This is a genomic window from Prevotella sp. OH937_COT-195 (assembly GCF_003932845.1).
Classification (GTDB): Bacteria; Bacteroidota; Bacteroidia; order Bacteroidales; family Bacteroidaceae; genus Prevotella.
On record NZ_RQZH01000008.1, the window covers coordinates 1 to 57671 of the forward strand.

Annotated in this window: 46 protein-coding genes (1 of these 46 running past the window's edge); 23 read left to right on the forward strand and 23 right to left on the reverse strand. The window is 43.3% G+C overall.

Annotated features, from left to right (window positions below):
* The first annotated feature begins 218 nt into the window (after positions 1 to 218).
* The 4 genes from EII32_RS04725 (at position 219) to EII32_RS04740 (ending at position 5520) form a co-directional block, all read left to right on the forward strand.
* The gene (locus EII32_RS04725; RefSeq protein ID WP_125234295.1) at positions 219 to 1307 is read left to right on the forward strand and encodes an aldose epimerase family protein; all 1089 of its coding nucleotides are present in this window, start codon (positions 219 to 221) and stop codon (positions 1305 to 1307) included.
* A gap of 23 nt (positions 1308 to 1330) precedes the next feature.
* A complete protein-coding gene (locus EII32_RS04730; RefSeq protein WP_125234296.1) occupies positions 1331 to 2707 on the forward strand; it encodes an MFS transporter in 1377 nt (458 codons plus the stop codon).
* Positions 2708 to 2837: 130 nt separating this feature from the next.
* Positions 2838 to 4526: a putative transporter gene (locus EII32_RS04735; RefSeq protein WP_125234297.1), complete on the forward strand. Its 1689-nt coding sequence runs from the start codon at positions 2838 to 2840 to the stop codon at positions 4524 to 4526.
* Between the two features lie 397 nt (positions 4527 to 4923).
* Positions 4924 to 5520 (forward strand): response regulator transcription factor, encoded by a 597-nt coding sequence (locus EII32_RS04740; protein WP_233582304.1) that lies wholly within the window; start codon positions 4924 to 4926, stop codon positions 5518 to 5520.
* A 92-nt stretch (positions 5521 to 5612) separates the two neighbouring features.
* Here the strand turns inward: EII32_RS04740 and EII32_RS04745 are convergent, their stop codons facing one another.
* From EII32_RS04745 to EII32_RS04765, 5 genes are all read right to left on the reverse strand, one after another.
* Positions 5613 to 6569, reverse strand: a complete 957-nt coding sequence (locus tag EII32_RS04745) for a LuxR C-terminal-related transcriptional regulator (protein WP_125234298.1) — start codon at positions 6567 to 6569, stop codon at positions 5613 to 5615.
* Positions 6570 to 6643: 74 nt separating this feature from the next.
* Positions 6644 to 8176, reverse strand: coding sequence for a ribonuclease Y (gene rny / locus EII32_RS04750; protein WP_125234299.1), 1533 nt, complete (start codon positions 8174 to 8176; stop codon positions 6644 to 6646).
* A gap of 55 nt (positions 8177 to 8231) precedes the next feature.
* On the reverse strand, positions 8232 to 8525 hold the full coding sequence (locus tag EII32_RS04755; RefSeq protein ID WP_125234300.1) for a cell division protein ZapA: 294 nt from the start codon (positions 8523 to 8525) through the stop codon (positions 8232 to 8234).
* Positions 8526 to 8542: 17 nt separating this feature from the next.
* Positions 8543 to 8842 carry a hypothetical protein gene (locus tag EII32_RS04760; protein WP_125234301.1) on the reverse strand — a complete coding sequence of 100 codons (300 nt, stop codon included), beginning with the start codon at positions 8840 to 8842 and terminating at the stop codon, positions 8543 to 8545.
* Between the two features lie 120 nt (positions 8843 to 8962).
* Positions 8963 to 9586 (reverse strand): hypothetical protein, encoded by a 624-nt coding sequence (locus EII32_RS04765; protein WP_125234302.1) that lies wholly within the window; start codon positions 9584 to 9586, stop codon positions 8963 to 8965.
* A 153-nt stretch (positions 9587 to 9739) separates the two neighbouring features.
* On the opposite strand from EII32_RS04765, the gene rfbA reads away from it, so the two are divergent.
* The 3 genes from rfbA (at position 9740) to carB (ending at position 16477) form a co-directional block, all read left to right on the forward strand.
* Complete coding sequence (rfbA, locus tag EII32_RS04770) at positions 9740 to 10615, forward strand: glucose-1-phosphate thymidylyltransferase RfbA (protein WP_125234303.1); 876 nt, start codon at positions 9740 to 9742, stop codon at positions 10613 to 10615.
* 37 nt (positions 10616 to 10652) lie between these two features.
* Entirely contained in the window at positions 10653 to 13079 is a 2427-nt protein-coding gene (locus EII32_RS04775; RefSeq protein ID WP_125234304.1) for a GumC family protein, read from the forward strand.
* 92 nt (positions 13080 to 13171) lie between these two features.
* A complete protein-coding gene (gene carB, locus EII32_RS04780) occupies positions 13172 to 16477 on the forward strand; it encodes a carbamoyl-phosphate synthase (glutamine-hydrolyzing) large subunit (protein WP_125234305.1) in 3306 nt (1101 codons plus the stop codon).
* Between the two features lie 142 nt (positions 16478 to 16619).
* On the opposite strand, the gene glyA is transcribed toward carB, so the two are convergent.
* The 5 genes from glyA to sppA form a co-directional block, all read right to left on the reverse strand.
* Positions 16620 to 17900, reverse strand: a complete 1281-nt coding sequence (gene glyA, locus EII32_RS04785; protein ID WP_125234306.1) for a serine hydroxymethyltransferase — start codon at positions 17898 to 17900, stop codon at positions 16620 to 16622.
* Positions 17901 to 18053: 153 nt separating this feature from the next.
* Complete coding sequence (thiL, locus tag EII32_RS04790) at positions 18054 to 19169, reverse strand: thiamine-phosphate kinase (protein WP_125234307.1); 1116 nt, start codon at positions 19167 to 19169, stop codon at positions 18054 to 18056.
* Positions 19170 to 19204: 35 nt separating this feature from the next.
* A complete protein-coding gene (locus tag EII32_RS04795; protein ID WP_125234308.1) occupies positions 19205 to 20014 on the reverse strand; it encodes a purine-nucleoside phosphorylase in 810 nt (269 codons plus the stop codon).
* Entirely contained in the window at positions 19899 to 21071 is a 1173-nt protein-coding gene (gene lpxK, locus EII32_RS04800) for a tetraacyldisaccharide 4'-kinase (protein WP_125234309.1), read from the reverse strand. Before lpxK ends, EII32_RS04795 begins: the two co-directional genes overlap by 116 nt.
* Entirely contained in the window at positions 21072 to 22838 is a 1767-nt protein-coding gene (sppA, locus tag EII32_RS04805; protein ID WP_125234310.1) for a signal peptide peptidase SppA, read from the reverse strand.
* A gap of 125 nt (positions 22839 to 22963) precedes the next feature.
* On the opposite strand from sppA, the gene EII32_RS04810 reads away from it, so the two are divergent.
* From EII32_RS04810 to EII32_RS04825, 3 genes are all read left to right on the forward strand, one after another.
* Complete coding sequence (locus EII32_RS04810) at positions 22964 to 23704, forward strand: SDR family NAD(P)-dependent oxidoreductase (RefSeq protein WP_125234311.1); 741 nt, start codon at positions 22964 to 22966, stop codon at positions 23702 to 23704.
* 832 nt (positions 23705 to 24536) lie between these two features.
* Positions 24537 to 27929 (forward strand): leucine-rich repeat domain-containing protein, encoded by a 3393-nt coding sequence (locus EII32_RS04820; protein WP_125234313.1) that lies wholly within the window; start codon positions 24537 to 24539, stop codon positions 27927 to 27929.
* A gap of 11 nt (positions 27930 to 27940) precedes the next feature.
* On the forward strand, positions 27941 to 28153 hold the full coding sequence (locus EII32_RS04825) for a hypothetical protein (RefSeq protein WP_125234314.1): 213 nt from the start codon (positions 27941 to 27943) through the stop codon (positions 28151 to 28153).
* 187 nt (positions 28154 to 28340) lie between these two features.
* On the opposite strand, the gene radA is transcribed toward EII32_RS04825, so the two are convergent.
* The gene (gene radA, locus EII32_RS04830) at positions 28341 to 29774 is read right to left on the reverse strand and encodes a DNA repair protein RadA (RefSeq protein ID WP_125234315.1); all 1434 of its coding nucleotides are present in this window, start codon (positions 29772 to 29774) and stop codon (positions 28341 to 28343) included.
* 244 nt (positions 29775 to 30018) lie between these two features.
* Here radA and EII32_RS04835 point away from each other — a divergent pair, with 244 nt between their 5' ends.
* Both EII32_RS04835 and EII32_RS04840 read left to right on the forward strand, forming a co-directional pair.
* Entirely contained in the window at positions 30019 to 30930 is a 912-nt protein-coding gene (locus tag EII32_RS04835) for an ABC transporter substrate-binding protein (protein WP_158611127.1), read from the forward strand.
* A gap of 26 nt (positions 30931 to 30956) precedes the next feature.
* Positions 30957 to 33176, forward strand: a complete 2220-nt coding sequence (locus tag EII32_RS04840) for a tetratricopeptide repeat protein (RefSeq protein ID WP_125234317.1) — start codon at positions 30957 to 30959, stop codon at positions 33174 to 33176.
* A gap of 145 nt (positions 33177 to 33321) precedes the next feature.
* On the opposite strand, the gene EII32_RS04845 is transcribed toward EII32_RS04840, so the two are convergent.
* The 4 genes from EII32_RS04845 to mtaB all read right to left on the reverse strand — a co-directional run bounded on the left by EII32_RS04845 (position 33322) and on the right by mtaB (position 37238).
* Positions 33322 to 33939 carry a flavodoxin gene (locus EII32_RS04845; RefSeq protein ID WP_125234318.1) on the reverse strand — a complete coding sequence of 206 codons (618 nt, stop codon included), beginning with the start codon at positions 33937 to 33939 and terminating at the stop codon, positions 33322 to 33324.
* Positions 33940 to 34200: 261 nt separating this feature from the next.
* A complete protein-coding gene (locus EII32_RS04850) occupies positions 34201 to 34785 on the reverse strand; it encodes a DUF4890 domain-containing protein (RefSeq protein ID WP_125234319.1) in 585 nt (194 codons plus the stop codon).
* 89 nt (positions 34786 to 34874) lie between these two features.
* Positions 34875 to 35891, reverse strand: a complete 1017-nt coding sequence (locus tag EII32_RS04855) for a glycosyltransferase family 2 protein (protein ID WP_125234320.1) — start codon at positions 35889 to 35891, stop codon at positions 34875 to 34877.
* A gap of 15 nt (positions 35892 to 35906) precedes the next feature.
* Entirely contained in the window at positions 35907 to 37238 is a 1332-nt protein-coding gene (mtaB, locus tag EII32_RS04860; RefSeq protein WP_125234321.1) for a tRNA (N(6)-L-threonylcarbamoyladenosine(37)-C(2))-methylthiotransferase MtaB, read from the reverse strand.
* A gap of 283 nt (positions 37239 to 37521) precedes the next feature.
* Here mtaB and EII32_RS04870 point away from each other — a divergent pair, with 283 nt between their 5' ends.
* The 3 genes from EII32_RS04870 to EII32_RS04880 all read left to right on the forward strand — a co-directional run bounded on the left by EII32_RS04870 (position 37522) and on the right by EII32_RS04880 (position 40903).
* On the forward strand, positions 37522 to 37695 hold the full coding sequence (locus EII32_RS04870; protein ID WP_125234322.1) for an entericidin: 174 nt from the start codon (positions 37522 to 37524) through the stop codon (positions 37693 to 37695).
* Positions 37696 to 37998: 303 nt separating this feature from the next.
* Positions 37999 to 39777, forward strand: coding sequence for a 30S ribosomal protein S1 (gene rpsA / locus EII32_RS04875; RefSeq protein WP_125234323.1), 1779 nt, complete (start codon positions 37999 to 38001; stop codon positions 39775 to 39777).
* A gap of 253 nt (positions 39778 to 40030) precedes the next feature.
* A complete protein-coding gene (locus tag EII32_RS04880) occupies positions 40031 to 40903 on the forward strand; it encodes an RNA polymerase sigma factor RpoD/SigA (protein WP_125234324.1) in 873 nt (290 codons plus the stop codon).
* 74 nt (positions 40904 to 40977) lie between these two features.
* Here EII32_RS04880 and EII32_RS04885 read toward each other — a convergent pair whose 3' ends face one another.
* The 3 genes from EII32_RS04885 to gap form a co-directional block, all read right to left on the reverse strand.
* Complete coding sequence (locus EII32_RS04885) at positions 40978 to 41757, reverse strand: ZIP family metal transporter (RefSeq protein ID WP_125234325.1); 780 nt, start codon at positions 41755 to 41757, stop codon at positions 40978 to 40980.
* Positions 41758 to 41824: 67 nt separating this feature from the next.
* Positions 41825 to 41992, reverse strand: a complete 168-nt coding sequence (locus EII32_RS12085; RefSeq protein ID WP_158611128.1) for a hypothetical protein — start codon at positions 41990 to 41992, stop codon at positions 41825 to 41827.
* Positions 41993 to 42164: 172 nt separating this feature from the next.
* A complete protein-coding gene (gene gap / locus EII32_RS04890; protein ID WP_125234326.1) occupies positions 42165 to 43175 on the reverse strand; it encodes a type I glyceraldehyde-3-phosphate dehydrogenase in 1011 nt (336 codons plus the stop codon).
* A gap of 324 nt (positions 43176 to 43499) precedes the next feature.
* Here gap and mscL point away from each other — a divergent pair, with 324 nt between their 5' ends.
* The 7 genes from mscL (at position 43500) to lpdA (ending at position 51254) form a co-directional block, all read left to right on the forward strand.
* Entirely contained in the window at positions 43500 to 43922 is a 423-nt protein-coding gene (gene mscL, locus EII32_RS04895; RefSeq protein ID WP_125234327.1) for a large conductance mechanosensitive channel protein MscL, read from the forward strand.
* 612 nt (positions 43923 to 44534) lie between these two features.
* Positions 44535 to 45512 (forward strand): lipoate--protein ligase, encoded by a 978-nt coding sequence (locus EII32_RS04900; protein ID WP_125234328.1) that lies wholly within the window; start codon positions 44535 to 44537, stop codon positions 45510 to 45512.
* Positions 45513 to 45567: 55 nt separating this feature from the next.
* Entirely contained in the window at positions 45568 to 46662 is a 1095-nt protein-coding gene (gene gcvT, locus EII32_RS04905) for a glycine cleavage system aminomethyltransferase GcvT (RefSeq protein ID WP_125234329.1), read from the forward strand.
* Between the two features lie 13 nt (positions 46663 to 46675).
* Positions 46676 to 47062: a glycine cleavage system protein GcvH gene (gene gcvH / locus EII32_RS04910; protein ID WP_125234330.1), complete on the forward strand. Its 387-nt coding sequence runs from the start codon at positions 46676 to 46678 to the stop codon at positions 47060 to 47062.
* Between the two features lie 58 nt (positions 47063 to 47120).
* A complete protein-coding gene (gene gcvPA, locus EII32_RS04915; RefSeq protein WP_125234331.1) occupies positions 47121 to 48446 on the forward strand; it encodes an aminomethyl-transferring glycine dehydrogenase subunit GcvPA in 1326 nt (441 codons plus the stop codon).
* Complete coding sequence (gcvPB, locus tag EII32_RS04920) at positions 48443 to 49951, forward strand: aminomethyl-transferring glycine dehydrogenase subunit GcvPB (protein ID WP_125234332.1); 1509 nt, start codon at positions 48443 to 48445, stop codon at positions 49949 to 49951. The genes gcvPA and gcvPB overlap by 4 nt, the downstream gene beginning before the upstream one ends.
* Entirely contained in the window at positions 49941 to 51254 is a 1314-nt protein-coding gene (gene lpdA, locus EII32_RS04925; RefSeq protein WP_125234333.1) for a dihydrolipoyl dehydrogenase, read from the forward strand. Before gcvPB ends, lpdA begins: the two co-directional genes overlap by 11 nt.
* Positions 51255 to 51323: 69 nt before the next feature.
* On the opposite strand, the gene EII32_RS04930 is transcribed toward lpdA, so the two are convergent.
* The 5 genes from EII32_RS04930 to EII32_RS04950 all read right to left on the reverse strand — a co-directional run bounded on the left by EII32_RS04930 (position 51324) and on the right by EII32_RS04950 (position 55858).
* Positions 51324 to 52229, reverse strand: coding sequence for a patatin-like phospholipase family protein (locus tag EII32_RS04930; protein WP_233582305.1), 906 nt, complete (start codon positions 52227 to 52229; stop codon positions 51324 to 51326).
* A gap of 148 nt (positions 52230 to 52377) precedes the next feature.
* The gene (locus EII32_RS04935) at positions 52378 to 52752 is read right to left on the reverse strand and encodes a hypothetical protein (RefSeq protein WP_233582306.1); all 375 of its coding nucleotides are present in this window, start codon (positions 52750 to 52752) and stop codon (positions 52378 to 52380) included.
* 213 nt (positions 52753 to 52965) lie between these two features.
* Positions 52966 to 53424 carry a methylated-DNA--[protein]-cysteine S-methyltransferase gene (locus EII32_RS04940; protein ID WP_410524566.1) on the reverse strand — a complete coding sequence of 153 codons (459 nt, stop codon included), beginning with the start codon at positions 53422 to 53424 and terminating at the stop codon, positions 52966 to 52968.
* A gap of 101 nt (positions 53425 to 53525) precedes the next feature.
* Complete coding sequence (gene guaA / locus EII32_RS04945; protein WP_125234334.1) at positions 53526 to 55091, reverse strand: glutamine-hydrolyzing GMP synthase; 1566 nt, start codon at positions 55089 to 55091, stop codon at positions 53526 to 53528.
* 5 nt (positions 55092 to 55096) lie between these two features.
* Positions 55097 to 55858, reverse strand: a complete 762-nt coding sequence (locus tag EII32_RS04950) for a nucleotidyltransferase family protein (protein ID WP_125234335.1) — start codon at positions 55856 to 55858, stop codon at positions 55097 to 55099.
* A gap of 265 nt (positions 55859 to 56123) precedes the next feature.
* On the opposite strand from EII32_RS04950, the gene EII32_RS04955 reads away from it, so the two are divergent.
* Positions 56124 to 57671, forward strand: the 5' portion of a protein-coding gene (locus EII32_RS04955; protein ID WP_125234336.1) for an ATP-dependent Clp protease ATP-binding subunit. The gene runs 951 nt beyond the window's last position; 1548 of the gene's 2499 nt are visible here — the first part of the coding sequence; it begins with the start codon at positions 56124 to 56126; the stop codon falls past the right edge of the window.

Below are 57671 nucleotides of genomic sequence, written 5' to 3' on the forward strand. Positions count from 1 at the left end.
AGCTCTTTTATTCCTGTTCAAAACAATAAGAGAAATGCTAAGAGAGAGGTCATTGATGAATCAATTCCCGCTTAGCATCTCTTTTTAAGGGACGACTATATAACTATTGTAATTTATTGAACTTGTTTTTAACGTATTTTTTTTTTTTTCTTTTGTAATTCTCAACTTTTTTTGCTTACTTTGCAAATAAGTTTACTAACCATCAAATTATTTATGTGATGAAGAAAAGCGAGACACAATCATTGTGTGGTTTGAAACGCTCAGACTTTCAGACCACTATAAACGGTAAAAACACTGATTTGTATATACTCAAGAACAGTGCGGGCTGCGAGGTGGCTGTAACGAACTACGGCGGCGCCTTGATGGCGGTAATGATGCCGGACAAGAACGGCAACATGGCAAACGTGGTGCAAGGATACGGCAACATAAAGGACTTGATAAACAGCAAGCAGCCTTTCCGCTCGACATTGGTGGGTAGATTTGCCAACCGAATTGACGGCGGAAGTTTTAAACTGAACGGAAAACAATATCAACTGTCGGTAAACTGCGACGGGAACACTCTGCACGGAGGAGAAGGAGGATTCCACAGCCGCGTGTGGGACGCATTCCAGATGAGCGACAATACGTTGGTGCTAAACTATACATCCCCTTATCTTGAAGAGGGCTTTACGGGTGAAGTGAAAACAACTGTGGTGTATAACCTCAGCGATACCAACGAACTGGTAATAGGATATATGGCAACAACAAACAAAAAGACCATAATAAACTTGACAAATCATGCGTATTTCTCACTCGCAGGAACTGCCGACCCGACACCATCGATAAACAACCTTGAGTGTGAGATAAATGCCGATTTCTATCTGCCTATCAACGAAAATTCTATTCCTACGGGCGAGATCTTGAAAGTTAACGGTACGCCTTTCGATTTCAGAAAGCCCAAAATTTTGGGTAAGGACATAGATGCCGACAACGAACAGATACGTCGCGGTGGCGGATATGACCATTGTTTCGTACTGAACAAGAAAGAAGAGGGCGAACTGACATTTGCCACACGCATAAAAGAACCGGAAAGCGGACGTACGATGGAGGTATACACCACCGAGCCGGGCATGCAGATGTATAGTGATAACGACGAATGTTGCTGCAACGGTAAAACGGGCGAGACATTCCCACGCCGTTCGGCAATCTGCTTTGAAGCTCAACATTTCCCTGACTCTCCCAACCGTCCTTATTTCCCGTCGGTAGTTCTGCGTCCGGGACAGCAATATAAGCAGAAGACGATATACAGATTCGGAGTGGAAAAATAACAAAAAAGAAAAATATAACAAAAATGTATAATTCACAGAAAACAAACGGAAACATCATCGCCATAGTAACGATGATGTTTCTATATGCAATGATTTCATTCGTTACAAACCTCGCCGCACCAATCGGCGTAGTATGGAAGAACCAGCCGGAAATAGGCGGCAGCAATCTTCTCGGCATGATGGGTAATTTCATGAACTTCCTCGCATACTTGTTCATGGGCATACCTGCCGGTAAGATGCTCGTAAAGGCAGGTTACAAGAAAACGGCAATGATAGGTATTGCCGTAGGATTCGTGGGAGTTCTCGTGCAGTATCTGTCAGGCTTTCCACATGGAATGACGGGTTTTTACGTGTATCTTTTCGGAGCATTCATATCTGGTTTCTCCGTCTGTCTGCTCAACACCGTTGTCAACCCTATGCTAAATCTGCTCGGCGGAGGTGGCAACCGCGGTAACCAACTAAATCTCATCGGTGGCACACTGAACTCCCTTTCGGGTACACTTACCCCCATGCTTGTAGGCGCGTTGATAGGTAATGTGGTGTCGATGGAAATGGTAAAGAACAAGATGGAGATTGTGATTGACGGCGTGAAACGCGTTGCCACAGAGGCAGACCTTACTCAGATGACCAACGTTAACCTCGTTTTGTTCCTTGCGATGGGAGTCTTTGCAGCAGCATTTCTGATATTATCTTTTATCCCCATAAAAGACCCTGAAATGGGAAAGACAACGGCAGAAACAAAATTCGAACATTCACCGTGGTCGTTCCGTCATTGCGTGCTCGGCGTAATCGCGATATTCGTATATGTCGGTGTCGAAGTAGGAATACCCGGAACACTCATTTTCTTCATCTCCGACTCTTCAAAGGGTGTAGGAACCATGTTCGCCAATGCAGCAACGGTAGGTGGTTTCGTAGCAGGAACATATTGGCTTCTTATGCTGGCGGGGCGTTTCAGTGCAGGCTTTATAGCAAACAAAGTGTCGAGTCGCACAATGATGCTCGCGGCAACCGGTGCAGGAATGTTGCTCATTGCGGTCGCCATACTAATTCCGGAAGACAAGACAGCCTCCATGCCACTTTTCACAGGTTCGGGGTTTGAGATGACTGCCGTGCCTGTAAGCGTGATGCTGCTCGTACTCTGCGGTCTTTTCACATCGGTAATGTGGGCATCTATTTTCAACCTTGCAACCGAAGGACTCGGAAAATACACGGCACGAGCTTCCGGAATATTCATGATGATGGTAGTTGGCGGAGGAGTCCTGCCGTTATGTCAAAACTTTATAGCCGACAAAGCCGGATACATGATCTCGTATGCAGTACCGCTCGCAGGCATGGCATATATGTTTTATTATGCGCTTGCCGGGTGCAGAAACGTAAATAAAGACATTCCCGTGAATTGAAAACAAATATATTTACGGCATATATGCAGAAAGTATGTAAAAGGATTATTGCAATAAAATAAAGTTCATAAAAATTATATTATGAATAACTTTATTATTAACTTTGCATGCAAACTTTTCACACCTTTTTATGGACTGGTTTATAAATCTATTTACTACTACTAATTCGGTTGCACACATCGTGCTTTTGTATTCAATCGTTATTGCCGTCGGCGTGCTACTCGGCAAGATAAAAGTTGGCGGCATATCACTTGGTGTTACATTCGTCCTCTTTGCAGGTATTCTCGCAGGACATGTCGGATTTACCGCACCGCCCGAAATCCTTACGTTCATTCAAGAATTCGGACTCGTGCTGTTTGTTTTTATGATAGGTTTGCAGGTGGGACCGGGCTTTTTCGAGGGTTTCGGCTCTGCGGGACTGCGGCTCAATGCACTCGCAACCACTACAATCATACTTAACGTGGCAGTTATGTTTGCCTGCTACTTCATATTTTTCGACACGTCGGATCCGAACAACCTGCCGATGATGGTGGGAACGCTTTACGGTGCAGTAACAAATACGCCCGGACTTGGTGCTGCCAACGAGGCACTCGGCAGTGTATTTACAAGCATAAAGCCGCCGCAGATTGCATCGGGATATGCCTGTGCCTATCCTCTCGGCGTTGTCGGAATAATTGGTGCGACTATACTGATAAGATATATATGTAAGGTAAAACTCGACAAGGAGGAAGAAGCCCTTGAAAACAAGGAGAACGATAACTCCAACGTGAAACCGCACCAGATAAATCTGCAAGTATCCAACAAATATCTTGAAGGCAAGACATTGAAGCAGGTGCATCGCTTTCTAAACCGCGATTTCATCTGCACACGCATATTGCACGATGGGCATGTGAGCATACCCAACCGCGACACTATATTCCACATAGACGACAAATTGCTCGTAGTATGCACTGAGGCCGATGCCGAGGCAGTAACGGCTTTCATTGGTCCGGAAGTAGATGTGGAATGGGAAAAGCAGGACATGCCGATGGTAAGCAAGAGAATACTAATAACAAGGGCGAGCATAAACGGAAAGACGCTTGTTGACCTGCACATGTCGAGAGTATATGGTGTCAACGTGACAAGAATAACCCGTCAAGGCATGGATCTCTTTGCCAGTTCTACGCTGCCGCTGCAAGTAGGCGACCGCATAATGGTGGTAGGTCCCGAAGACGCGGTAAACCGTGTTGCCAACATGATGGGTAATTCAATCCGCCGACTCGATACTCCCAACATCGCAACAATATTCATCGGAATAATAATCGGTATATTGTTCGGTTCACTGCCAATAGCAATACCCGGAATGCCCGTACCGTTGAAACTTGGTATTGCCGGCGGTCCGCTCATCATTGCAATACTTATCGGCAGGTATGGCTACAAAGTTCATCTTGTTACATATACCACGACATCGGCAAACATGATGTTGCGCGAAATAGGTCTCGTACTTTTCCTCGCAAGCGTGGGAATAAAAGCCGGTGCCGGTTTCTGGAACACTGTTGCCGAAGGAGACGGTCTTTTATATGTGCTTACAGGATTCATAATCACGGTATTGCCGATACTTATAACAGGTACTCTGGCACGCATTAAATTCAAGTTGAACTATTTCACCATCATGGGAATGATTGCCGGAACATATACAGACCCTCCTGCATTAGCATACGCCAACTCGTCATGCTCAAAGGATGTTCCTGCAGTAGGATACTCAACGGTTTACCCGCTTAGTATGTTTCTCAGAATTTTTACCGCACAAACCATTGTGTTAGTATGTTGCGGAGTGTGATGTAAAACACGGCAAAACCATTGACGGAGATACTAAATTTATAGGTAAAGGGCTACAAATTGGCTTCTTTGATTTGAGGGGCTGTTTTCGAATACAAAGTTAGTAAGCAAAGAAATGCTGCAAACTGCATTACTTAACGAACTAACTATTTGGAGCGAAGACAGCCTCTCAATATGACAAAACATTAGCCACAATATAATTTTTTCTTAATGAGAGTAATTTACAGGGTTCACTTTATAATAAACAAATAAGAAAGTGTTCAAAATAAATTAAGTGAATTTACGTTTTTTCAGTCAGTGTGTTGTATGTGGAATAAGAACAATGGAACCCTAACGTGGAAATTGTGACAGGCTCTCTGCATCAGCCGCAGGTGCATTAGTCACCTTTCTTAAATAATATGACAAAATATATGGAACGTCCAAAACTTGCTATCATAGACACTAACACGTTGTCGGTAATAGGACTGAAACATATTCTTCAGAACGTACTGCCGATTGTTGAAGTTGAGTCTTTCTACTCATTCGAAGAATTTGAGGCAGAAAACAACAAACCATTCGTACATTTGTTCGCAGCAATGAATATCGTTTTAGAAAACAGACGCTTCTTTCTCGAACATGTACGCGAGACAATAGTGCTCACCACATCGCAGGACTCACAAATGAGCGGATTCAAATGTATCTGCATCAACATACCGGAAAAACAGTTGATACGTTCGTTGCTCACAATGCACATAGGAGGACACCCGCATGGAGCCAATCTTCCACCACTGCCTGAAAGTCTGTGCAAGAAGATTCTGTCAGACCGTGAATTGGAAGTGATGTCGCTTATAGTGCAAGGTTTCATAAACAAGGAGATTGCCGACAAACTGAACATAGGACTTACAACGGTAATAACCCACAGACGTAACATAATGGACAAACTTGGGGTTAAGAGTGTATCGGCACTGACAATATATGCCGTGATGCACGGATATGTCGATATAAACAATATATAATAGGCATCATTGCAAACATAATGAAACAAAAAAAACGACCACTGACGAATTAAGCCGGTGGTCGATTTGTAATATTGTATTGATACGAAACTCTACAACTTAACAGCACTTATGTCAACAAGATTGTTTACAATGGCATATATGGTAAGCCCTGCCACACTGTGTATCTGTAACTTGCGGACAATATTTCGCCGATGGGTTATCACTGTATTAATTGAAATACACAAGTGGTCAGCAATCTCTTTGTTGGACATTCCCTGAACAACACTCACGATAACCTCGCGTTCGCGCTCGCTGAGAGCCTCTCCACTCTCCGTATTGTGACTTATCATGCGTGAAATTTTAATGCTCACGTCATTCTGTTTCTTAAGTCTTTCGAGACGGCGTATTGCAGGAACAAAGATATAGTCTTCGACCTCGGCATGCTGACCGAGCCACTGCTCGCTCTTATATAAGTCTGTTAGCACTGCCATTAACTTATTGTTGCGCAAAGCATCTGAAGGCAGGTATTTTATAATGATGTTTTTTAATTCACGTAACTTAAGCGTTGTCTGTCCGTGATGCTTAGAGAAAGTCTCTATGTCGTAATCATCTTCCAATTCCCCTCTCAGCAGTTTATCAACGTATGGGAAAACATTCTGTTCCTCATATTTCATGTGTGTCCTTATCTCACGTGCATAAGCATCGTAAAGTTTCAATATGAGACGTGCGAGATTGTCATCTTCATCGAGTGCTTCAATCAATTCTTTGCGTATTGCAGGCAATTGGAAATCAAGATAATACACATGCGATTCTTTGAGATACAACAACAAAGTAGGCACAGAAAGTCGCCCGTTGTCATCACTGTTGCGGTAACCGTTGATAGAAAAGTTCACTATTGCAAGGAATGTGTATGTATCCACTTTCTGATCCTCGCATACTTCTCTTACGGTCTTGTCGCCGAAACCAAGATTTATTCCGAAGCGTCCCAAACTCTCAAGAATGTTATAATTGTCGGAGATGAGAGTTATCATCTTATCGTCGGCTTCGTACATTTTGTGATTACGCATAAATATTGTATTGTTTAATTATATTGATAAAAGGCACAGAAAATGAATTCTTCACTCTCCATGCCTTCATGTCTTTATTTTGCGTATGCCACAGAACGTGTCTCGCGGATAACAGTAATCTTTACTTGTCCCGGATAAGTCATCTCATTCTGTATCTTTGTTGCTATTTCTCCGGACAGCGTCTCAGTGTCCTTGTCGTCCATTTTGTCTGCTCCAACGATTACTCGCAGTTCGCGTCCTGCTTGTATCGCGTATGTCTTTGTTACTCCGGGGTAACTCATCGCAATAGCTTCGAGGTCGTTCAGACGTTTTATGTATGCTTCGACAATCTCTCGGCGTGCTCCCGGACGTGCCCCGCTTATGGCATCGCATACCTGAACTATTGGTGCGAGCAGTGTCTGCATTTCCATCTCATCATGATGTGCCCCGATTGCATTGCAGATGTCTGGTTTCTCTTTATATTTCTCTGCAATCTTTGCTCCGTAGAGTGCATGCGGCAATTCGCTTTCCTCATCAGGCACTTTACCTATATCGTGTAGTAGTCCGGCACGTTTTGCTTTCTTGGGGTTCAGTCCGAGTTCGCTCGCCATCACCGCACACAGGTTTGCCGTCTCTCGTGCATGCTGTAACAGATTCTGACCGTAAGATGAACGATATTTCATCTTGCCGACAATTCTTATCAGTTCAGGATGGAGACCATGTATGCCAAGGTCGATGGCAGTGCGTTTTCCGGTCTCTATTACTTCGTTGTCTATCTGTTTTTTTACTTTTGCCACCACTTCTTCAATGCGTGCCGGATGAATACGACCATCGCTTACGAGTTGGTGCAGGGCAAGGCGGCAAATCTCTCTACGTATGGGATCGAATGCTGATATGACTATAGCCTCGGGAGTGTCGTCAACCACAATTTCAACACCGCAGGCAGCCTCGAGTGTCCGTATATTCCGACCTTCTCTTCCGATTATGCGTCCCTTAACCTCATCATTGTCAATATGGAACACGCTGACCGAATTTTCAATTGCCGTCTCGGTTGCCGTACGTTGTATTGTCTGTATTACAATCTTCTTGGCCTGCTGATTTGCATTTAGTTTCGCCTCGTCCATTATCTCGTTTATATACGAAGCGGCATCTGTGCGAGCCTCATCTTTCAAACTTTCAACAAGCCTTGTCTTTGCCTCCTCTGCACTCAGTCCTGACAATTCTTCAAGTTTCTCACGTTCCTGCAACTGCATTTTCTCCAGTTCTTCATGTTTTACCGACAACAGTTTCTTCTCATTGTCGATACGCTGCTGCTGTTGGTCAATTTCTTGTCTGCGCTTTGCCAATTCCTCTTGTTTTTGGTTGAGGCCTATTTCTCTCTGCTTCAATTTATTCTCACTTTGCTGTATGCGCTGTGTGCGAGTTCGCACCTCTTTTTCGAGTTCGTTCTTCTTGTTGAGAAATGTTTCCTTTACCTCCAACAGTTTCTTCTCCTTGAGTACACTTGCCTCTTTCTCTGCCGCAGACAACATATCATTGTATTTCCCTGTTACCACATAACGGAAAACAGAATATCCAATGACACCACCTATTATAAGTGCAGCCACGGCTATTATTGCGTAAATCATAAATGTAATTTAAGTTTATTTTATATTATGTTAATATTCTCTTTATCATTCACTATCAGAGGATTTCCTCTATTTCCGAAGTTATCTTGGCGAGAATATCATTATATGGAGAAGTATCGTTACGATCTTTGTCTTTCACATAACGCAAGGCTATGTCAATGAGAGCCATGTATAATAGTTCTTTGTCGCTTTTACGCCCTTTGAAAACCCGTGCGTAGTTGTTTACCGTCTCCGTAATAAGTTTTGCAGCATTACGATAAAATGCCTCTTCCTCGCGAATTATTGTCACGGGAAGTTCCATGTCATAAACGTGCAACCTTATGTGTAATTTGTTGTTGTCTTCCGCCATTTGCTTCGGTTTATAGATCAATCCTGACTGCCGCTAAGCAACATAATGCACTTGTTTACATCTCTTATGAGACCAGCCACGCGCTTCTTGGCTCTTTCAAGATCGCCGTCTGTAACTTCGAGCATTTTTGCCATTTTCAGCGAGTTGTAGTCACGTTGCCCTTGCTGAACCATAGCCTCCAATTGTCGTATCTTTACGTCACGTTCATCAACCATCGCATACAATTCTTCATTCTCCTTTTTCATTTGTTTAAATTGGAGAATCATCTGCCTTGCGCGAGTTGTAAACAAGGTTATGGTCTTTTCGTTTGCAGCCATGCATCTACATTTTTCGACAAAAGTAGCATTTTTTTATCAATTCACAAAATTTCTATAACGAAATTTCGTATTTTTTAGTATTCCGACTATTAAGACACCTGACTGAATGTTATTCTTGTATCAATCTTGGTCTTTCTTTACCGGTTCTTTCTTTGCAAGAATTACAACTTGATATACAAAATCTGTAATCCATTTCTGCGAGAATCCGAGTCGTTTGTTATACTGACGAACGGCTATCACGGCTTTCATTACACCGGCATCGCCATAATCATTCTTGGTAAAAATGTCGTTAACGGTCTTCTCGGTCATTCCATATATTATCTTCTTGAAGAATGACGGCAGACGCAACTTGAACTTCATCAAATTGCTCATAAGCATCATAAGGTCTTGCGAAAAACCTTGAAATTGTATCATGTACGGCTGTATATCCTGCAACTTGCGACAGTTTTTCTTCAAACTGACATCTATCTCTTTGAAAAATTCGTCTGACGTTCCATACATTTCTTTCATCATTTTACGACAATGCCCTTTTTCACCAACACCAAGTTTGTTGTTAATCGTTGGCACTTTAAGGGTTGTCTTGAATGTTCTTAAATCCGGGAGCCACGCAAGATTTGTTATCCCGAGACTCGAAGCCATTGATGCCTGAAAATAGACTCTTACAAGAGTCATGTAGTCTTCCATGCCGCCAACCTTTGACTCGCCACGATCTCTATGTCCGAATATTTTATTTAAAAAACTCATATCATCTAAAAATTTTCGTGCAAAAGTACTCTTAATTTATGAAAAAGCAAAATATTTAATCATATTTCTTGTTTTACGATTGTCATATCAGATTTAATTATTACCTTTGCAACGATTTTTGCAAAAAGGCTTTTTGGAATAAAACATTTTCAAATGAAAGGAATAGTTCTTGCCGGAGGTAGCGGTACACGTCTCTACCCGATAACTAAAGGTATAAGTAAGCAGTTAATACCAATATTTGACAAACCGATGATATACTACCCTATCTCGGCATTGATGCTGGCAGGCATAAGGGACATTCTCATTATTTCCACGCCACACGATTTGCCAAGTTTCCGCCGTTTGTTCGGTAACGGGAAAGATATCGGTGTAAATTTCGAATATGCCGAACAGCCATCACCCGACGGATTGGCACAAGCATTCATCATTGGCGAAAAATTTATCGGTGATGATTGTGCTTGTCTCGTACTCGGAGACAACATTTTTCATGGTACGGGGTTTACCGAGTTATTGAAGCAAAGTGTTGCAGATGCCGAGAACGAAGGTAAAGCAACGGTTTTCGGATATTATGTCAACGACCCTGAAAGATACGGCGTTGCAGAATTTGATGCAGACGGAAATTGTCTTTCAATTGAAGAAAAACCACAAAATCCTAAAAGTAACTATGCCGTGGTCGGACTATATTTCTACCCAAACAGTGTAGTGAATATTGCAAAGAGCATTAAGCCAAGTGCACGAGGGGAACTTGAAATCACAACAGTAAACCAAGAATATCTAAAACAGAAAAATCTTAAGGTACAGACTTTGCAACGCGGATTTGCATGGCTCGACACGGGAACGCACGACAGTCTGTCTGAAGCAAGTACTTTCATAGAAGTTATAGAGAAGCGTCAGGGACTTAAAATTGCATGCCTCGAAGAGATTGCATACAATAACGGATGGATTGGCAAAGAGCAGTTGATTAAACTTGCACAACCAATGCTCAAAAACGAATATGGGAAATATATTAAAAATCTTGTAAGCGAATAAACCAATATATACAAAATATACACATATAATTATGTTTATGGAAGAAAAAAAGAATTACGAAGTTGTAAATATAGAAGAAGAGGAGCAATCGTCATTTAGTTTTGCGTCAATATACGCAGCATTCATTCTCAATTGGAAATGGTTCGTGCTGTCACTGATAATATGTATCGGACTCGCTACGGCATATCTGAGATATAAAACACCAATATATCAAACAACGGCACAATTATTAATAAAAGCTCCCGAGAAAAGTTCCGCAAGCAATAATATAAGGAATACTCTTTCCACCGGAATAGTAAATAACAACGAAGGAATACTTAATGAAATACAGATCCTTCGCTCGCAACGACTTTCAGAACAAGCGGTAAAAGATCTTAAATTGTATGTGAAATACATAAGACACGGTCGAATTAACGATGTAATGATGTACAAAAACAACTATCTCAACGTTGATTTAGATCCGGCAAGCCTAAAGAATCTTTTAGAAAATATTGTTCTCGAAATTAAACGAGAAAACAACGCATTCATAGTTCAAGGAACTGCAGGAACTACGGAAATAAACCAAACAATAAAATCTCTTCCAGCATCTATAAAGACAAGTGTTGGAACTATATCATTCACTGCAAATCCAAACGCATCCTTGAAAGAAGGAAACGAGATGACTGTTGTCATAAATTCTCCGAAAAAAGCTTCACTTAAATATGTTTCATCATTGGAAGCATCGGTCATGGACGAGACTTCCATAGCAATACTCACACTAAAAGACGAAAGTCCTATCCGTGCCTCTGATTTCCTCAAGCAACTTGTAATATGTTACAACCGTCAGGCAAACGATGACAAGAATCAAGTGGCATATCGCACCGAAGAGTTCATTAACAGCCGGTTAGAGAAAATCAATGCGGAACTTAACAGCACCGAGGGAGAACTTGAAGCATACAAGAGACGCAATAGAATGGTGGAACTTGAAATAAACAGTAGTGCCGCATTTGCCAACAGCAACGAGTTTGAAAAGCAACTTGCAACGGCAAACACCCAATTACTATTGTTGAACGAACTTAGTTCATACATGAGAGATCCGGGAAACAAATATCAGGTAATACCTTCGAACGTTGGACTCTCAGACGGTGCATCAACACAACTCATAAGTCGTTACAATCAAGTAGTCATTGAACGTAACCGTATGTTGAAGACCGCAAGCGAATCAAGTCCGGTGGTAACACCTCTAACAGACGAACTCAACGACCTCTCATCAAGCATACAGCAGGCTCTCGGCCAACAACGCCGCACGGTAGAGATTCAACGTAATTCAATAGCTTCGCAGTACGGACAATATGCCGGACAGATACAACAAACCCCCGGACAAGAACGAATGTTGACCCAAATCGGTCGTCAACAAGAAGTAAAATCCGGACTTTACCTCATGTTGTTGCAGAAAAGAGAAGAGAATTCCATATCTCTTGCGGCAACGGCAGACAAAGGCAAACTAATTGACGACCCTGCATACTCAGGAATGATAAGCCCAAATCACAAAATAATTTTCCTTATAGCAATTATTATTGCCATAGGATTACCATCACTGATTTTGTACCTTATCAGTATATTCAGATACAAGATAGAAGGTCATGATGATGTCGAAAAACTTACAAAACTCCCGATAATTGCCTATGTTGCGGTGGCAAGCGAAACGGCTAAGACAAAGGCAGGAATTGTAGTACACGAAAATCAGAACAATCAAATGGAAGAAATCTTCCGTTCAATGCGAACAAACCTACAATTTATGCTGAAAGAAAACGAGAAAGTTGTAATGTTCACATCATCAACCTCGGGAGAGGGGAAAACTTTCAATGCCGCCAATCTTGCGGTAAGTTTCGCTCTTCTTGGGAAAAAAGTTGCATTGATGGGGCTTGACATACGCAAACCCCGATTGGCAGAACTATTTGAACTGAAAGACCATTATCACGGCATCACACCACTGTTGTTAAACGAAAACCCGACGTGGGAAATGATTCATGAGCATATTATAAAATCAGGGATAAACGATAATCTCGAATTTCTGCTTGCCGGGCCTATCCCGCCAAATCCCACAGAAATTCTTGCACGCAAATCTCTTGACAAGATAGTAAACATTATGCGCGATAAATATGATTTCATTATCATTGACACCGCTCCGGTCGGTCTCGTAACAGATACTCTACAGATAGGACGCGTATCCGATGCGACAATATATGTATGTCGCGCCGACTATACGCCGAAAGCAAGTTTCAATCTTATAAACAGACTCGCAAAAGAGAAGAAACTTCCTAACATGGCATTAGTATTAAACGGCATTGATATGTCCAAAAAGAAATACGGTTATTATTATGGATACGGCAATTATGGTAAATACGGACGATATGGAAGTTATGGTCAATATGGCAACAGTCATTATGCAAACAAGAACGACAGTTCGATAAAACTTAAATAACATTTATAAATGGCATGTCTGTTTTTTCAGACATGCCATTTATAATATATAATTATAGAAATCTGAAAACGTATTATAATTAATATCACAAAATGAAGAAAGAACTAAAAAAGGTACTCGTGCTTGGCTCGGGCGCACTGAAAATCGGACAGGCAGGCGAATTCGACTATTCAGGCTCACAAGCATTGAAAGCTTTGAGGGAAGAAGGCGTTAACTCTGTACTCGTAAATCCTAACATTGCAACAATACAAACCAGTGAGGGAATTGCAGATAAAGTTTATTTCCAGCCGGTAAATACTCATTTTGTCAAAGAGATAATAAAAAAAGAAAGACCTGACGGCATATTACTCGCTTTCGGAGGTCAGACAGCACTGAACTGCGGAACAGAACTTTACCTAAACGGGACACTAAAAGAGCACGGAGTGGAAGTTCTCGGAACAAGTGTCGAAGCCATAATGAATACCGAGGATCGTGACTTGTTCGTGAAGAAACTTGACGAGATAGGAATGAAAACTCCTGTAAGTCATGCTGTAGAGAACATAGACGATGCACTGAAAGCTGCACGTGAAATAGGTTTCCCGATAATGATTCGATCTGCATACGCACTTGGCGGTCTCGGTTCGGGAATCTGTACCGATGAAAAAGCATTCAAGAATCTTGCCGAGAGTGCATTCACATTCGCACCGCAAATACTCGTGGAAGAGAGTTTGAAAGGTTGGAAAGAAATTGAGTTCGAATGCATACGCGACGCAAACGATCATTGTTTTACCGTGGCATCAATGGAAAACTTCGACCCGTTGGGCATACACACAGGCGAATCAATAGTCGTTGCCCCCATCTGCTCACTAACAAAGGAGCAGGTTGAGATGTTGCAAGACATATCAAGACGTTGCGTGCGGCACCTTAACATAATCGGAGAGTGTAACATTCAGTTTGCATTCAATGCCGAGACAAACGACTACCGCATAATCGAAATCAACGCACGATTGTCTCGCTCATCGGCACTCGCTTCCAAAGCCACCGGTTATCCATTGGCATTCGTGGCTGCAAAAATTGCTTTGGGATATACTCTCGACCGTATAGGAGAGATGGGAACACCCAACTCTGCATACATGGCTCCGAAACTTGACTATATGATTTGCAAGATACCAAGATGGGATATGACAAAATTTGCCGGTGTAAGCCGAATTATTGGTTCAAGCATGAAATCGGTAGGCGAAATAATGAGCATAGGTCGATCGTTCGAGGAAATGATACAGAAAGGTCTGCGAATGATAGGACAAGGTATGCATGGTTTCGTCGGAAACGATCACACACGCTTCGAGAATCTCAACGAAGAATTACAGAACCCTACCGATCTGCGCATCTTTGCCATCGCACAAGCATTGGAAGAAGGATATACCGTCGAACAGATAGAGCAACTCACGAAAATCGACGTGTGGTTCATATCAAGACTAAAAAACATCGTTGACATAAAGCACGAACTACAAGAATACGACACATTGGGAAACGTACCCGACAAATTGTTGATGAAAGCCAAGCAGACCGGCTTTTCCGATTTCCAAATAGCACGATTCGTACAGAAGCCTAAGAGCGGAAACATGGAGAAAGAAAATCTCTCTGTAAGAAACCATCGAAAGGAACGAGGTATATTGCCATCGGTAAAACGAATAAACACTGTGGCAAGCGAACATCCGGAACTAACCAATTATCTCTATTTCACATATCTGCCACTCGTAGAACCGACAAACTCTGACAAGATGAGTACCGAGGAATGGCGCAATACGGTAGAAGAAACCGGAATAAAGGTACAAAACGACATACCTTATTACAAGAACGAGAAATCGGTGGTAGTTCTCGGGTCGGGAGCATACCGCATCGGATCGAGCGTGGAATTCGATTGGTGTTCGGTAAATGCGATAAATACTGCACGCAAGTTGGGATACAAGTCGATAATGATAAACTACAATCCCGAAACAGTATCAACAGACTATGACATTTGTGACCGTCTCTATTTCGATGAACTTTCGATGGAGCGCGTACTTGACGTGATAGACCTCGAAGAGCCGCGAGGAGTAATCGTAAGCGTGGGAGGACAGATTCCAAACAATCTCGCCATGAAACTGCATCGCCAGAGCATACCCGTACTCGGAACAAGTCCGGTGGATATAGACCGGGCAGAGAACCGTGACAAATTCTCGGCAATGCTCGACAAACTGGGTATTGACCAGCCTGCATGGCGTGCACTTACATCAACCGATGATATCAAGGAGTTTGTCTCCGAAGTGGGTTTTCCGGTATTGGTGCGCCCGTCGTATGTACTATCCGGTGCAGCCATGAATGTCTGCTATGATAACGAAGAATTGGAACGCTTCTTGAAAATGGCCACCGAAGTATCAAAAGAGTTTCCTGTCGTTGTAAGTCAGTTCATGCAGGAGACGAAAGAGATTGAATTTGATGCCGTTGCCGACAAAGGCAATATCGTGGAATATGCCATATCAGAACATGTGGAATATGCAGGAGTACACTCCGGAGATGCCACAATGGTATTTCCCGCACAACACATATACTTCTCAACCATACGCCAAATAAAGAAAATTTCTCGTAAAATTGCAGAGGAGCTCAACATATCGGGTCCATTCAACATACAATTCCTCGCAAAGAATCGTGAGTTGAAAGTAATAGAGTGCAACCTGCGAGCATCGCGTTCGTTCCCATTCGTATCAAAGATTTTGAAGTGTAACTTCATTGATACCGCCACGAAGATTATGCTTGATGCTCCTTACGAGAAACCCGGAAAGAACGAGTTCGACATTGATAGGATTGGCGTGAAAGCCTCTCAATTCTCGTTTGCCAGACTACAAAATGCCGACCCCGTGTTGGGTGTTGACATGTCATCTACCGGCGAAGTGGGTTGCATAGGCGATGACTTGCACGAAGCACTGCTCAATGCACTCATAGCAACAGGATACAGACTGCCGAAGCGCAACGGAGGCTCCATCCTTATATCATCAGGAGGAGCAAAAGGAAAGGTCTCGCTCCTCGAACCGGCACGTCAATTGGTAAAGAACGGTTATAGAATTTACGCCACACCGGGTACTGCGAATTTCTTTAAGGAAAACGATGTTGAAACAACAGCAGTGGCATGGCCTGACGAGGGAGGAGAGAACAACGTAATGGACATGATTGCCGAACACACATTCGACCTCATCATAAACGAGCCGAAAAACCATTCCAACCGCGAATTAACCAATGGCTACCGCATACGCCGCGGTGCCATCGACCACAACATTCCGCTAATGACAAACGTTCGTCTCGCAAAGGCATTCATTGAGGCTTTCTGCGCCATGCCGCTTGAAAAAATAAAAATAAAGAGTTGGCAGGAATACAACGCATAACATACTGAACAAAACAAACATATTAGGTGAAATCCATACCCACTTCATAAATCGAAGCAAATATGGATTTCGCCTTTCATATCCAACCGGCAATTATCCGAAAATGGTCTTGATTTTATCGGATATTACCATTTTAATACTTTTAATAAGCAAACAAAGGATAATCTTTCATCGTCTCATTTACACGGGCACGAACACCGGCGATAACCTCTTCGTTCTCCGGATCGTTAAGAACAGTCTCGATGAGTTCTGCGATAAGTACCATCAAGTCTTCCTTTGCACCGCGTGTAGTGATGGCCGGAGTACCGAGACGCAGACCTGAAGTCTGGAATGCAGAACGTGTATCGAACGGTACCATGTTCTTGTTTACGGTAATGTCGGCTGCAACGAGCGCATTTTCTGCGACCTTACCGGTAAGATCTGGATATTTTGAACGCAGGTCAACAAGCATTGAGTGGTTGTCCGTACCACCGCTTACAATGTTGAAGCCACGTTTTACGAGTTCGTCTGCAAGAACACTTGCATTCTTTTTCACCTGCTTTGCCCATTCCTTGAATTCAGGCTGCAATGCTTCGCCGAAAGCAACCGCCTTTGCTGCGATGACATGTTCCAGCGGACCGCCTTGCTGTCCCGGGAAAACTGCGCTGTTGAGCAGTTGGCTCATCATCTTCACAGCCCCCTTCGGCGTCTTCAGCCCCCAAGGGTTCTCGAAGTCTTTACCCATCAATATGATACCGCCACGAGGACCGCGCAGTGTCTTGTGCGTCGTTGATGTCACGATGTGAGCATATTTTACGGGATTGTCAAGCAATCCGGCTGCTATGAGACCTGCGGGGTGCGCCATATCCACCATGAGCAATGCGCCCACTTTGTCGGCAATTTCACGCATGCGCTTGTAGTCCCATTCACGACTATATGCCGACCCGCCACCGATAATAAGTTTCGGTTTGTGTTCTAATGCAAGTGCTTCCATCTCATTATAGTCAACACGGCCGGTCTCTTTGTTGAGGTTATAACCTACGGGGTTATAGAGAATACCGCTTGTGTTAACGTGCGACCCGTGTGAAAGGTGCCCTCCGTGATCGAGGTTCATTCCCATGAATGTGTCGCCCGGCTTCAATATTGCGAGTAGAACGGCGGCATTAGCTTGTGCTCCAGAGTGTGGCTGTACGTTTGCATATTCTGCACCGAAGAGTTCTTTCACGCGCTCGATAGCGATGTTCTCCACTTGGTCAACCACCTGACATCCACCGTAATAACGCTTGCCGGGATAGCCTTCGGCATACTTGTTTGTGAGGTATGAGCCCATGGCTTCCATTACCTCGTCACTAACAAAATTCTCAGAAGCAATCAACTCCATACCTTTCAGTTGGCGTTGGTGCTCTTTCTCAATCAACTCAAAAATCTGATTGTCTCTTTTCATGTGTTTTTTATTAATGTAATAAGGTTTCTTATTTAGTCTGCAAAGTTAGTGCAAGAAGTACACATAACCAAATATTTAACTGCTTTTTTCGTTCTCTGTTTAACAATACGAAAATGTATTACATGTTTATGTAATCGCCCAAGCAGTGATTTGTCATTCGGAATTCAAATGATTCCAGCCTTGCGCTTTCAACTCAAAATCTTGATTGTCTCGGCTCACGAGCATCAGTCCCAGTTCCGGTTTTGTGATATGACCAATAAGATGCACGTCATCGATGTTCTTTATCTTTTCATGGTCTCCTATGGGTACGGTAAAGACAAGTTCGTAGTCTTCTCCTCCATTTAAAGCGCACGTTGTCACGTTCAGGTTCATTTCCTCTGCCATTACCGCTGTTTGGTAGTCAATGGGCAGGTTTTTCTCGAATATTCTGCAACCTGTTCCCGACTGCCTGCATATATGGTGCAATTCTGAAGAAAGTCCGTCGCTGATGTCCATCATTGCCGTAGGACGTATCCCCGCCTCCTTTAATTTGGCTATTATATCCCCTCTTGCCTCTGCTTTCAGTTGTCTTTGCAGCAGATATTCTCTTCCTGCGAAATCCGGTTGGAAATCTTTCAGACTTGCCGCCTCTTGTCTGAAAGCGGCAAGTTTTGCGTTGTATGTGCCGTCTTTCTTCGCTTCTTTTATTCTTTTGTTAAGTTCGTCAATCTGTTGATAATATACGCTTTTTTCTCTTTCGAGCAGTTGCAGTCCCATATATGCAGCACCGAGGTCGCCGCTCACGCACACGAGATCTGTATCGCGTGCTCCATTTCTATATACAATTTCCTCTTCTTCGGCATCTCCGATACATGTAATACTTATGGCAAGTCCCGTAAGTGAAGACGTGGTGTCTCCTCCCACAATGTCAACGTTCCATTTCCGGCATGCCTCACGTATTCCATCGTAAAGCGTTTCTATGTCTTCAACATTGAAACGTTTGCTCAATGCGAGGTTTACGAGAAGTTGTCTCGGTGTGCCGTTCATGGCAAAAATATCGCTGATGTTAACCATGGCTGCCTTGTATCCGAGATTTCCGAGGTCTGTATATGTAAGGTCAAAGTGTACTCCCTCCATGAGCATGTCGGTTGTGGTCAACACCTTTGTTTCGGGATAAGACAGTACAGCACAATCGTCGCCCACACCTTTCAGCGTGGACGACTGTTGCGGTTTTATGTCATTTGTGAGTCGGCCGATAAGTCCGAACTCTCCAATCTTTGATATTTCCAATTTACTGAATTGTTGTTTTTTACGAAGAAAGGTTACTATGATCTTTTTATCATTTCCCTCATAATCTCGGTCATTATCGGCTGTGCCGCATTTGCTGCCACCTGCACCTCCTCGTGCGACACCTCAACAGGATTGTCAAAGCCGCCAAGATCTGTTATGATACTTATTCCGAATGTCTTTATACCGCAGTGATGTGCCACAATTACCTCCGGTACGGTACTCATGCCCACAGCGTCACCGCCGAGCAAATGATACATGCGGTATTCTGCCGGTGTCTCGAATGTCGGTCCCTGCACACCAGTATATACACCGTGTACAACCCTTATATTCTTTTCTTCGGCAATCTTGTCGGCGAGTGCAATCAATTCATGATCGTATGTTTCGTGCATGTCGGGGAAACGTGGTCCGGTAGGGAAATTCTTTCCGTTCAACGGGTGTTCCGGGAAGAAATTTATATGGTCGTCGATAATCATCAAGTCACCGATTTTGAATTCCGGATTCATTCCACCTGCAGCATTGCTCACGAACAAAGTTTTTATGCCCAATTCATACATAACGCGCACCGGAAACGTCACTTCTTTCATAGAGTAACCTTCATAGAAATGGAAGCGTCCCTGCATTGCCATGATGTCCTTGCCTCCAAGTTTTCCGAATATGAGTTTTCCGCTGTGTCCCTCTACCGTCGATACCGGCATATTGGGGATTTCATTATATGGAAATTCGTAAGTATCAGTTATTTCTGAAGCTAATTGTCCGAGTCCCGTTCCCAGTACTATTGCCGTTTGCGGACTTGTTGTCATCCTTTGTTTTAACCAAGAAGCTGTTTCTTGAATTTTTTCGTACATAATCAATAATTTTTTTGTTGAACATATATTGTTGGTCTAACATGAATTTCACTTCCACCGGCAGTGAAAATATGTTGTGCCTAACATTGTCACTCAGTCCGTCCATGCCTAAGAGACGCGTTGCGTCTTTCTCCGTGGTAATTATAATTTTCGGTTCCGGCATGGCGGCGAACTTCTCGTTCAGTCTGCGTATATCTTTTTTTGTGAACCGATGATGGTCGCTGAAAGTCAGCGGAAAGATGTTCTCCGTGTATGGCTTCAGGTCAATAATCATTTGTTTTGGCGAAGCTATACCCGTAAGTAACAGTATGTTATGTTTGTTTGTTATTTCCCCGAGTTTCATTTCGTTGCCGCAATACAGCGGTTTCAAGTTACCGTATTCCAGTGTGGTAAAATACAGTTTCTGGTACGGTCGCAGACTCATTGCCTTGATGAGCACCCGGAAATCCATCGGTTTCATGTCCGCCGGACATTTCGTAATTATAACGATGTCGGCTCTGTCCTTGCCCTCTTTCGGTTCTCTCAACCTTCCTGCGGGCAGCAGTTTGTCGTATATTATCAGTCTGTGATAATCCACAAGCAAGATGTTGATGCCGGGTTTTACATACCTGTGTTGGAAAGCATCATCGAGAATTACGACATCTGTGTCTTCCGTTGACTTGTCACTTGTAATCCGGTCTATGCCGTGACATCTGTCATTGCCAACCGCCACATGTACAAAATCGTATTTGCTCTTTATCTGATACGGCTCGTCCCCGATTTCGCTTACTCGTGAATCTTTTGTCGCAAGTATAAATCCCCGGCTCTTTCTTTTGTATCCCCGGCTCAAAACCGCCACTTGGGCATTGTCTTTCAGCAACCTTACAAGATACTCAACATGCGGTGTCTTGCCGGAGCCTCCCACCGTTATGTTGCCTACCGAAATCACGGGAATATCAAATTCCCTGCTTTTCAACATTCCTATGTCGAAAAGTTTGTTTCTTATCCTTATGCCGATGCCGTACAGCCAACTAAACGGCAACAGCCATTCGTTTATCTTGATAAAGTCGCTTTCCATTTATTCCACCTTGAGATAGAACTCCATTCTCGCCTGAATCGCATTTTGCTTATCCATAGTCTTCAACAACATGAACGGCTCGTAGTATTCTCCAAGTGTCAGGCGCAATTGTTCTTGAATATAGTTCTCTTGGTTCAAATCTTCCAGCAACAATTCTTCCCATCCTTCCGTATCGGGATATGTCACTGCGTGATATTCTTTCAATCCTGCGAGTTGTGCCGCCTTTGCCAGCGCATCGTCCAATCCGCCGAGACCGTCCACAAGTTTTATCTTCAATGCATCTTGTCCGAGCCAAACATGTCCCTGCGCAATCTTCTCCACTTCGTCAATCGACATTTTCCGACCTTCTGCCACACGCGAGCGGAAAAGGTTGTACCCTCTGTCGATATAGCGATTGAGAATTGCCATCTCTTCGTTGTTTATCGGGCGTGCCATCGTGCCGAACGTGCTAAATTTGTTTGTCTTAACCTCGTCAAACTTCACTCCGAGTTTCTCTGTCAGCAACTGACTTGCATCGGGGAACATGCCGAATATGCCTATTGAACCGGTCAGTGTTGTCGGTTCTGCATATATGTAATTTGCTATGCAACTGATATAGTAGCCACCCGATGCAGTCATTCCGCCCATTGATACCACCACGGGTTTCTTGGCTTTTAGGCGTTTCATCGAGTGCCATATCTGCTCCGAGGCGTATGCCGAACCACCACCGGTATTTATACGCAGTACCACAGCTTTTACATCATCATTTTCCATTAGTTTCTCAAGGTCTTTGCAAACTTTTTGTGCATCAATGCTGTGTGCCTGACTCATGGATACCGCACCATCGACAACGTCGCCATAAGCATAGTAAACGGCTATCTCCTCTCCCTTGTCACGTTTGCCCTTGACGCTTGCCATGTCGTTTATAGTGATCTTGTTGAATTTGTCGTCGACATTGATTTTCATCATTTCCTTTACCACGTCTTTCACTTCATCGGTATATACAAGTTTGTCAACCAGCCTGTATTTCAGGTAATTCTGCGGGTTATCAAACGTTATGAGACTGTCGGCATATTGATTAAGTTGTTCAATGCTTATCTTTCTGCTTGCCGATACGTCATTAAGTATGTTTTGCCATATCCCGGTTATGTATGCCGTAACCTGTTCGCGGTTGGGGTCACTCATCTTGTCGGCGGTAAACATCTCCGGAGCACTCTTGTAGGAACCCACTTTGGCCAGTTGCATTTTCACTCCGAACTTGGCCATAAGATCTTTTAGGTAATAATGCTGTGCAGCCATTCCGTGCCAGTCTATTATTCCATGGGGGTTAAGCAGTACTTTGTCTGCCACCGATGCGATGTAGTATGTTGCCTGTGTGTATGAGTCGCCGTATGCCACTATCCATTTTCCGCTTTTTTTGAAATCGAGAAGCGACTTGCGGATAGCCTGCAACGAAGCATACGAGTCGGCTCCGAATGCTCCGGCCTCAATATATATTCCCTTTATGTTTTCGTTGTCCTTAGCTTTCCTTATTCCGTCAAGGATCTCGTCCAACCCAACCTCCTCTCCTGCCTGACCTATTATTTTTAACAGCATATTGCTTCCTGCACGTTCCTCCAATGTCCCTGTCAACGGTAACACAAGTACCGAGTTTTTATCAATCGGCCCCGAAGATTCTCCGGAGGCTATCATTCCTACGATGCTCATCATTCCGATGGCTGCGATTATGACTGTGTAAATGAGAAGACCGGCAATCGTTGCCACCGTATATCTGAAGAACTCTTTCATTTTTTACAAAAATTAATCCCACTAAAACATTTATATTCTGCAAAATTAAGAATAAATTTTAAAATGAGCAAATTTAGGCTTGATAATTATATATACTTCATTTATTTTTGTACTTTTGCACTTGTATGAAAAGGGCGGTTGTTATTGGTGCATCGTCGGGTATTGGACGCGAAGTAGCACGACTGTTGCTTGCCGACGGTTGGCATGTGGGTATTGCCGCACGTCGTAAGGAGTTGCTGTCGGAATTGGAAAAAGAGTTTCCTGAACGTGTTGTCGTGTCGTGCATAGACGTGACAACAGACGATGCGCCACAGAAAATATTGGAACTGTTTGCAGAACTCGGCGACGTGGGTTTGTTCTTACATGTATCCGGCATTGGCACTCAAAACCTCATGCTCGATAATGAGACAGAAAGTGCCACGGTGGCGACAAACGTAAAGGGGTTTACACAAATAATTGATGCAGTCTTTAATTACATGACAGAACATCAAGGTGGTCATATTGCCATTGTTTCTTCCATTGCAGGAACAAAAGGACTTGGCGTCTCCCCATCTTACAGTGCTTCCAAAGCATATCAAACGACCTATATCGAGGCTCTCGAACAGTTGTCGCGCATGCGTGACCTGAACATTCGCTTTACCGACTTGCGCCCCGGTTTTGTCGATACTGCATCGCTTGACAACAGTACGGCATACCCTATGCTGATTAAGCCCGAAGATGTTGCTCGACAGGCTGTTGATGCCATATATGCCCGAAAGAGTGTCCGCATAATAGATTGGCGTTACAGTTTACTTACTTTTTTCTGGAGACTTATACCGCGATGGCTGTGGGTGAGAATGAGAATTACCAACAAAAATAATAGGTAAAGCAACCTCCCTTTCAAGAAACATATACAAACAATAAATCAATTTCGGCTGTTTTACTTACTAATTTCACCGAAATTGCTCAACAAAACAGCCGAAATCACACAGTAACCAATCACGGAAAATAAAAAGAAATCTAATTTAAAAATAAAACTAAACAATACAAGAAAAGAAGAGTCCTACCGGGTTTATTCGTAATTTTGCATTCGCCGTTTGACTCTACATGCACTCTACAATGCATTCGTTTGCATGTGGTTTATGCATATTTCTCGGATTTTGCTTGCATATCTGAAAGACATTATTTATCTTTGCACAAATTTACCAAATGATTCTGTGTGCCATAGAAAATTAAATGGTTTGAAAATGTATCATTCAGACTTATATAATAAAGGTATTAACGAGTTGCAAGGAAACAAGAAAAACCATGCGACTTTTAACACTTTATATTTGGCCAGTTCGAATATTTTGCTAACACACACACACACACACACACACACACACACACACACACACACACACACACAATAGACGCACCGTCAATCATTGTACTTTTTTTAAACTTTTACATACGCGCGCGACAGCGTGCCGTAACCATTGGTGGCAAAGAGATTCTTACAATCCTCTTTGCCACCAATGGTTGTCATGGACATCCTTACATCCGGGATGGATAATTAAGAAGGACATAGTAGCACTCTACGGTGCTTTCTTCGGTAAAGAAGATTATTGCGGAGAACGATTTTATCATCTTATTCCATGGTCATTAGCCTAATATTAAACCGTTCCGATTGTTATGGAACACTAATAATTTTATTAATTTTTAAAGTAGTAATAATTTATGAACAAGAACAAAGTAATGAAAAGGATAATTTTCCTATTGTTGGTATTATTTATACCAACAATATCCGGATTTGCCCAATCTATTGGAGCGCACTTTGAGGTTGACAACATTAAGTATAAAATTACCAAAGCAAAACTTGATGTTAACCCCAAAGAATTCGAAGTTGCAGTTGTGAAGGTTGGCGGAAGTGGAATAGTAACAATTCCAAGTACGGTAATAGACGACAAATATCATGAGACTTTCAAAGTAACATCTACCAATGGCTGGATGGAGCCGTCTCCAACAGCGGTTACAGAGATTATACTATCTGAAGGAATCACAAAAATCAGTGACGGAGGTTTCTGTGGCAGTAAAGGATTAACGAAAATAACAATTCCCAAATCGTGTACCTTTATTGGCGCTTCCTGCTTCAATAACAACCCCAATTTCACCCGATTTGAAGTAAATGCAGCTAACACAAATTATTCACACGATACTAATGGATGGCTGTTCAACAAATCAGGTAACGAACTTATCTATTATCCCTCCGGAATCGGGGGCGAGGTTAACAACATACCTTCCACAATTACCAAGATAGGAAGGGATGCTTTCAGACTTTGCAAAAAGATTACAAAAATAAAAATTCCTACAACTGTAACGGAAATAGTTTATGATGCAGAAGGTCATCCTTTTTATAATTCAAGTGCCACCTACATCGATGTAAATGATGCAAATATCAAATATAAGGACTATGATGGAGTTCTTTGTGACATAAGTGGAAAAGAGTTAATAGCATTTCCTCCACAATATATTCCGACAGCAGGAATTCCCCAAGATCCGGAACAGAGAATATACACAATTCCAAACAGTGTGGAAACAGTTCTTCCGAACGCTTTCTACAATGCTTCCAATTATCCTCTATACTTAGATCTAAACAATGTTAAAACTATCATGACCAAAGCATTTAGCACTATGGGAAACCTTAAAAAGGTTATAATCGGTCAATATGTAGAGTTGATAGATGCCGGTGCATTCGGCGGTTGTAATAATTTGACAAAATTTGAAGTATCAGACCTCAATGCAAACTATAAAGCCAAAGAGGGAGTTATCTTTACAAAAAACGAGAAAACATTGGTGCTTTATCCTTCCGGAAAAACAGGAAACTATAAGGTTCCGACAGGAACGGAAACAATATTTAAAGAAGCATTTAGCGGTACTCGTGCCACAGATGTCGTAACTATTGCCAACACCGTAATAACCATCGGTGAGGGTGCATTCAGTGGAAGCAGTTGGAGACAGGTGGTTTTTGAGGAGCCCTCCAAGGTGAAAAATATAGGAACAAGAGCTTTTGTGGATTCTAGAATCGTAGGAACATTCACTATTCCTGCCAGTGTGGAAGAAATGGGAGATGGAATATTTAAGAAAGCAAATGGTATTACTGAAATTCATTTTGACGATAACTCCAAATTAACAAAAATTCCTACTCTATTTGCAACCGAAATGGATAACCTTGAAAAGGTTGTATTCGATGGTTCCGCACCAAACTTGACGACTTTCGAAGTCAAAGCATTTGCTTACAATCCCAAACTAAAGTTCTGTGATATTCCAAGCAATCTTACAGAAATAAAGCATAGTGTTTTTCTCGAAACACCAAATTTGGAGACAGTAATATTCAGAACTCCTTCATCCATTTCAACCATAGGAGAGTCTGCTTTCACAAAAAGTGGCATCAAACATATCGAACTTCCGGAATCTGTTACCAAAATATCAGGGGTAGCATTTGACCAGTGTGCAAATCTCGAGAAAATATTCATTCCTAAAAACGTGAATGAGATAATTTACACTGCTTTCAATCTTTGTGAGAATTTAAAAGAAATAAATGTAGACAAAGAGAATACCAAATACACATCGTTAGATGGTATGTTGTGTACAAAAGACAAGAAAACACTCGTTACGTTCCCGGCAGGAAAAGCGGATTCAAAATATACATTGATTCCTTATTTCAAAAAGGTTGGACCATACGCTTTCTATGGAAGTAACAAGATAACGAATATCACTTTCCCAAGATCCGTAGAAGAGATAGGAAGTCGCGCCATCGCATTGTGTAAAAAACTCAAATCACTGAGTTTCATGGGCGAGGACAAGGTTCCGGTTCTGACCTCTGAGATAATGTACGAATCATCCAATCCTTCTTCTATTAATATTTATGTACGTAAGCGTTGGTATAATAACCCTGCAAACTTGGCTACAATTAAGGGATATGATAATGTGTTTAAAGATGTCATTCCTTCTTTCATCTCTGCTGAAGGTTATGACCGTGGCGTAGAATTTTTCCAGACATCAGATGAAAATGTAGGTGTAATTTCCTTTGATGGCAACGAAGAACGCACTTCTGTCATCGTAATGCCGGAAGCAACACAGCCTGCCTTTGTAAGCCATTCCAATAACCAAATCGCACAAAAGACATATACGGTAAGTTCTGTTCTTGACTTTGCTTTTGAAGAAAAGAATCTTCCTTATTCACCAAAAGTCAGAGCCATCACATTACTTGCAGACATCAATGGTATTGGTCTAAACGCATTTAAACGCAGCAGTATTGAGGAAATATATTTTGTCGGCAACACACCGGGAAATCTCAATTACAAGGCATACGAACAAATGGGCAGTTATCCTTTCAAAGAAAATCAGAAAATTTATGTAAAGAAGAGTAAGCAAAATGATTACAAGACTGCATGGGAAAAGGATCAGCATACCCTTGCCATAGAATGGCAAATCCCACAATCTACAAACTCTCATGGTGGTACTGTATGTTATCCGTTTGATGTAGTTTATCCACAAAATTTGGGAGACAATGACATCAAGCCTTATGTACCGGTAGATTTCACTCATATCTATGATACAAAAGATCCTTTTGTCAGAGCTTACAGTTTGGATAACTATTATGTTCCTGCATTTGTCGGTGCTCTGATTCGCAGCAAGAACACAAAGGCTGTTAATTCTTATTGCCAGATGGACGAAGATCAAGCACATAATAAAGATGGATTAAATGCCGTAAATTATCAAGAGAATGCGGAGAACCGTATGATAGGAGCGGTTGAAGAAATAATCATAGCCAATGAGTCCGGTTTCCAATACTATACTTTCAGTAAAAAACGTGGTTGTTTCGTACATTTGAAGAATGATGCTAAATTCCCATATTTCAAGGCTTATTTACGTTTGAAAGAAAATACCGCAACTCCGGGCAAAGGCTTCAGTATATTGTTTGATGATGAAGGAACAATTACAGGAATTGATGGTATTACTGAATTAAAAGATACAGATGATACTTACTATGATTTGAACGGCATCAAAGTAGAGAAGCCAAAGAAAGGTGTATACATCCGTAATGGTAAAAAAGTTATAATCAAATAAAATAAAGAAATATGAAGATAAAAAAAACATATCAAGAGCCAAAGTCGGAGGTCATCAAAATTAATGGCAACGCTTTAATGGAGGTATGGAGTATTCCTATAGACAACGATCCCGATCATGGTATTGGAGCAGGAGACGAAGATGACATTGGAGCAAAAGAAGGATTTTTCGAAGAAGATGATGATTTATTAGAATATAAGTCTCCCAAACTTTGGAACGATTGATAAGAATGGAAATATCTTTCTATTGATTTCGACTTAGTATTTATAAATTGAGTCCTTATAATAAAAGAGGGTGTGTCAAAATAACAGGCACATCCTCTTTTTTATATAAGTATAAGAATTTGCTTTAACCCCAATCGGTCATTAAAACCCTCAACCGAAAGAGTATATTGTAATGACCGGTCAAGATTTATCCGAACAGCAACCGCAATGCTTCCTCCACTTTCCGCACCGGGTGCAGGCGTATGTTAAAATTACGTTTCCCTATTCCCTGCATGTTGTTTTTGGGAACGATCATGTCTGTGAATCCAAGTTTTCCCGCCTCTGCAATACGTTGTTCCAACCGGCTCACGGGACGTACTTCGCCACTGAGTCCCACTTCTCCTGCCATGCACCAGCCACTGTCTATCGGTGTATCGACATTTGACGACAGTACGGCGGCAATCACCGAAAGATCCATTGCGAGGTCGGTAACACGAAGTCCGCCCGCTATGTTTAGGAAAACATCTTTCTGCACAAGTTTGAATCCTACTCTTTTTTCGAGTACTGCAAGCAGCATGTTAAGTCTGCGCTGCTCGAAACCGGTTGCCGAACGTTGCGGAGTTCCGTATGCGGCAGTAGAAACCAAGGCCTGCGTCTCAACAAGAAACGGTCGCACTCCCTCCACCGCCGAACTTATGGCGATGCCGGACAAGCCGTCACGTTCTTGTGTGAGAAGCAATTCCGAGGGATTGCTTACCTGACGCAGTCCGTCCCGTCCCATCTCGTATATACCGAGTTCGGATGTACTTCCGAAACGATTCTTTATTGAGCGCAGTATTCGGTACATGTAATGTTGGTCGCCCTCGAACTGTATTACCGTATCAACTATATGCTCGAGAATCTTCGGACCGGCGAGCGAACCTTCTTTGTTTATATGCCCTATGAGTATAACGGGAACACCGCTCGACTTGGCAAAACGCAACAATGCCGCCGCACATTCCCTTACCTGTGTTATACTGCCCGGCGAAGAGTCTGCATCCTCGGTGGATATTGTCTGTATCGAGTCTATTATTACAATTTCCGGCAATATCTCCTTTATGTTGTTGAATATGCTTTCGAGCGAAGTCTCTGTCAGTATCAGCATGTTCGGGTTGATGTTGTTCTCTTCGGTTGCATTTTCGCTTGCCGCCATGCCTTTTCCGCTCAACAATCTCTCTGCCCGCATCTTAAGTTGCTGTGCGCTTTCCTCTCCGCTGACATACAGTATGCGTTTGTCTTTAAGGTTAAGTATAGTTTGCAGTATCAGCGTACTTTTGCCAATTCCCGGTTCTCCGCCGAGCAGCACGATGCTGCCTTGAACAAGTCCTCCGCCAAGCACACGGTTTAGTTCGTCGTCGTTCATGTCTATCCGTGGGACATCTTTCGACGATATTTCGTTCAGCCTCATCGGACGGTTTTTGTTACAATTGCGTATATTTTGCATTCCCGAAGCGGCAGAACGAGCAGCCATCTGTCCCGTATCGGTGCTTATTCTTATTTCTTTGAACGTATTCCATTGACCGCATGACGGGCATTTACCAATCCATTTTGCCGATTCGTGCCCGCAGTATGAACAAACGTACGCTGTCTTATCTTTAGCCATATAATATTGTTTTTCGGAACAAAATTAATAATATTTTTCCTTGTTACAAAATAATTGGTTAATTTTGCAGCACTGAAAAAGTCTGACGGGCAGGTGTTCATAATTAAAATAAAAAATAAAAACGAGGTGAAAAAGCATAGAGGTTTTATTCCGAATGACTGCTTGTCGTACGAAATATAATGAGCCAAGGGTAACTCTATCATTCGGAAGAATAAGGGAGTCACCCTTTTTTCGAATAATATGTATGAAGAAATTATTATTTATATTCTTTTCGATTGCGGTGTTTCTCGGTTGCGGGAAAAATTACAATGAGATAAAAGAGCAGACAGCACACGAAAGAGTAATTCAGAGAAAGCAAGACTCCATTGCACTTAAAATCGGTGTGCTGCGAACAATAGATTGTCTGCCCATGTTCTTAGCGAAAGAAAAAGGATGGGTGGATACGGCGCGTGCCGACATACGACTGAAAGAAATGGAGTCGCACATTGAGGCTGACGATGCCCTGAAAAAAGGCAAGTTAGAAGGGATTGTCACCGATATTGTCAGGACAGAACGAATGAAACGTCAAGGGGTAATGCTGTCTTATGTTGCCGCAACACCATTGTCGTGGCAATTTATAACAAACAGAAAAGCGAGATTGAAATCCCTTAACCAACTAACCGACAAGATGATTGCAATAAGCAGGTTCTCTGCCACCGCCATGCTGGCAGACATTGCGGTGGACAGTGCAAAACTTAAAGCGGAAAATGTGTTTCGGGTACAAATCAACAATCCGCACACAAGACTGATGATGCTTATAAACAACGAGATGGATGCAGTATTGCTACCCGAACCACAAGCCACGGTGGCACGTCTCGCAGGGCACAAGGTATTGATGGATTCCCAAAAACGCGACATAAAAATGGGGGTATTGGTGTTCTCGGACAAAGCCATGAACGATACCAGAAAAAGGGCACAAATTGATGAGTTCATAAAAGTCTACAATCAAGCATGCGACTCCATAAACCGCTACGGAATAGCAAATTATGCCGATGTAATAAAGAAACACATGGGAGTGGACGACAAAACCGTTAAGGCTATACCGAACATTCGTTTCGAACATGCCGCCTCTCCGCGTTCAAAGGATATTGGCATGGCAAACAAATGGCTTAAATAAAATTTTTATTCTTATATTACGAAATAATGACGACGGAACAAGATATATTGAAACTTTCTTTGACGGAAATAGAAGCCGGACATGTATTCCTTGCATTGGGAATGATAAGGGAATATGCACGGAATAACGGCGCGGGAGTTTGGCAAGACGAATTTGACAGTATTTCGAGAGACTACGAACTGATGCTTGAATACATGGAACGCGGCGTTGACGACCCGGAGCGCGAAAAGATGTACGACCGTATCCGCACAAGGCTCGGACACTGTGTAAGGAACATGATGCTTGAAAGCAAGATTAAATCATCTCCGTTCTATTCCGAAGCCTATGCCAAAGCCCTCGGTCGTACAATTGAGACGGAAAGTTTGAGAAACATGCTCGAAAGTTTCGTGGGTGAACAGGCCATGACAGGATTGCTCGCAGAAGAAGAAAAGGGAGAGAAAATGCGGGAGATTTACTCAAAACATATCGGCGAAATGTCACGGTTGTTCCATAGTATGATAATATCTCCTCAATGGACGGCAACGACAAGTGAACAGATGGTGAAGATATTGTTGTCGCCGACGGTTGACTCATACGATGCACAACTGTTGGTGAGTGCAATTACAATAGCCGCCATCAACCATGAAGATGAGCAGAAAATTGTGTCTCTTGCAGAGATTTACCGCCTTTCCACGGATGAGAACATAAGACAAAGGGCACTCGTAGGCTGGGTATTTGCCATGGCAATATACGGCAGACAGACAGATGTGGTTACCGACATGCTTGACGATGACAATGTTTTACACGAATTGGCAGACATGCAGAAACAGGTAATGTTCTGCCTAAATGCGGATAAAGACAACCAGTTGATACAGAAAGACATCATTCCTGAACTGATGAAAAATCAGGACTTGAATATTACGAACTTCGGAATAATCGAGAAAGAGGAAGACCCGATGGAGGATATTCTCAACCCGTCTGCCGCCGACGAGAGAATTGAGAAACTCGAAACCACAATGCACCGCATGGAACAGATGCAGAAAGACGGCTCGGACATATATTTCGGCGGTTTCTCGCAGATGAAGCGTTTCTCGTTTTTCAATGATATGGCAAACTGGTTCTGGCCGTTCTTCATTGAGCATCCGGCTGTTCAGGAGACACTCGACAAAATTGGCAGAGCCGATTTCCTGAACAATATGCTTGCATTCGGACCGTTCTGCGAGAGCGACAAATATTCTTTCCTCTTAACCATGAAAACCGTTTTCGAACGACTGCCCGACAATGTGCGCGAGATGTTGCAGGGAGGATATGAGTTTGGGAATATGGTATCAGAAACCGAAAAGAGTGATGCTGCATACATACGGCGTATGTACTTGCAAGACTTGTATCGCTTTCTCCGCCTCAACATACACAAAAAAGATATGCGCAGTCCTTTTGACAACGAGAATGCGTATCTCTTTTTGGCAAATGAAACGTTCCATGGAAATAAGTCCAAGGACATGCTTCCCCAACTGGCATTGTTCATGCATAAACGTAAGATAAAGAACGGATTCGTTGTTTTTGCTAAGCGATACATTGATTTGGAACAGGATGTACTGTCTGATAATTTCCTGCACATTGCTTCTATATATTATTATGAATACGCCAACAATGCCGAAAAAGCGACCGATATATTGAGACGGGCATGGTACGAGGGACGGCTTGAGAATGACAAGGTTTCGTTGAAGATGCTCGGCCGACTTTCATTGCTGTGCGGAGATTTCGACATGGCAGCGACATGTTACCATCGTCTTTTTGAACTGCAGCCCGATAACAACAAGTTCGCACTAAAATATGGTGTGGCACTAATGAAGCAGAAGAATTATTCGAAGGCTCTTGAAATACTCTATCGTCTTGACTACGAGCAATCGTCGGCTAACACTTCGCGTGCCATGGCATGGGCTTTAATGGGAGAAGGGAAACTCGAGCAGGCACAGACTGTATATCGTAAACTAACTTCCGGAGAAGATTCTGTCCCCGAAGATTTTCTAAATGCCGGTTATTGTCAATGGATTATGGGGAAAACTAATGACGCAGTGGCTATGTTTGTAAATTACTGTGAGACAACGTCCTCAACAAATATGGTTCTCGACAGTATCTCGAAAAAATTTTCCAAAGACTCTGAGATGTTGCTGTCAAATGGAATAAAGCCGATAGACATAACATTGATGGCGGACATCGTTGAGAAAAACATCAAAGGAAAAGAGAACACTTTTTTTGCAGATTAAATCCCAATCGGTCATTAGAACCCTCAATCGAACAAAGTCGGTTGAGGGTTCTAATGACCGATTGGGGTTAAATAACTTTTCATGAAAAGGATTTCACGAACATATTCATTGACTTTTAAAAAACTTTTATAACGATTTAAAAAGTTTAGTTGACAGTAAATATCGGGAGTCTTTTCAGCCATTTATTTATTTTCTTGTCAGATGTGTCCACTTTCAAACTCCTTAAATTAAGTCCCTCCAAAATGACGGCATCGGGATATTGTCCGTGCAATATTTCCAAAGTATGCCCCCATACGGTGGCGCCACTGGTGCTGAAAGGAATGATTACTTTGTCTGAAAGGTCGTATTGCTGCAAAAAAGTAAACATTGCCGGAGGAAAGGTTCCAAACCATATAGGGAAACCAAGAAAAACGACATCGTAGTCGTCGATGTTGACAGGCAAAGGTTTCAGTTCGGGTCTTTTGCCTGATTTCCATTCAATCTTTGCCACTTTCTTCATTATTTCATATCTTTTAGGATATGACAATTTGTTTTCTATGTGGCACATATCTCCACCTACATAGCCGTGTATTTTCATCGCCATTTGCTCAGTGAATCCGCATGAGAGATTTACCATTCCCTTTTTGGTTCTCTTTTCGCCTTTGAGCGAATAGTAGGCAATCAGTATGCGTTTCGTCTTTCCCATTGTTTGTGATTGTGCGGAAACAGTGTAGGCATGGAAAGATAATATGGATACGAACAGTAACAAAAATATTTTTTTCATATATTATAATAAGTCAACCGACAAGTGCAATATTACGAATAATATTTATAAAACTCTTTTTAAAACATAGAAAATTTTAATTTCCTCTTGGTCTTATGTTTGTTCTTGTCTATATAATATTAACCCAAATGAATAATCGGGAATCACGTGTTTCTCAAGTTCTAACGACAGATTGGGTATGAAAACGTTTTAACAATAAAAACCAAAAGCAGAAAAAAGAGCCGAGACTCTTAAAATAAGTCTTGACTCTTTTTATCAATATTATTTCTTATGCTTGCATTTTTTCTGCTGTTTGCATTTCTCGTATATGGCAAACTGTTCGTTTGTCAGGATTTTCTTCATCTCCGCATCGTAGGCTTCTCGCTTCAACCCGCATTCCTTAACTGCCGCTGTCTGCTTTCCATTTTTTGAAGACATTCCTGTTTTTTCACATTTTTTATCACAAGCCTTCTTGCAATCCTTGTCTGTTTTGAAAGCAGTTTCATGTTTCTTTTCATGATGTTTGCCAACGCAAGCACGTGCCAACTCCGGGTACATGTCGTTAAGAGCCTTTACCTTGGCTGCCTGCTCCGGTGTGAGATTAAATTTCTTTACCATCATTTCCGTATAGTCAGTGCAATGTTTTCCTTGCTTTTGGCATTTGTCGGACGACATGGCTTCTGCTTTTTTCTCACATTTACCGCTATTGCTTGTGGTACACTTGGCAGTTGCTTTTTCTTGCTTTTCACATTGTTTGCGCTGCTCGCACTTAGCCTGAGATTTCTCTTTGCTACATGTCTTGGTATTCTGTGCCATGGCACAACTCATTGCCATTGCGGCAACCATAATTACAAAAACTCTTTTCATAAATCTAAAAAATTAATATCTTTTCAAATGATTATTTGATGTTTCCAAAGTAAAAAAGTTTAATGCCATGACATTTTATAAGCAACTTTTCACTTCAAATCCGAATAAAACCTGCGTTTCCGCACATAATATTGCCATAAAATACAGAACTTTCGTTGTTCGGGAATATCTTGCAATATGGCAGACGAACGTATTCTTTCCCTCTCCTCGTCAAAACTTTTTCTCCATTTCCTGAAAGCACGACGAGCTTTATGGATAGCCTTGAAATCTTCCACGTTGCCATTTAGCAACAATGTATGCCATGCTGCAACGTAATCGAGAATCCAACGGACGAACATTACATGACGCAATTCTTGCTTCGGAAGATTCTTGTAAAGCATGGTAAGATTGTTTCGGAAATTCAGGAATGTTTTACGTGGATTGCCTTTGGGCAACGTACCGCCGCCCACATGGTAAACACGGCTCGCAGGAATGCAATATATTTTTCTGCCTAACAAACGTAAACGCCAGCAAAGGTCGATTTCCTCGTTGTGTGCAAAAAATCTTCCGTCAAGTCCGCCTGCCTCCCAATAGTCTTTTGCACGTATCATGAGACATGCTCCCGTGGCCCAGAAAATCTCGCAAGGCTCGTCGTATTGCTCATTATCACGCTCCACCACGTCGAATATACGTCCGCGACAAAATGGATAGCCGTACTTGTCTATGAATCCGCCGCTTGCACCGGCATATTCAAACGAATCTCTGTCAGACTCAGACAGCAACTTAGGCTGGCATGCTGCAACATTTTTGTCAGACTCCATGAAATTCAACAACGGAGAAAGCCATTGCGGAGAAACCTCTATATCGCTGTTCAACAACACATAATATTCCGCATCAACCTCGCGCAGAGCCTTATTATATCCCTCGGCAAAACCCCAATTACGATCGAGAATTATTGTTTTCACTTCCGGAAATTCGGTTCTCAACAACCCCAAAGAGCCGTCGGTAGACGCATTGTCTGCAATGTATATTGTTGCCTGCGGAGAATTTTTAACTACGGACGGGAGAAACTTCCTCATCATTTTCTCGCCATTCCAATTCAATATCACTATTGCCGTTTTATCCATAATCCGGTATTTATTTTAAAGCAACTCACATTTCAGAGCCGATCCGTTGTGATTAAAATCACCTAATCTTACTCTGACAAGTTGGTTGTCAAGTTCTTCGCTCGCAAACTTCGGAGGAAGTTCTACACGAATATAATTGCGCGTGAAACCGTGCATAAACTTGCCTCTTGCCGCTTTCTCCAAAAGTATTTCTGCCTCGGAACCGATATATTTCTCATAGAAAGAATGCGTTTTACTTTCCGACAATCCCAGTAAAATCGCTGAACGCGCTTTCTTTTCCTTGTCGCTTACCACATGCTGTATCTTAAGTGCAGCCGTACCGGGACGCTCGGAATATGGGAATACATGAAGTTGTGTGACATCAAGTTTCTCAAGCAATCGGTAACATTCCTCGAATCTTTCCTGCGTTTCACCTCTCGTGCCAACCATTACATCAACCCCTATGAACGCATCCGGCATATACTCCTTTATGAGATTTATCTTATGTGCAAACAATGAAGAATCGTATCGGCGGTGCATAAGTCGCAACACTTCATCGCTGCCGCTCTGCAACGGTATATGGAAATGCGGCATGAAACATTTGCTGCCGGCACAAAATGCGACAATATCGTCAGTGAGAAGATTTGGCTCTATACTGCTGATACGATACCTCTTTACTCCATCAATTTCATCCAATGCTTTGAGCAAATCAAGAAAACTATCGCCTGTCGTCTTTCCGAAATCACCGATATTGACTCCCGTAAGGACTATCTCTTTACCTCCCTCACTAACAGCCTGTTTCACCTGCCCTACAAGAAAGTCGATGGAAGGATTCCTGCTGAAACCTCTCGCAAACGGAATGGTGCAATATGTGCAAAAATAATCACATCCGTCCTGAACCTTAAGGAAATATCTCGTGCGGTTTCCCTTTGAGCAGGAAGGGGCAAACGATACAATATCCTTTGTCCTCTCCATTCGGTGCACAACACCTTCCGACTTACTCCCCCACTCTTCTGAAAGGAACTGAACCAAACTCGCTTTCTCGTTACTTCCCAACACAAGACTCACACCGGGTATCTTCGCCACATCATTGGCAGCCAACTGAGCATAGCAACCGGTCACAACGATAAAAGCATCAGGATTTTCTTTGACCAAACGGTGTATTGCCTGTCTGCATTTATGGTCGGCAACTTCAGTAACGCTACATGTATTTATCAAACAAATATCGGCTTTCTCGTCTTTATTGGCAACCCGGACACCCATTCCTTGCAACATCTGACCAAAAGTGGAAGTCTCCGAAAAGTTCAACTTGCAACCCAACGTAATATATTTGGCAGTCTTATTTTGAAATACGGAACTATCTATCATATACCTTAATTATATATACATAAGCAAAGAAAAAATCCTTTACGTCTGCAAAGGTACGAAATAATGTCTAAAAAACGATTATTTGGTAATACAAGTTAAGCCAATAAAAAGATTAACATTTATTTAGTATTTACAAGCAGCTAATTATCAAGTCATTATAAAAAAGTTACAAGATAATCATAAAAAAGTTCACAAAAAAAGAGACAACGTATTAAAAAAATGCTTACCTTTGCATCGTTTTAATAAACAAATGATTGTTTTACAGATTTAAAAAGCAAAGAAAATGAAAAAGTTAGTTTTAATGTTCGCAGCTATTGCAGCTATCTCATTTGCATCTTGTGATCAGAAAGCAAAGCAGGAGACACCCATGGCAGACTCTACTGCAATGAATGACTCTGCAATGACTGATTCTGTCCAGACTCCCGCAGATAGCACACAGAACGATTCTGTTAAGTAAATAGTGCTCTGAACAAAAAGCAAAGAAAATTGCCGCCGGACTCTTTGAGTTTGGCGGTTTTCTTTTATAACAGTCTGTTAATTTGACAAAGTTTGTTTAACATAACACGTTTAAAACAAACCATATAGTTAAATTATTCTAAAATGCCGGCATATAAGAACATTGTAGAACAAAGACTTATAGTATAATAATGTCGTTTGAAATCTTTTTTGTAATTTTGCACTCGCTTTGCGGTTTTTCCGTTCAGCATATATTAATTCACATAAAGTCTAACTTTATTAACAACAACTTTAATTATTTTTTATGTCAAATTTAAAGAACGTTCAGCCATTGGAAGATTTCAATTGGGAAGAATTCGAGAATGGCAAAAGTTCAAATGTAAGCAAACAAGAACTTGAAAAGGCTTACGACGAAACCCTCAACAAGGTTTCAGAACATCAAGTTGTTAATGGAAAGGTTATCTCCATTGACAAAAAAGAAGTTATCGTAAACATTGGTTACAAGAGCGACGGTATCATTTCAGCCAGCGAATTCCGTTACAATCCGGATTTGAAGGTTGGAGACATCGTAGAGGTTTACGTTGACAACCAAGAAGATCGCAAAGGTCAGTTGTTGCTTTCGCACAAAAAAGCCCGCATCAGCAAGAGTTGGGAGCGTGTTAATGCAGCACTTGACAACAACGAAATCATTCAGGGCTACGTGAAATGCCGCACAAAGGGCGGTATGATCGTAGATGTATTTGGCATCGAGGCATTCTTGCCGGGAAGCCAGATTGACGTTCATCCTATACGCGACTATGACGTATTCGTAGGCAAGACCATGGAATTCAAGGTTGTGAAAATCAATCAGGAATACCGCAACGTCGTAGTTTCGCACAAAGCACTCATAGAAGCAGAACTTGAGGCACAGAAGAAAGAAATCATCAGCAAACTCGAAAAGGGTCAGATACTTGAAGGAACTGTCAAAAACATCACATCTTACGGTGTATTCGTTGACCTCGGAGGTGTTGACGGACTCATTCACATTACCGACCTTTCATGGGGTCGCGTAAGCGATCCGCACGAAGTTGTATCGTTCGAGGAGAAGATAAAGGTAGTAATACTCGATTTCGACGATGAGAAGAAACGCATCGCACTCGGCATGAAACAACTCTATCCGCACCCATGGGATGCACTCAGCGCAGATTTGAAAGTGGGCGACCACGTTAACGGCAAGGTTGTCGTAATGGCAGACTATGGTGCTTTCGTAGAGATTGCCCCCGGCGTAGAAGGTCTTATCCACGTATCAGAAATGTCATGGAGTCAGCACTTGCGCAGCGCACAAGAGTTCATGCAAGTTGGAGACGAGGTAGAGGCAGTTATCCTCACACTCGACCGCGAGGAGCGCAAAATGTCTCTCGGTATCAAGCAACTCAAAGAAGACCCATGGGAAACCATTGAAGTCAAATACCCTGTTGGCAGCAAACACACAGCCAAGGTACGCAATTTCACCAATTTCGGTATCTTTGTTGAACTTGAAGAAGGTGTTGACGGACTTATCCATATCAGCGACCTCTCTTGGACAAAGAAAGTCAAGCACCCGTCAGAGTTTACTCAAGTAGGTGCAGAAATCGATGTTATCGTTCTCGAGATAGACAAGGAGAACCGTCGTCTTTCGCTCGGTCACAAGCAACTCGAAGACAATCCTTGGGATACATACGAGACTCTTTACACACCGGGATCAACACACACCGGTAAGATTACCGAAGTCATAGACCGTGGTGCAGTCATCGCACTGAACGAAGGTGGTGAAGGTTTCGCCACTCCGAAACATCTCATAAAGGAAGACGGCTCACAAGCTCAACTTGGCGAAGAACTTGAATTCAAGGTAATTGAATTTGTGAAGGAAACCAAGCGTATAATTCTTTCTCACAGTCGTACGTTCGAAGACGTTAAGGAAGATGCCAAGAAAGCGGCACGCAAGGCACGCACTCCAAAGAAAGAAGAGGCTGCTTCTGCTATCAACAATGTCGCAGCAAGCACTACACTCGGAGACATCGCAGGACTTGCAGAATTGAAAGCAAAACTTGAGAAGGACGAATAAAACAAATAACGTTCAATGAAATGTTTTGCCCCATGGCCGGATAATCCCGGTCATGGGGTTTAAACATTCTCTAATATTCACATCAGCAAACAGACCAATTTGAAATAATCAATCGACAGTTAAAAAAGAATAAATAACTCATATTCAGAGTACAACTTAATGATATTTTTCCTAATTTTGCAATGTTTTTCGCCAAGCATTGGCCATTTATTTTGACTGTCAATGATTCAAATATATTAAGGGATAATAGGACATGAGACAACTAAAGATTCAAAAGAGTATTACGAACCGTTTGAGTGAGGCACTTGACAAGTACCTTGTTGAAATTGGGCGTGCTCCGCTTATTTCAATCGATGAAGAAATCGAACTTGCACAGAAGATAAAAAAAGGTGGGCGTGAAGGAGAGAAAGCAAAAGACAAGTTAGTGACTGCCAACTTGCGCTTTGTTGTTTCGGTCGCAAAACAATACCAACACCAAGGACTGACACTTACCGACCTTATAAACGAAGGCAATATCGGGTTGATAAAAGCAGCCCAGAAATTTGACGAAACACGCGGATTCAAATTCATATCGTATGCCGTATGGTGGATTCGCCAAAGTATTCTGCAAGCCATTGCCGAACAAAGTCGCATAGTAAGACTGCCATTAAACCAAGTAGGCTCTCTCAGTAAGATAAACCACGAAATCAACAAATTCGAGCAACAGAACCAACGTCACCCGTCTATAGCGGAACTTTCAGAAAAAACCAATATCGACGAGGAGAAAATCGGACAGAGTCTTGCTGCCGACGGACATCATGTAAGCATCGATGCTCCTTTCCAAGATGGCGAAGACAACTGCATGCTCGATGTCATGGCAAGTGGAGATGACAGCCGCACAGACCGCTATGTCGACCATGAATCGATGGCTCAAGAACTCGAAACAGTACTCACCAAAGTGCTGAAAGACAGAGAGATAACCATTATCCGCGAATGTTTCGGTATCGGATGTCCGGAGAAAGGACTTGAAGAGATCGGGGATCAACTCGGACTTACCCGTGAACGTGTACGCCAAATACGGGAAAAGAGCATTGCCAAACTTCGTGACAGCGGTAATGCCAAAATTCTGATGAAATATCTCGGATAACATATTACATAAACACACAAAGGCTGCATGTACGTTGACATGCAGCCTTTGTGTGTTTTATATCGCATTGACGATTACGACAATATAACATCAAGCACCATCATAAGCACAAACCCAACGGAAAAACCTATCGTACCAAGATTGCTGTGGGAACCCTCGGAGGCCTCCGGTATAAGTTCTTCTACCACGACAAAAAACATTGCACCTGCGGCAAATGCCAAAAGGTAAGGCAATATCGGGGTCATTATCGATGCCAAAAGGATTACCAATACGGCACCGACAGGCTCCACTACCCCGCTCAGACTGCCTATCACGAACGAACGTAACCGACTGTTCCCCTCTGCTCTCATGGGCATAGATATAATCGCTCCTTCCGGAACATTCTGTATTGCTATTCCCAAAGACATTGCCAATGCCGCGGCAGTTGAAATACCAATACCTTCCTGCAACGAACCGGCAATGACAACTCCGACAGCCATGCCTTCAGGAAGATTATGTATCGTAACGGCAAGAGACAACATCGTAGTGCGGGAAAGACGAGATTTCGGCCCTTCAGGAGTATTCGAATCGATATGCAAATGAGGGGTAACATAATCTATCACAAGCAGAAAGACAATACCAAAAGTGAAACCGAGTGCTGCGGGAAGTACTGCCCATTTGCCATCACTTTCAGACATTTCCATAGCCGGAATAATCAACGACCAAATCGATGCTGCCACCATAACTCCGGAAGCAAAGCCAAGCAAAGATTTCTGTACCAACACGGGCATCTCCCTTTTCATAAAAAAGACAAATGCCGAACCGAGCATAGTGCCCAATAAAGGTATCAACAATCCTATTAGCATTCCATACATAAAACAAATATTTTAGGTTACAAAATTAATGAAATATATGGAAACAAAAGAAAAACAGCAGAATATTTTAACCCAAATCGGTCATTACCTCAACCGATTTTGTTCGATTGTTGAGCAGATGTGCAGCCGTTTCATTGAGGGCATAGCGGGCTGCGTCGAGATGAAACAGTTTCGCAGATGTCAGCAAGCGGACTAAACAGTTGGGAAGCGTAACGACAATAGAAAATCTAAGCAAATGCGGTCTAATGACCGATTGGGGTTTAACCGTATTCCTTAAATACAATATATGTGAAACCGTAAACAATGAAAAATACAACAACATAACAAGACAACAAAAATCGTCACACAAACAAGCAATTAAGCCTGTTCGTGTGACGATTTTTATTCTATGTGATAAGTCTGAGGATTTATCCGTTAACTTTCTTCATGTGTGCGATGAGGTCGAGTACCTTGTTAGAGTATCCAATCTCGTTGTCGTACCAAGAAACAACCTTAACGAAGGTGTCTGTCAGTGCGATACCTGCTTTTGCATCGAAGATGGAAGTCAACGGACTGCCGAGGAAATCAGAAGATACCACAGCATCTTCGGTGTAACCGAGAATACCTTTCAGTTCGCCTTCCGAAGCCTCTTTCATGGCAGCGCATATCTCTTCGTACTTTGCAGGCTTGGCAAGATTTACGGTAAGGTCAACAACAGAAACGTCCAAAGTAGGAACACGCATGGACATACCTGTCAGTTTACCGTTCAGTTCGGGGATAACTTTACCCACAGCCTTTGCAGCACCGGTAGAAGACGGTATGATGTTGCCTGCTGCGGCACGACCTCCGCGCCAGTCTTTCATAGACGGACCGTCAACAGTCTTCTGTGTGGCGGTAGTAGAGTGAACAGTCGTCATGAGACCATCGGTGATACCGAACTTGTCGTTCAGCACCTTGGCTATCGGAGCCAGACAGTTGGTTGTGCAAGAAGCATTTGAAACGAACTGCGTACCCTTGACATACGATTTTTCGTTCACACCGCAAACGAACATTGGTGTGGCATCCTTTGAAGGAGCAGACATAACAACATATTTAGCACCGGCTTCGATATGAGCCTGTGCCTTTTCCTGTGTCAGGAAGAGACCTGTTGACTCAACAACGTATTCCGCCCCTATTTCGTTCCACTTCAAGTCAGCCGGGTTACGTTCTGCCGTAACTCGTATTTCCTTGCCGTTGACAATGAGTTTTGAGTTTTCCACGTCAGCCTCGATTGTTCCACGGAACTGACCGTGCATTGTGTCATACTTCAGCATGTATGCGAGATAATCTACCGGGCAGAGGTCGTTGATACCCACTACCTGAATGTCGTCGCGTGTCTGAGCAGCGCGGAAAACGAAACGGCCGATACGACCGAAACCATTAATACCAATCTTTGTCATTTTTATTTTAGTACATTAAAAGGGTTAAATAATATATTCAAAATAATCTTGCATAAACTGCATTGTTTTTACAGTGCAAGGACTTTTTCGTGACATAAAATCAAGAAAAAACCTTATTTTTAAAAACTTTTTTATCGTTTCTGTGTGCAAAGTTACAAAATTTATATATATTTGCATCATGTTTCCGCATTAATTATTTTTAAAAAGTATTTTTAATGTTCGAAACTGATATTAAAAACGAACTGCACTTTATACGTTAACACCAAAAGTCGCAACAATCAAAAAAAGTATATTTGAATTTGTTTAACTTAATAGAAAAGAGAAATGGGATTTATAAAAGAGTTCAAAGAGTTTGCCATGAGGGGCAATGTAATGGACATGGCGGTGGGTGTCATCATCGGAGGTGCATTCGGCAAGATTGTCACGTCTCTCGTTGACCACATAATAATGCCGCTTGTGGGACTTGCAACCGGCGGTGTCAATTTCAATGACATGTTCGTAAATTTAAGCGACGAGAAAGTAAATTCGCTTGCAGAAGCCACAGAAAAGGGTGTTGCGGTATTTGCGTATGGAGCTTTCGTTCAGAGCATAATAGATTTCCTCATAATCGCATTCTGCATTTTCTTGATGATTAAAGCAATGAACAAACTCAGCAAGAAAAAAGAACCGGAGCCGGAAACCGCACCGGAACCATCTGCCGAGGAGAAACTTCTCACGGAAATACGCGACTTGATTAAAAACAAATAATTTTACACATAGGTAATTAAAATGACCGAAACCGTGCCGTGAGACATGGTTTCGGATTTTTTATACGACATAATGCCTTACATGAAATATGATGCAGCAAATCAAAACAGGCGGTTTTGCCGACCAATATCGCCCAAATCGCAAAGCAAATTCGCCTAAATTGAAGAGCGATACCGCCTAATTTACAATGTAGGAACATTTCGAAGACGGAACGATACATTTGCAAAAACGATGTAACAGACATGTATTCAGATTCAATTGCCGGTATGTTCACGTTTGTCTTTCTGCGGATACGTTATATGCAATAAAGAGTGTGGCATGCCGTACAATCCACGACAGCCGGCAAAATGACGAAAAAGAAACGTTAATACAGAAATAAAATGGAAGCAGGCAAAACCGCATACGACACATAAGATTTATTTTGAACATACGACTTAACATGTAGTGCAACAACCACAAAACACCGCATTGCACCATCTTGTGCCGCCATTGTTTAATGATAAAACGTCCTTTAATGTTTTTTCATATCAAATAAAGTTTGCATGATAAATATTTTTTGTATATTTGCAAACGCAAATCTATGATTACGAAAAACGACCCAGAACAGCCGGAATGGTATATATAGAACTTCCAAGCAAGAAAGAACGCAAAACGAGTTTCTACCTTGCCATGGAAGAATATGTTGCAAGAGAAGTTGAGGTACGCGACGCTTTCTTCATCTGGCAGGTTGCGCCTTCTGTGATTTTCGGGAGAAACCAGTCGATAGAAAACGAGGTCAACACCGAATATTGCCGAGACAACGGCGTGCAAATGTTCAGAAGGAAAAGCGGCGGAGGTTGCATATATGCCGACAAGGACAACATGATGCTCTCGTTCGTGACAAGCAGCAACCACGTCGGTCTCACTTACAACAGATACATAATGATGGTTGTAGGTGCGTTGCACGGCATCGGAATACCCGTAACGGCAGACAGGCGGAACGATATTCTGATAGACGGGTGCAAGGTAAGCGGCAGCGCATTCTACCACATACAAGGAAGAAGCGTAGTACACGGCACCTTGCTATACGATACGGACATGCGAAACATGACGGAAAGTATAACCCCAAAAGGCAAAAAGCCGGAGAGCAAAGGGGTGAAAAGCACGAGAAGTCGCATAACGTTGCTGAAACATCATACCACGATGAGTATCGAAGAAGTGCGAAAATCGATAATCGAAAGTATATGCGACTCAACAAAGACGCTTACCGCCGATGATGTGAAAAAGATAGAGGAAATTGAAAAGGAATATCTGGGCGACGGGTTTATTTACGGGAAAAATCCCGAATACAGGATAAAACTCGAACACAAGATTGGAGACAAGGGCAAGATAGAGGCAAGAATGACTGTTAAAAACGATATAATAAAAGACATCGACCTTAAAAGCGACTTCTTCGTCTCGGACTGCACTGACGCAATAAGGAACTCGTTGAGAGGAATACCGCTGAATCGTGAAAGAATAACGGATGCCCTGGCAGACAACGGCGGCGAAATTAATGTTAACACTTACAAGGAATACATTGCCGATGCAATAATGAGCATCAAGTGTTGATGACAAACAATAGATAAACCGGGAACAAACTTTTTATAAAAATATTTTAATCAAAATGGAAATAAAAAAAACATGTCTTTATGACAATCATGTGGCTCTTGGAGCATTGATGCAGCCATTTGCAGGCTTCAACATGCCTATCCAGTATTCAACAATCATTGAGGAACATAACGCAGTGCGTCAGAAATGCGGAGTATTCGACGTTTCACACATGGGCGAAGTTACCGTTAAAGGCAACGAAGCAGAACGTTATGTAAACCATCTCTTTACCAACGATGTGACCGGCGCACCGGTGGGACAAGTGTTCTACGGAATGATGTGTCACGAAAACGGAGGTACGGTTGACGACCTGCTCGTATATAAAATGGGCGAACAGGATTTCTTCCTCGTAATAAACGCCGCAAACATCGATAAAGACTGGGCATGGATAGAGAAGAATGCCGAGGGTTTCGATGTGGAAGTGAAGAACTGCTCCGACTACTACGCACAGTTGGCAGTACAGGGGCCGGAAGCAGAAACAGTCACCGAGGAAGTTCTCGGACTGCAATGCAAGGATCTCGTGTTCTACACGGCAAAGAGGGTTGAAATCGACGGAGAGACTATTATACTAAGCCGTACGGGCTACACCGGAGAAGACGGATTCGAGATCTACGGCTCCAACAAATTCATCGTACGTGCATGGGAGAAACTGATGGAGAGCAAGCGATGCCTGCCTTGCGGTCTCGGTTGCCGCGACACGTTGCGTTTCGAAGTTGGTCTGCCGCTATACGGCGACGAACTTAGCGACGACATCACACCCGTAATGGCGGGCCTGAGCATGTTCTGCAAATTCGACAAACAGGAGTTCATCGGCAAAGAAGCATTGCAGAAACAAAAGGCCGAAGGACCCAAACAAAGAGTTATCGGAATAGAACTTGCAGACCGAGCCATTCCGCGCAACGGTTATGCAGTCATGTTCGAAGGCGAAAAGGTCGGAGAGGTTACCACCGGATACAATTCCATCAGCACCGGCAAGAGCGTCTGCATGGCATTGGTCGATGCGGCACATGCAAAATTGGGTACAGAACTCGGAGTGCAGGTAAGGAAAAAGGTGTTCCCCGGAACAGTGGTAAAGAAGAGATTCTACGACAAACATTATAAAAAATCTTAAAATAACAAACATTATGGCAAAAGTAATTGAAGGACTCTACTATTCAGAGAGTCACGAGTATGTAAAAGTTGAAGGTAACGTTGCTTACATCGGTATTACCGACTATGCACAGAATGCACTCGGAAACGTTGTTTATGTGGATATGCCGGAGGTTGACGACGAAGTGGAGGCAGACGAAGACTTCGGTGCAGTAGAGAGCGTTAAGGCTGCAAGCGACCTCAAGTCGCCGGTAAGCGGAACAGTGCTTGAGGTGAACGAGGTTCTCGAGGACAAACCCGAAAGCATCAACGAAGACGCATACGCCAACTGGATAATCAAGATAGAACTCTCTGACACGGCAGAACTTGACAATCTGATGAGTGCGGAAGAGTATGCTAAATTCTGTGAGGCGCAGGACTGATTCTATCCTTGCCGATACAGGATTATAATACTTAACAAATCTAACGAACTATACAGACATGTTCAAATATTTCCCTCATACCGAGGAAGAAATCCAAGAGATGCTGAAGGTCGCCGGAGTAAACTCGCTCGAAGAGTTGTACTCCGACGTGCCTGAAAGCATACGCTTCAAAGGCGATTATGACATACCCGAGGCAAAGAGCGAACTCGAAGTGAGACAGTTGTTAGAATATTTCGGACTGCTCAACGACCAGTTGATTTCCTTTGCAGGTGCAGGAGTGTACGACCATTATATACCCGCGGTTGTACCCAACATCATTTCACGTTCGGAATACCTTACGAGTTACACTCCGTATCAAGCGGAGATTTCTCAGGGAACGTTGCACTACATTTTCGAATATCAGTCGATGATGGCAGAATTGACGGGTATGGAAATTGCAAACGCATCAATGTACGACGGAACGACGGCAACTGCCGAAGCAGCCATAATGGCAATGGCTTCCGGCAAAAAATGCACAAAGGTATTGGCAAGTCGTACAGTTGACCCCAAAACTCTGCGCGTGGTTGAAACATACGCAAAGTATCAAGGTTTCAAAGTTGAACTGATTGACGAGAAGGAAGGCGTGACCGACCGAGAAGACATGCATCGCCGACTTGCAGAAGGCGGTGTGGCAGGCGTAATACTGCAAATGCCAAACTACTACGGAATAGTTGAAGACTACTCCGGTTTTGCCGATGACATACACGAGAAGAAGGCTTTGATGATAATGAACAGCGTTGCCGCCGACCTCGCCGTGCTGAAAACACCGGGCGAATGGGGGGCAGACATTGCCGTCGGAGACGGACAAAGCCTCGGCATACCGATGTCGTTCGGAGGTCCGTATGTAGGTTACATGTGCTGCCGCGAGAAACTTATACGCAAGATGCCGGGACGTATCGTAGGCATGACGCAGGACACCAACGGCAAACGCGCATTCGTACTGACACTGCAAGCACGCGAACAGCATATCCGCAGACAGAAAGCCACATCTAACATTTGCTCCAACGAGAGTCTCATGGCACTCAACGTGACAATCTACATGTCGTTGATGGGTAAAGAAGGACTGAAAGAAGCAGCTGAAATATCGTATGCAGGAGCACATTATCTGTACGACGAACTCGTCAAGACGGGACGCTTCACACCGGCATACAACCAGCCGTTCTTCAATGAGTTCTGCGTGAGATACGATGGAGATGTGGATGTTTTGCAGAACCGATGCATTGCTGCCGGCTACCTCGCGGGCGTGAAGATAGACGAACACACGCTGATGCTCGCCGTCACGGAGAAACGACAAAAACATGAGATTGACGAACTTGTAGAACTAATGAAGGAGGACGCACAATGAATAACAGACTGTATGGCAACCTGATTTTCGAACTGTCGCGTCAGGGACGCAAAGGATATTCGCTGCCAAAGAACGATTTCGGCGGTCATTCCGTAAAAGAACTGCCCGCAGCAATGCGTCGTACCGTAGATGCCGAAATGCCGGAGTGTGACGAACTTACCGTGGTTCGACACTATACAAACCTTAGTGGGAACAACTTCGGAGTAAACAACGGCTTCTATCCTCTTGGTTCATGCACCATGAAGTACAATCCCATAATCAACGAAGAAGTTGCCGCCATGCGCGAATTCTCATCGTTACACCCACTGCAACCGGCAGAAACTTGTCAGGGAGCACTTGAGGTTTATTATGGTCTTCAAGAAATGTTGTGTTCACTGACAGGCATGAGCGAGTTTACGCTCAATCCTTTCGCAGGTGCCCACGGAGAACTTACGGGATTGATGGTTATCAGTTCTTATCACAGAAGTCGCGGAGACATGAAACGCACAAAGGTGCTGATACCCGACTCGGCTCACGGCACCAATCCCGCATCGGCTGCAGTTTGCGGACTTGATGTGGTAGAGGTAAAGAGTCTTGAGGACGGAACGGTCGATGTTGAAGACCTCAAAACAAAACTCGACGACACCATTGCGGCAATGATGATGACCAATCCTAACACACTCGGTCTGTATGAGAAGCACGCACACGAGATTGCGGCACTCGTACATGAACACGGCGGATTGATGTACTACGACGGCGCAAACCTTAACCCAATGCTTGGTGTTGCACGCCCCGGAGACATGGGCTTCGATGTAATGCACATCAATCTTCACAAAACTTTCTCAACACCTCACGGCGGAGGAGGCCCCGGAGACGGTCCCATAGGAGTACGCGAAGGTCTGGAGAAATTCCTTCCCACCCCGCGCGTAATCTTGAAAGAAGACGGAAGTCTTGCCGTGAAAACCGCAACGCCGGAATGTCTTAAAGGAGAATGTGATGCAGACGACACATCGCTTGGTTCCATTGGCGCGTTCTTCGGGAACTTTGCCGTAATACTGAGGGCATTTACTTATATCCTCACCATAGGTAAAGAGAACATGAAGATGGTAGGACCGCTTGCCACGCTGAATGCAAACTATATTAAGGAAAACCTTAAAGATGTTTACGAACTTCCCATTCCGGGAGTATGCAAGCATGAGTTTGTATTCAACGGACTAAAAGACAAATCGACAGGTGTTACCACAATGGACGTTGCCAAGCGACTGCTTGACTACGGATACCATGCACCGACAATCTATTTCCCGCTTCTCTTCCATGAGAGTATGATGATAGAACCGACTGAGAATGAGAGCAAAGAGACAATCGACAGTTTCATTTCAGTAATGAGAAAGATTGCGGAAGAAGCAAAGGAGACTCCCGAAATAGTGAAGAGTGCTCCACGCAACACACCTATCGGACGTGTTGACGACGTTCTTGCTGCAAAACATCCCATCATCACATACAAACAACTGAAGAATGAACAGTGACATTATTATAATAGGCAGCGGTCCCGGTGGATACCAAGCCGCTGCCTATGCAGCAAAGAACGGACTTAAAGTGACCATCATCGAAGAGTGTCACGCCGGTGGAACATGCCTGAACGAAGGATGTATCCCGACCAAGACACTCTGCCATGAGGTTGATGTGTTAGAAACGTTGAAAACTGCCATGCCGTCGGCAAAGATTGACTATGCTCACGTCGGACAACGACTCGCAGACGTCATCGGGCGGTTGCGCAGCGGAGTAGAGCAACTGATGTCAATGCCGGGAATAACAATGGTAAAAGGACATGCCTCATTCAAAGACGCACACACGGTGTGTGTGGGCGACGAGGAGTACTCGGCATCCAAAATAATCATTGCCACCGGCTCGAAACCCAAAATGCCGCCACATGCCGAAATAGACATGAGCGTGGTATCGACATCCACCGAGATGCTGCAACTCGACCATGTTCCGGAGAGCATTGCCATAGTTGGTGCAGGTGTAATCGGCATGGAATTTGCCTCAATCTTCAACAGTTTCGGCAGCAAAGTCACGGTAATAGAGTTCTTGAAAGAATGTTTACCCGCAGTGGACAGCGATATTGCGAAACGACTTCGCAAGCAACTCGAAAAACGAGGTATTGTATTCAGCATGCAATCTGCCGTGAAACGCATCAGCGGCGATGGCATTTTGTTTGAAAGAAAAGGTAAGGAAGATACCGTAAAAGCCGAGATATTGCTCGTGGCAACAGGCAGAAAGCCCAATATCAACGGGCTAAAACTTGAGGCAGCCGGCATCGAATACTCGCCGAATGGCATTACCACGGACAGCCGAATGCACACCAACGTAGAAGGCATCTATGCCATCGGAGACGTGAATGGCAGACAGATGCTGGCTCATGCGGCAACAATGCAAGGCTACATGGTTGTTAACGAAATCCTCGGAAAGTCGTCCGACATTCGTCTCGACATCATGCCGGCTGCGATATTTACCCGTCCGGAGGCTGCATGCGTAGGAGTGAGCGAAGACTATTGCAAGGAAAACGGTGTGGAATACACCTGTCGCAAGGCATTCTTCCGCTCCAACGGTAAGGCATTGTCTATGAACGAGACAGAAGGAATGCTGAAAATCATTGCCGACAATAATGATAAGATTATCGGCTGCCACTGTTTCGGACCTCATGCCGCAGACATTGTTCAGGAAATAAGCGTACTGATGTGCCGCGATACCACCATAAGTCAACTTGCCGACATGGTTCATATCCACCCGACATTGGGTGAGATTATCCATGACGCGGTGATGGAATAGGTACAAGTATTACATTTTGACAAAACAAAAGAAGCCGTTACTTCAACATAATGTGGTAACGGCTTCTTTCTATTTCTCCGACATCACCCGTCTCTTTATCTCCTCAAGATCTTTCCTGAAAGCATTACCGGTCTCCGTTCCTATCTCAATCATGCGGTTTATGTCTTTCTTATTGAAATTCGCCGCACCATATCCGTCAAGCCGCGGGTTTATATAAAGGTCGGCAAGTTCACGGTTCTCATTGTGCTTTTTCCAATCGGGGCGCGACACCAACCAATCGAGCAATCCGCCTATACCCAACGTCTCCTTTAATGAGAAGTCGCGAGTCTCGTGCTTATTCTGCGCAAGATCTACCGCAATCACGATGTCTGCGCCCATTGCTCGCACCACATCGACAGGCAGATTGTTGAACATTCCGCCATCCACAAGTACCCGCCCGTCAATCTTAACAGGCTTGAAAGCCCCCGGTATGGCCATACTGGCACGCATGGATTGTGCGAGGTTGCCACTTTTCAGTACCACCTCCTGATGTTTTCTCAAGTCTGCGGCAACACATCTGAACGGAATCGGCAGGCACGAGAAATCTATCGAGTCATTACGTCCCACCATATCCTCAAGAAGTTCGAGTACACTACCGTTAGCGAAAAGATCTATCCATCTCTCGTTACGAAAGAGAGAGTCGAGTTGTTCAACACTATATCCCACGGAATAAAGTCCGCCGACGATTGCACCGATACTCGTCCCCGCTATATAGTCAATTGGAACACCCACTTGGTCTATAACTTTCAGCACCCCGACTTGTGCGGCTCCCTTTGCACCGCCTCCACCAAGAACAAGCCCAACTTTGGGACATTTGCCTGTTTTATGCGTCTGTGCATTGAGCGAAAGTGTGCAAAAAACAAGAAAAAAAGAACATATACACACGCAAAATCCCAATGACATACGGTTGCTTACATCCACAATGTAAGTATTCAAAATGCCATAAAGGCTGTCCGAATCATGTTTACATCTGTCAACTTTGCCCATACCTGTTGTATTTTCTTTCCATTAATGATGTTTGAAAGCAATTTATAATAAAGGGCAGAGACATTTATTTTCGGGAAACACCGTGTCTCATGCCCCTCTACTCGCTCCCCATTCCTTCGAGAATGCCTTCCAACATTCCTTCCAACTCACTCGCGCATGTACCGATACGGTTTATAATTCCATCCTTTGCTCCTTTCACCATATAACCTGCGCACTCGCCTTCCAGTCGTCCTATGGTACGGTATTCCTCAGCGGTATATCCGTACCTGCTTATCTTGTCTCGCAGATTCGCAAATTTGTTCAAGGCTTCTTTCCAATCATTCACATCGTAGTATGCGCTATTGTCACGCAATTCGTACGAAAAAGAACGCAGGTCGTTTATCGCCCCCTGCTTCGTACTGCATGAAAGAAGCAATATCATCGTCACCGAAAACATGCAGTAAGTCACACATTTAAAAAATTTTCCAAGCATGGTTATTTACTTAAATAAGTATTCAAAAATAATTTTATATATGTATGTATGGTTTTATCTGCTTTTACTTTATCCGTATCTTCATTTCCATTTTTCGTCATTCTGACAGATGTAATCGGTCGTACAGTCTGCCACATTATTTCTTAAATACAACACACTGATTGAAAAACGACCATAAATATACAGATAATTAATTTAAAAAAACTAATTACATTATATAATATTACTTTCCATATTCAGAAGGAAACGTTTCTTCTCAATGCCGCCGGCATATCCTGTCAGCGACCCGTCGCTGCCTATAACGCGGTGGCATGGTATGAATATTGACAGAGGATTGCACCTGTTGGCATTAGCCACGGCTCTCACAGCCTTTACGTTACCATATTTCCGAGCCTCTTCCATGTAAGAAATTGTTTTGCCGTATTTTATTGTTTTCAGCAAATCCCAAACCCTTTTCTGAAAGTCTGTTCCGCGAACATAACACAAAGTAACGTCAAACTCGCGCCTTCTGCCGGCAAAGTATTCATCAAGTTCGCACACGGCTTTTGCCAACACTTCATTAAATCCCTCTTCGCCAAAATCCAGAGGAGACCATTTGGCAAAACATAACCCTTCCGCCACGGCACCCAAATAAATATTTCCGCATGGCGAATGGTATGTTGTCTTAACCATATACTCTGCTGTGCCACTCTTCATCATGTCTATATTTTGTTTCGTCAAACCGCCATCCATGTCTTTCTCATAAAAGGCATTTCGGCTTTTTCAACGTCTCCTTACTCCCATTCTATCGTGGCAGGCGGTTTTGAGGAAATGTCATAACATATCCGGTTAACTCCTTTTACCTTGTTAATAATCTCGTTTGAGACCTTTGCAAGGAACTCGTATGGCAAGTGCGCCCAGTCGGCTGTCATGGCATCCATGCTTGTCACGGCACGCAGTGCCACCGGGTTTTCGTAGGTTCGTTCATCTCCCATCACCCCTACAGAACGCACTGTTGAAAGAAGTACCGCTCCCGCCTGCCATACATGGTCGTACAACGGCAAACCGTCTTCTGCTTTCCATTTATGCAATCCCTCTATGAAAATATCGTCTGCCTCCTGCAGCACACGCACTTTCTCCGGCGTTATCTCACCAAGGATACGTACTGCAAGTCCCGGGCCGGGGAACGGGTGACGTTTTATAAGATTTTCCGGCATGCCAAGTTGGCTGCCCACACGGCGCACCTCATCCTTGAAAAGCCATTGCAACGGTTCGCAAAGTTTAAGGTGCATCTCCTTGGGCAGCCCTCCCACATTATGATGACTCTTGATAACTTTGCCCGTAATATTAAGACTCTCTATGCGGTCGGGATATATCGTGCCTTGCGCGAGCCACCGTGCATCGGTAATTTTCTTTGCTTCGGCATTGAACACCTCGACAAAGTCCCTACCTATAATTTTGCGTTTCTGTTCCGGTTCTTCAACTCCGGCGAGGTCACGGAAGAACTTCTCTGAGGCATCTACGCCGATAACGTTAAGTCCGAGGGTGGAATAACTGTTCATTACCTTTCTGAACTCGTCTTTGCGCAGCATTCCGTGATCTACGAAAATGCACGTCAGGTTCTTTCCTATCGCCTTGTTCAAAAGCACGGCACATACCGAAGAGTCAACGCCTCCGGAAAGTCCGAGTATCACGCGGTCGTTGCCCAACTGCTTTTTAAGTTCCTCTACGGTAGTCTCCACGAACGATGCGGCACTCCATTCCTTACGGCTACCACAAATATCAATCACAAAATTTTTCAGCAGCAACGAACCTTGAACGCTGTGGAACACCTCCGGATGAAACTGTACGGCGAAGATTGGTTGAACACCGGATGTGGAACATTGGGAATAGTTGCTGTATGCGGCAAACTCAACATCTTCAGTAGATGCCACACGATGAAATCCTTCGGGTATCTTGGTGATGGTGTCCCCATGACTCATCCACACCTGCGAGTTAACGTCAAAGCCCTTGAACAGAGGACAGTTGCCATCGAACTCTTGCAGGTTGGCACGCCCGTACTCGCGACTGTTTGCTTTCTCCACCTTCCCGCCGAGCGTATGACTTATATACTGCGCTCCATAACAAATGCCGAGAACGGGCAAGCGTCCCACGAAACGGCTCAAATCCACATTGAAAGCCTCTGTGTCATGTACCGAATAAGGCGACCCGCTGAGTATCACTCCGATAACATCACTATCGTCTTCCGGATATTTATTGTACGGCAGAATCTCGCAGAAAGTGTCCATTTCACGGATACGCCTTCCTATAAGTTGCGTTGTCTGGCTTCCGAAATCTAATATTATTATTTTTTGTTGCATATTAGTTAATTGATATTTTTAATACTATACAGATCGGACAAGAATCTGTCCGCACGGTCAACAGTGTCAAGTTTCCCCACATCAAGCAAATTGAGATCTTCTTTCACAAAACCTTTGAAATCATGTTTGCCACACCATTTCAAATAGAAATCTATCACTCCGAAACGCTCCGGCATTTCATCAAGACAAGATGACAGCGCAGAAGGATTGATGACATGAATGCCGCTGAACGCCAGCATGGACAAATCGCCTGCATCAACTGCCGCATATTCTTTGCTCATCTTCACCTCTCCGGTTTCCACGTTCGTCCACCCTCTCAACGACATACGGTCGTCAAAAAGCAAATATCGTTTCGTTTTGCGCCTACTTACTAACAACGTGGCATCGTTGTTATTTGACATTTCGTAAAACGCAGACAAATCCACATTACTGAGAATATCCACGTTATGAATAAGAATAGGACTGCCGGCATCAAACAGAGGTAGTGCTTTCCTTATCCCTCCGCCCGTGTCAAGCAAGTTGTCGCGCTCGTCACTGAAACGAATGTCCATTCCGAAACTGTCGTTCTCTTCTACATAACGCTCTATCATATCCGCAAAATGATGCACGTTAACCACTATGCGCTCGAACCCAGCAGCCTTCAATTTCATCACGATGTGGTACAAAAGCGGTCGCCCTCCAACCTCCACCAATGCTTTCGGCATAAAGTCGGTAAGCGGTTTAAGGCGTGTTCCCATTCCCGCAGCAAATATCATTGCTTGTTTCATGGCGCAAAGATAACAAGAAAAAGTGAAAAACAACACTGTCAAACTTACAACTTTGATTACAAGACAAATAAAAAAACATGAATTAACGTATAATCAAATAACAATAACAAGTATATATGACAATCTGTCAAAGACAAGAAAAGGACAGCATGCTTGATGCCCGTCGCCACATTATGGAAGAATGACACAATAGATTGGCATAATGTTTGTTTAATACTTAGATGGATAATTATAGTAATTGAAGAATATTTAAAAAGGATAATATATGGCAAACAGAAGCCAAATGTCACCAAAGGTATCGGAAATCCTCGCATTCAGCAAGGAGGAGGCACAGAGATTGACAAGCAAATCAATCATGCCCGAACATATCATGCTGGGAATACTCAGGGGGAAAAACAGCCCCGTAAAAGAGTTCCTCAACATAATGGGCATAGACATAGCCGAAATAAAGGCATCGCTTGAGGAGAAAATACACAGCAACGAATCAGAGAAACAAATAATCGCAGACGAACCTTATCTTGACGATAAGGCAAGCAACATCTTGCGCCTTGCCGTACTCGAAGCAAGGTTGCAACGCACACAGATTGTTGACGAACAACACTTGCTGCTCGCCATGCTGCACGACAACGCGGATAACGGGGTGAAAGATATTTTGGAAAGCAACGACATGACATATAACAACGCATTGGAATATTTCCGAAAGAAAGAAAGCAAGACAACAGACGGTATCGATTTCCCCGACGAGGAGGACGAGGAGGAAATTGAACAGTCCGAAAACGCATCGGGAGAGAAACGGACTGCAAACAAAACACAAACGAGAAAAACCTCGGGGAAGACACCCGTAATAGATGCTTTCTCAACAGACCTGACCGCAGCGGCACGCGAAAACAAACTCGACCCGGTGGTAGGGCGTACCAAAGAAATACAAAGGGTTATCGAGATATTGTGCCGGCGAAAGAAGAACAACCCGATATTAATAGGAGAATCGGGAGTTGGCAAGAGTGCCATAGTAGAAGGATTGGCACAGTTGATAACAAAAAGACAAACCTCGCCGGTGCTGTTCGGGAAACGGATAGTAAGTCTCGACATGACAGGAATGGTTGCCGGAACAAAATACCGGGGACAATTCGAAGAGCGCATAAAGACTCTGTTGAAAGAGTTGGAGCAAAACCCTGACATCATAATGTTTATAGACGAGATACACACAGTAGTCGGAGCAGGAGGGGCACCGGGTGCAATGGATGCGGCAAACATAATGAAACCGGCTCTCGCACGCGGCACAATACAGTGCATTGGTGCCACGACACTCGATGAATACCGTAACTCGATAGAAAAAGACGGGGCTTTGGAACGACGATTTCAAAAGGTTTTGGTGGAGCCGACAACGCCGGAAGAGACTCTCGAGATACTGAATAACATAAAGGACAGATACGAGGAGCACCACCATGTGAAATATACCGACGAGGCATTGAAGGCATGTGTCAAACTGACAGAACGGTATATTACGGACAGGGCATTCCCGGATAAAGCCATAGATGCCATGGACGAATCTGGCTCGCGCGTACATCTGCAACATGCGGAAATCCCGGAAGAGATAACCATACTGCAAAAGAAAATCGAAGAAATGAACAAAGAGAAACATCTTGCGGTTAAAAATCAGGATTTCGAAAAAGCAATCAGATGTCGCGACGAACAGTCTCAACTCGAACAAGAATTGGAACGGGAGAACAAACTATGGTCGGAAGGGAACAAAAACACACGAGACATAGTGAATGAAGAAGACGTGGCAGACGTTGTGGCAACGACATCGGGC

Excerpts from the sequence above, each read along its gene's own strand:
- gcvH (WP_125234330.1), top strand. The coding sequence starts at position 46,676 with ATGGCAAAAGTAATTGAAGGACTCTACTATTCAGAGAGTCACGAGTAT.
- EII32_RS04870 (WP_125234322.1), top strand. The coding sequence starts at position 37,522 with ATGAAAAAGTTAGTTTTAATGTTCGCAGCTATTGCAGCTATCTCATTT.
- EII32_RS04935 (WP_233582306.1), bottom strand. The coding sequence starts at position 52,752 with ATGCTTGGAAAATTTTTTAAATGTGTGACTTACTGCATGTTTTCGGTG.
- EII32_RS04760 (WP_125234301.1), bottom strand. The coding sequence starts at position 8,842 with ATGGCTGCAAACGAAAAGACCATAACCTTGTTTACAACTCGCGCAAGG.
- sppA (WP_125234310.1), bottom strand. The coding sequence starts at position 22,838 with ATGAAAGAGTTCTTCAGATATACGGTGGCAACGATTGCCGGTCTTCTC.
- EII32_RS04850 (WP_125234319.1), bottom strand. The coding sequence starts at position 34,785 with ATGAAAAGAGTTTTTGTAATTATGGTTGCCGCAATGGCAATGAGTTGT.
- EII32_RS04900 (WP_125234328.1), top strand. The coding sequence starts at position 44,535 with ATGGTATATATAGAACTTCCAAGCAAGAAAGAACGCAAAACGAGTTTC.
- lpxK (WP_125234309.1), bottom strand. The coding sequence starts at position 21,071 with ATGGAAAGCGACTTTATCAAGATAAACGAATGGCTGTTGCCGTTTAGT.
- gcvT (WP_125234329.1), top strand. The coding sequence starts at position 45,568 with ATGGAAATAAAAAAAACATGTCTTTATGACAATCATGTGGCTCTTGGA.
- EII32_RS04820 (WP_125234313.1), top strand. The coding sequence starts at position 24,537 with ATGAACAAGAACAAAGTAATGAAAAGGATAATTTTCCTATTGTTGGTA.
- lpdA (WP_125234333.1), top strand. The coding sequence starts at position 49,941 with ATGAACAGTGACATTATTATAATAGGCAGCGGTCCCGGTGGATACCAA.
- rpsA (WP_125234323.1), top strand. The coding sequence starts at position 37,999 with ATGTCAAATTTAAAGAACGTTCAGCCATTGGAAGATTTCAATTGGGAA.
- rny (WP_125234299.1), bottom strand. The coding sequence starts at position 8,176 with ATGATTTACGCAATAATAGCCGTGGCTGCACTTATAATAGGTGGTGTC.
- carB (WP_125234305.1), top strand. The coding sequence starts at position 13,172 with ATGAAGAAAGAACTAAAAAAGGTACTCGTGCTTGGCTCGGGCGCACTG.
- EII32_RS04825 (WP_125234314.1), top strand. The coding sequence starts at position 27,941 with ATGAAGATAAAAAAAACATATCAAGAGCCAAAGTCGGAGGTCATCAAA.
- EII32_RS04735 (WP_125234297.1), top strand. The coding sequence starts at position 2,838 with ATGGACTGGTTTATAAATCTATTTACTACTACTAATTCGGTTGCACAC.
- EII32_RS04755 (WP_125234300.1), bottom strand. The coding sequence starts at position 8,525 with ATGGCGGAAGACAACAACAAATTACACATAAGGTTGCACGTTTATGAC.
- gap (WP_125234326.1), bottom strand. The coding sequence starts at position 43,175 with ATGACAAAGATTGGTATTAATGGTTTCGGTCGTATCGGCCGTTTCGTT.
- EII32_RS04775 (WP_125234304.1), top strand. The coding sequence starts at position 10,653 with ATGGAAGAAAAAAAGAATTACGAAGTTGTAAATATAGAAGAAGAGGAG.
- EII32_RS04725 (WP_125234295.1), top strand. The coding sequence starts at position 219 with ATGAAGAAAAGCGAGACACAATCATTGTGTGGTTTGAAACGCTCAGAC.
- EII32_RS04810 (WP_125234311.1), top strand. The coding sequence starts at position 22,964 with ATGAAAAGGGCGGTTGTTATTGGTGCATCGTCGGGTATTGGACGCGAA.
- gcvPA (WP_125234331.1), top strand. The coding sequence starts at position 47,121 with ATGTTCAAATATTTCCCTCATACCGAGGAAGAAATCCAAGAGATGCTG.
- glyA (WP_125234306.1), bottom strand. The coding sequence starts at position 17,900 with ATGAAAAGAGACAATCAGATTTTTGAGTTGATTGAGAAAGAGCACCAA.
- EII32_RS04740 (WP_233582304.1), top strand. The coding sequence starts at position 4,924 with ATGACAAAATATATGGAACGTCCAAAACTTGCTATCATAGACACTAAC.
- mtaB (WP_125234321.1), bottom strand. The coding sequence starts at position 37,238 with ATGATAGATAGTTCCGTATTTCAAAATAAGACTGCCAAATATATTACG.
- gcvPB (WP_125234332.1), top strand. The coding sequence starts at position 48,443 with ATGAATAACAGACTGTATGGCAACCTGATTTTCGAACTGTCGCGTCAG.
- guaA (WP_125234334.1), bottom strand. The coding sequence starts at position 55,091 with ATGCAACAAAAAATAATAATATTAGATTTCGGAAGCCAGACAACGCAA.
- EII32_RS04880 (WP_125234324.1), top strand. The coding sequence starts at position 40,031 with ATGAGACAACTAAAGATTCAAAAGAGTATTACGAACCGTTTGAGTGAG.
- EII32_RS04840 (WP_125234317.1), top strand. The coding sequence starts at position 30,957 with ATGACGACGGAACAAGATATATTGAAACTTTCTTTGACGGAAATAGAA.
- EII32_RS04855 (WP_125234320.1), bottom strand. The coding sequence starts at position 35,891 with ATGGATAAAACGGCAATAGTGATATTGAATTGGAATGGCGAGAAAATG.
- EII32_RS04950 (WP_125234335.1), bottom strand. The coding sequence starts at position 55,858 with ATGAAACAAGCAATGATATTTGCTGCGGGAATGGGAACACGCCTTAAA.
- rfbA (WP_125234303.1), top strand. The coding sequence starts at position 9,740 with ATGAAAGGAATAGTTCTTGCCGGAGGTAGCGGTACACGTCTCTACCCG.
- EII32_RS04845 (WP_125234318.1), bottom strand. The coding sequence starts at position 33,939 with ATGAAAAAAATATTTTTGTTACTGTTCGTATCCATATTATCTTTCCAT.
- EII32_RS04745 (WP_125234298.1), bottom strand. The coding sequence starts at position 6,569 with ATGCGTAATCACAAAATGTACGAAGCCGACGATAAGATGATAACTCTC.
- EII32_RS04795 (WP_125234308.1), bottom strand. The coding sequence starts at position 20,014 with ATGTACGAAAAAATTCAAGAAACAGCTTCTTGGTTAAAACAAAGGATG.
- EII32_RS04885 (WP_125234325.1), bottom strand. The coding sequence starts at position 41,757 with ATGTATGGAATGCTAATAGGATTGTTGATACCTTTATTGGGCACTATG.
- EII32_RS04730 (WP_125234296.1), top strand. The coding sequence starts at position 1,331 with ATGTATAATTCACAGAAAACAAACGGAAACATCATCGCCATAGTAACG.
- radA (WP_125234315.1), bottom strand. The coding sequence starts at position 29,774 with ATGGCTAAAGATAAGACAGCGTACGTTTGTTCATACTGCGGGCACGAA.
- EII32_RS04940 (WP_410524566.1), bottom strand. The coding sequence starts at position 53,424 with ATGGTTAAGACAACATACCATTCGCCATGCGGAAATATTTATTTGGGT.
- EII32_RS04765 (WP_125234302.1), bottom strand. The coding sequence starts at position 9,586 with ATGAGTTTTTTAAATAAAATATTCGGACATAGAGATCGTGGCGAGTCA.
- mscL (WP_125234327.1), top strand. The coding sequence starts at position 43,500 with ATGGGATTTATAAAAGAGTTCAAAGAGTTTGCCATGAGGGGCAATGTA.
- EII32_RS04835 (WP_158611127.1), top strand. The coding sequence starts at position 30,019 with ATGAAGAAATTATTATTTATATTCTTTTCGATTGCGGTGTTTCTCGGT.